We start from the raw sequence: 57,671 nt of genomic DNA on the forward strand, positions 1-57,671 counted from the left end.
ATATCCGCACCTGATTCTATCACCACAACCTGAAACAAAAACGCGCCCCGAAAGGAGCGCGTTTTTCTCGTTTTCATCATGCACGCAGACTGGATACTTCCAAATTAATCAGTGGAAGACTGACCATCGGCCCCAATGTAAGCGATGCGCAGAAGGTTGGTTGCACCCGGTGTTCCAAATGGCACGCCAGCGGTAACGATCAGACGATCACCGGCTTTGCCAAATTGTTCCTTGAAGGCAACCTGACAGGCATGATCGACCATGTCTTCCAGATCATGCGCATCTTCAGTCACAACACAATGCAGACCCCAGACAACCGACAGACGGCGTGCCGTTTCAACGACCGGCGACAGCGCAATAATTGGCGTGCGAGGACGTTCACGCGCAGCACGCAGACCAGTTGCACCCGATGCGGTATATGTGACGATTGCCGCCAGATTAAGCGTTTCTGCAATCTGACGCGCCGCCAGTGCAATCGCATCAGAACCCGTTGGCTCAGGAATTGCACGCTGTGCATCAAGAATACCCGGATAGGTCGGCTCACGCTCAACCTTTTCCGCAATACGGTTCATCGTAGAAACAGCTTCAACCGGATATTGGCCGGAAGCCGATTCTGCCGAAAGCATAACCGCATCAGCACCTTCAAACACAGCAGTCGCGACATCCGAGACTTCAGCGCGTGTAGGGACCGGAGCAGTGATCATTGATTCAAGCATCTGGGTAGCAACCACAACCGGCTTGCCAGCGCGGCGAGCCTTGCGGATCATTTGCTTCTGAATGCCCGGAACGCTTTCCAGCGGCATTTCAACGCCAAGATCACCACGGGCAACCATGATTGCATCGGAAAGTTCGATAATCTCGTCAAGACGGGTCACGGCCTGCGGCTTTTCGATCTTCGACATCAGCCCGACTTTGCCGGCTGAAATTTTGCGTGCTTCGATCAGATCTTCCGGGCGCTGAATGAAGGACAGGGCAACCCAGTCGATATCTTCCTTCAGAACCGCATCAAAATCCTTATAATCTTTTTCGGTCAAAGCACCGACACCCAAAGTGGTATCCGGCAGGCTGACACCCTTACGGTCGGAAATGCTGGTTCCGGCAACGACCTTACAGCGTATCGACTTGCCGTCACTTGCCTCGGCAATCAGTTCCAGCTTTCCGTCGTCGATAAGAAGGCGATGTCCCGGCTCCACAGCTTCCAGAATTTCCGGGTGCGGAAGGTAAACACGGGTTTCGTCGCCCGGTTCCTGATTATTATCGAGCGTAAAGGTCTGACCAACGCTCAGTGTGACTTTGGTATTTTTAAACTTGCCGACACGAAGCTTTGGCCCCTGAAGATCAGCCAGAATACCAATTGGACGACCTAGCTCTTTTTCTACATTGCGGATGCGCTTCACAAGCGTACGCATCATGTCATGATCGGCATGACTCATATTGATACGGAAGACGTCTGCGCCTGCTTCAAAAAGCTGGCGGATAACGGATTCCTCGCCAGACGCCGGGCCCAGTGTGGCGAGAATCTTGACCTTGCGGTTGCGCTTCATGGATTATTCGTTCCTGTAACTGTAGAGTTTTCTAACGGCGTTTCATCGGTGAGCTGTACCATCCAGCTCGATTGTTCCCCGGTATCGTATTCCTGAAAGCCATTGCGCTGGAAACCTCGGGCAAAACAATCCTGAACGCCGGTGATACGGAATTCCTTTTCCGCAACACACATATTCACTTTGCCTTCCCAGCGACCACCGCTCTGAGAATCCTCTGCGTAGAGATAATAATATCGGGAAGTCAGCGGCCCCTCGATCAGCGTCTTGCAGGTGGAGCCATCAATATGCCACCAGCCCTCTGTGATCCAGCCTGCCTTGGCGCGATAGCCAATGGCAACACCGACCAGATTCTGGGTTGAATTACACACTCGAAAATCAGCACGCGCTTCCAAAGATGTCATAGCCAGAGTACCAAGCAGCACACTGGAAAATAAACCCAGAACCATTGGAAGTCGCATTCGCCGAACTCCTTCAACCCGCAATCGCTTTTGTCTCACGCAAGGAAATCCTCTTTCGGTTGCTCTCTTTTCGGCAGTTTCGCCTTTGATGTCAACGCAATCCCGGAGAGAACAGATCAGTTACAGCATTTCCAATCAAACTGCATGCGATTTCAGCGCAATTTAAACGATTAGATTCGTAGCTGGGCATCTCTGGGGAAAATGCCTCCAGTTTTGTTTGACATTCTGCATTGCAATCCCGACTCTGTCATGACAGAGCTCAGACTACTTGTGATTATGACAAAATTTTACTCAAGAAGCGCCTCTTATGTCATTTGATCCATCTTTTTCCCCTGTCCATATAATCGATGGCAATTTCAGCCTGGGTCTGCTTCTGACAGCCGATCATGCCCATCGTGACTTACCAGCCAAATATGGCAGCCTTGGTCTGGCGCAAAGCGAATTTGAACGGCATATCGCCTATGATATTGGCGTGGAGGAACTGACGCAGCAACTGGCAGCCAGGCTCAATGCCCCGGCAGTCATGGGTGGTTTTTCACGCCTGCTGATTGATCCCAATCGTGGCGAGGATGACCCCACACTCATCATGCAATTGTCTGATGGAGCTGTGATACCCGGCAATTACCCGATGACCCCGATAGAGCGCGAATATCGCCTTGAGCGCTTTTACCGTCCATATCATGCCGCCATTTCATCGATGAGCGCAGAGGTTTCTGCAAAAAGCAATCAGGCTCCTTTTATCGTCTCGATCCATTCATTCACGCCAAACTGGCGCGGTAAGGATCGTCCATGGCAAATCGGACTTTTGTGGGATTCTGATCCACGGGCAGTGACACCGCTTCTTTCCATGCTGCGTAAAGATGCGGAACTGACTGTCGGCGATAATGAACCCTATGATGGTGCGCTCAAAAATGATGCCATGTATCGCCATGCAACAGCCAAAGGTTATGCGCATGTCCTGATAGAAGTCCGTCAGGACCTGATCGCCGATAAAGCCGGTGCAAGCGCATGGGCCGGGCGGCTGGCACCAATGATTGCCAGGATCAATGCAATGCCTGAAATCCATGAAGCGCGGTATTTTGGCTCCCGTGCAGAATAGGCAAATAACCATCTTTACCCGCTATCCACAGCCAGAAAGCGATAAATCGGCATTTTCCAGAACTGACAGCCCTTAATTTTGCCTGCGACTCACATGAAAACTAACTCTGACTTTCGGCAGCGGTCCTGTTCCTGTAACGGATATCTTTGCCCCTCATTCATAATCGATTTGAATTGGAGAAACCTGTGAGCGACGATATTACCAACGAAGCCCAGACTATTGCCGTTGGCCAGTTGCGTGCATTCATTGAGCGCATTGAACGTCTTGAAGAAGAAAAAAAGACCATCGGCGACGATATCAAGGAAGTTTATGCAGAATTGAAGGGCTCGGGTTTTGACAGCAAAGTCGTAAGAACCATCATTCGTCTGCGTAAAAAAGAAGATCATGAACGCCAGGAAGAAGAAGCCATGCTCCAGCTCTATATGGATGCACTTGGCATGGGCTGATTCCTAGGGTCAGGACCCTAAATCTATTGCACGGTGAAGCGACATGATATTCGCTTCACCGTGAAGCATAAACGCCCACTTAAAACCAGTGTCCAAGCCGAGAAGACTTGTTCAACAAGACAGGCACTGAAAATTTGTGCCCTGGGATGATGAACTACCCTTCAAGTTCCTCGCGCAGCATCTCCAGTTCCAGCCACTCTTCTTCCATTGAAGAGTGTTCAGACCGCTTCTTTTCAAGCAGATCAGCGGTCTTTGCAAAAAGGTCTGGATCTTTGGCGTAAAGCTGCGGATCGGCAAGCTTGCCTTCCAATAGGCTCATTTCCTTTGCCAGCGCATCCATTTTTCCGGGCAAGGTTTCAAGCGCAAATTTTTGCTTGTAAGAAAGCTTCCGCTTTTCTTCACGCTTTTGCTGTGGAGCACCCTCGCCTTTGTCATCAGAACGCCCGGTAGCTGTTTTCACATTGCGTCGGGCCAGCGCCTGTTCTTTACGCTGCGCCATCATATCGGCGTAGCCACCGGCATATTCCAGCCAGTTACCATCACCTTCCGGTGCAATCACCGACGTCACCGTGCGATCAAGAAAATCGCGGTCATGGCTGACAAGAATAACAGTTCCCGGAAAACCGGAAACCAGCTCCTGCAACAAATCAAGCGTTTCCATATCAAGATCGTTGGTTGGCTCATCAAGGATCAGCAGATTGGCAGGTCGCGCCAGCACACGGGCCAGCATCAGGCGTGCCCGTTCACCACCCGAGAGTTCACGGATTGGCGTGCGCATCTGTTCGGGTTGAAAAAGAAAATCCTTCATATAGGAAACAACGTGACGCTGTTCCCCATTGACGATGAGACTTTCACCACGCCCATCCGTCAGATAATGCGCAAGTGTGTCATCAAGGTTCAGGTTATCACGCTTTTGGTCAAGTTCGGCAATTTCCAGATTAACCCCAAGTCGCAACGTACCTGAATCAGGTGCAAGCTTACCGGTTAACATTGATAAAAGCGTGGTTTTTCCGGCACCATTGGGTCCGACAAGTCCGATACGGTCACCACGCTGCACGCGGGTCGAGAAATCCTGAACCAGTACGCGCTCGCCATAGGCCTTGTTAAGTTTTTTGGCTTCAATGACCAGCTTGCCTGATTCCTTGGAATCGCTGGCGGTCAGAAGGGCCGCGCCCTGTGCCTTGCGATGATTGCGAAAATCAGCACGCATGGAATGCAATTCACCCAAACGCCGCATATTGCGCTTGCGACGCGCCGTTACGCCATAGCGCAGCCAATGTTCTTCCCGGGCAATTTGACGCCCAAGCTTGTGATGGTCGCGCTCTTCCTCTTCCAGAACCTTGTCACGCCACTCCTCAAAATGCGCAAAACCCTGATCAATACGGCGGGTGATGCCGCGATCGAGCCAGACCGTAGACCTGCTGACATTTTCAAGGAAACGACGGTCGTGCGAAATCAAAACGATAGCTGAGCGGATCTGGCGCAGCTCACCTTCCAGCCACTCAATAGTGGTAAGATCAAGATGGTTGGTCGGCTCATCCAGCAACAAAACGTCCGGTTGCGGGGCAATAACACGGGCAAGAGCCGCACGACGCGCCTCACCACCCGATAAGTGATCAGGCTTTTCCTCGCCTGTCAGCCCCAGATGCTCCAGCAGATAAGTCACACGATGCGGATCGTCTGCCGGTCCAAGCCCGGCCTCCACATAAGCACGCACATTGGCAAAGCCATCAAGATCAGGCACCTGAGGCAAATAACGGATAGTCGCACCCGGATGTTTGAAAATCTCACCGGATGTAGCCTCAACCATTCCCGCAGCAATTTTGAGCAAAGTGGATTTACCTGAACCATTGCGTCCGACCAGCGCAATGCGGTCGCCCTCACTCACCGAAAGGGCTGCATCCTCAAGCAATGGTGTGCCGCCAAAGGTAAGCGTGATCTGGTCGAGGCGAAGAAGCGGAGGAGCCATGGTTCTCTTTAAAAAAATGCCGTTGAATTTTCTGCCCTGCTTGTCGGGGACAAAATGCATTCTGTCAAATGGGTATAGCGAAAAAAGAAACAGGCCGGGTTTCCCCGGCCTGTTTTTCAAACTCAAAACCGCTTTGCGGCCAATGTATCTTAGTTACAAGGTGCTTCGTAAACGCGACCATAATTATCGCGGTAACGGCAGTACTGAACATTATTACGGGTCGTTGCGGCACCCAGAAGTGTACCACCGACAGCACCAATTGCAGCACCCGTCAGAGCACCGCGGCCACTGCCGCCAATTGCACCACCTGCGAGTGCGCCAATTGCAGCACCACCAACACCATAACCGGCGGTACGCTGTTCAGCCGTCGTGCATGCTGCTGTTGAGAACGCAAGCGCGCCGACGATTGCAATCATGGAAAGACGTGACTTCATGAAACAATCTCCTATTAGAGTTACACTAACACCGACTTTGCATCCCCAATTTCGGCGTCCCGCTTGACTTACTTACAATACATTTCGCCTATCAGCGTCAAGCAATTTCAATTATTAAGGTTAGCAACCCATCTGGACAGGTCCATTAATCCGCCAGATTTGCTACAAGGATCGCACAACCTGAACGCGCGGAAATGCAAAGGGTTCCACGCACAATATTGGAAACCGTCCATGAAGAACCAAATGGCAGGGTCACATTATCTAACGGCCACTCTGCATTTGTGATTGAAAGACCTTCTAAAGTACAAAAATTTATAACACTGAATGATGTGCCGTCCGGCAAATCATAAACATGCTCTCCCGCAATCAGCGGCAATGCCTCCTCGGAACCACTGGTGAGAAGAATATTTCTGCCACGCGCCGCCTGTGCAGTCGCCATCGTCAGATGCAACAGGGTGTGATCCGTCCGCTGACCGCCAAATGCTCCGCATAAAATGACACGATCGGCACCACGCTCAAAAGCTTCTTCGAGGGCGAGTTCCCCGTCTGTCATATCCTTGGCTGCCGGAAAGGTTCTTTTGGGCACATGGGCATATTGCGCCAGCAAATCATCAGATGTGGAATCAAAATCCCCCAGCCACAGCTCAGGTTCAACCCCAAGTGCGTGCGCATGGCGAATACCGCCATCAGCGGCCAGCACCCGTGCGCCGGCAATCTGCTGCTCCAAACGTTCAGTGATCACCAGATCACCACCCAGCAAAATGACAAATGTACCCATAAGCCGCTCATAACACGTGAGAATTAACCCTGAAAGCCCGCATCTTCATCTCTTGCCGTCAAGCTTGCAAAGCACTATTATCAATCTTGCTCTAACGGGGTGCCATTCTATCTTTGAATGGCTGAGAGGCCGCATTCCGGCTAACCCGCTGAACCTGATCCGGTTTGTACCGGCGGAGGGATTAGATGCTGACCGGTTTTCCAAACGGCGCTCGATCCTTTTAAATAAAGAAAGGAATGCCGTTATGCGGCTTTTATCTCTGCTAACCCTGTCATTGACCGCAGCTTTTGCCTTTTCAGCGCACAGTCTGGCACAGGCCAAAGACAAGCTCACAATCTATACCTATGACAGTTTCGTTTCCGAATGGGGCCCCGGCCCCAAGGTGAAAGAAAACTTCGAAAAGGAATGCGATTGCGAGCTGGAATGGGTTGCATCTGCTGATGGTGTGGCATTGCTCAACCGCCTCCGGCTTGAAGGCGAAAACACCAAGGCCGACATTGTGCTTGGTCTCGACACAAACCTGACTGCGGAAGCCCGCGCCAGCGGCTATTTCGCACCAAGTGGCATAGATACTGCCAATATCAATGTACCGGGTGAGTTCAAAGACGATATTTTCGTGCCTTATGATTACGGCTATTTCGCTGTCGTCTACGATTCAGAAAAATTGCCAAATCCGCCCAAAAGCCTGAAAGAACTGGTCGAAGGCGATCCATCACAGAAAATCGTCATTCAGGATCCACGCACATCCACCCCGGGCCTTGGTATTCTGCTGTGGATCAAATCTGTCTATAATGATCAGGCCGATGAAGCGTGGGAAAAACTGCAAAAGCGTATTCTGACGGTCACGCCGGGCTGGTCGGAAGCCTACGGTCTTTTCACCAAGGGTGAAGCACCGATGGTGCTCTCCTACACAACGTCTCCAGCCTATCATATGATTGCAGAAAACACTGAACGTTATAAAGCGCTTGCCTATCCTGAAGGCAATTACCTTCAGATCGAACTGGCAGCCCAGACCACGACGGGCGCCAAAAACCCGCTGGCGCAAAAATTTCTAGCTTTCATGACTGGTCCCGGCTTTCAGGATGTAATCCCGGAAACCAACTGGATGTATCCGGCAGGAAAAACCTCTGTCCCGCTTGCTCCCGCCTTCGACAAACTGCCAAAGCCTGAAAAGACATTGCTGATCCCGGCTGATGACGTTGCGAAAAACCGCAAAAAATGGGTCGATGAATGGCTGGCTGCTTCCAGCAAATGAGTAAGTCGCCGACCATCAGGATTGCCCAAAACATGCCTGCGATGAAACAATTCGCAGGCATATTGGCTCTTGGTTTTTTGGCGATTCTGGTTGGTGGCGCATTGCTGGCGCTGGCAATTGAGACGAGCGGCTTTGATATGGACGTCTATTTCGACGCATATCTGATACGCATCGCAAAATTCACCGTCCTGCAAGCCGCAGCCTCTGCTTTGCTTTCGGTGCTTTTTGCTATTCCCGTGGCACGCGCACTCTACTCGGAAGCAAATTTCCCGGGACGAGGCCTGATTCTGCGCCTGTTCGCATTGCCGCTTGCCTTGCCAGCACTTGTAACAGTGCTGGGCATCACCAGTATTTATGGTCGCAATGGATTTATTGCACAAATCTCGCAAGCAACAGCCTATCCGCTCGCGCCCGATATTTATGGAATAACCGGCATTCTGATTGCGCATGTGTTTTTCAACATGCCTTTGGCTGTCCGGCTTATTCTGGCAGCTTATGAATCGATACCCGCCGATTACTGGAAAATTTCAGCACAGCTCGGCATGGGAGGGACAGCCCGCTTTCGCCTGATCGAATGGCCCGTTATTCGCCGCAATCTTCCGGGCGTGATCGGTCTCATCTTCATGCTTTGCGTGACGAGTTTCACAACTGTGCTGACGCTTGGGGGCGGTCCTCGTGCAACCACGCTCGAAGTTGCGATCTACCAAAGCCTGCATTTTGATTTCGACCCGGCGCGTGCGGTCGCGCTCACCTTCGCACAACTGGCGCTGACACTGATCATTCTCTTTGCCCTGCGCCTGACCGGGCGCCCATCAGAGGAAGGTTTTACCCTTTCAAACACGCTCAGACATTATGACAAACCATCAATGCCTGAGCGTTTTTTCAACGTTACAGCCATTGCCATAGGCTTTCTCTATGTAGCCTTGCCCGTGAGTGGCGTGATTATCTCCGGCCTCGCTGCCGATTTCATGCGCTTATTGAGCGAAAGAACCGTCTGGCGGGCGATCAGCACCAGCATCGCGCTCGGTTTTTCCGCAGCCGTTCTCTCCACCATCCTCTCGCTTACACTGGTCATTGCCCGCGAGACAACGCGAAATGCACGGCTTTCCAGCCTGTTTGATACCGGCTCCAGTCTTATTCTGGTGATGCCACCCATTGTTCTTGGTGCGGGCTGGTTCATTCTGCTCAGAAACTTCACCAACCCCTTCATGATGGCCCCCTTCATGGTGGTCATAGTCAACGCAGCCATGGCCATGCCCTTTGCTGTACGCCTGTTGCGCCCCGCATGGGATACATCAGCAGCGCGTCACAACAAGCTCTGCGCACAACTTGGCATTACCGGCTTCAGCCGCTTGCGCCTTATCGACTGGCCCGCCATCCGCAGGCCATTCGCCATGGCCTTTGCTTTTGCAATGGCGCTGTCATTGGGCGATCTGGGTACAATTGCACTCTTTGGCAGTGACGCGCTGCTGACACTGCCCTATTTGTTGTTTCAGCGTATGGGCAGCTACCGCACATTCGACGCCGCAGGCCTTGCACTTATCCTCGGAATCCTGTGTCTTTGCCTGATGATGCTCGCAGAACGCGCAGCATCGCAAAAGGAAACTCCGCTTTCATGACAGTTAAGGCCGACATAAGGCTTCGCGATGTGCATTTCAGCTATGGCGAAACAACCATGCATTTCAACGCCGATATAGCTGGCGGTGTGATTGCGACCATTATCGGCCCAAGCGGCTCGGGAAAATCCACCCTGCTCAACCTGATTGCCGGTTTTGAAATCCCGCAATCAGGGTCTATTGGCATTGGCAATATTGATATTACCAAGCTTCCACCGGCATTGCGCCCGGTCTCGATGGTGTTTCAGGAAAACAATCTTTTTGCCCATCTCGATGTTGCACAAAATGTCGGTCTGGGTCGTTCGCCAAAACTTAAACTCACGCAGCAGGATCAAAGAGCAATTGCCTCAGCGCTTGAGCGCGTGGGATTGAAGGGCAAAGAACAGCGCAAACCCGAAGCACTCTCCGGTGGTGAGCGCCAGCGCGTTGCTATAGCCCGCGCACTGGTACGTGAACGCCCTGTTTTATTGCTCGACGAAGCCTTCGCATCACTTGGCCCGGCCCTGCGACAGCAAATGCTGAACCTGATAAGAGAATTGCATCAGGAAAATGCAATGACCATCCTCATGGTCACCCACACGCCGGAAGACGCGCTTTATCTTGATGCGCAATTGCTGTTTGTGGAAAATGGTCGCATTACCACACAAGGTCCAGCCAAAGATCTGCTGTCATCATCTGGACCGGACGCTTTGAAGCACTATATCGGAAATCAGGCTTTCCAGCTCAAATAGAGTTACCGTCGTGGACATATTTTGTTCGCATTCACCCTGAACAACAGCGCCCATGACCGAACTACTTCTTGTAGGCGTTTCAGTCTGTAGCTAGATTTGTGTCATAGTGCCCGATGCTGATTCAGATACTGATTCAATTGTGAGGATAAAATACTGTTCCGTCATACGACCCATTTGCGGGCCTCCCTGTGTCTCCCACTTTCTCTGCCAGTATGGGCACAGCATAATTGGCGGAAACCAGCCATCGGTTTTGGCTTGTTTTGTGTTGCCCTGATTTCAGGCTGTCAGTCGATCAATTCCAGCAATGATCTGGGTCTTCAGCCGTCATCCAATCCAGTCACGGTTGAAAACGTTTCCCGCAATGATCGTCTTGCGCAGATTGGTGCGCAGCAGCATCCACGCATACTTGCCACTTATGGCGGCGAATATAAGGATGCAAAGCTGGAGCGCATGGTTGCCAAGATTGTGGGCAATCTCACAACGGTTTCAGACAAGCCCGACCAGACCTATCGCATTACTATTCTTGATAGCCCGAACATCAATGCTTTCGCATTGCCCGGCGGCTATCTTTATATAACCCGCGGTATGCTGGCACTTGCCAACGACTCATCTGAAGTTGCAGCCGTCATTGCCCATGAAATGGGCCATGTCGTTGCCAATCATGGTATTCTTCGTCAGGCGAAAGAAGCAGAAGCTGCAATCGCCGGACGTGTGGCAACAGAAGTTCTTCATAATGAAACTGCCAGCCGGGAAGCAGATATTCGCGGCAAGCTGCGCCTTGCACAATTCTCTCGTAATCAGGAACTTCAGGCCGATGCTATTGGCATCAAGATGATCGGTGAAGCAGGTTACGATCCATTCGCCTCCGCACGCTTTCTGCAATCCATGGAAGCCTATACGGATTTCCGTTCGGTTTCGGGCGCAACCGATGCAAGCCTCGACTTCCTGGCAAGCCACCCGGCCACACCGCAGCGCATTCAGCTGGCACTCGGACATGCACGGCGTATAGGCGCACCGGGTGTTGGCACTACGGACCGCGATTCATTCCTCAATGGCATTGATGGCCTGCTTTATGGCGACTCACCCAATGAAGGTTATGTGCGTGAGCAGACCTTCATTCATCCAAAACTGGGTGTGACTTTTACAGCACCCGCAGGCTTTACACTCGACAACTCGGCTACCGCAGTCATGGCCAGTGGCCCTGGTGAAGTGGCAATCCGTTTTGATGGTGCATCGCTTCCTGCCGGTTCAAGCCTGACTGATTACATCAAATCGGGCTGGGTAACAGGGCTGGATGAAAGCACGATCCGTCCGATCACCATCAACGGTCTGCCCGCTGCAACCGCACGCGCCAGTGCCGACCGCTGGCAGTTTGACATTGTGGTCATCAGTGCCAATAACAAGGTTTATCGCTTCCTCACTGCAGCGCCAAAAGGCAGCAACGCCTTGATGCCTGCCTCGCAAAGCGTAACGCAATCCTTCCGCCAGCTCTCACCAGCTGAGCAGCAAGCAATCAAACCATTGCGTATTCGTGTCGTGAGCGTGAAACCCGGAGATACGACAGCAAGCCTTGCAGCGCAGATGCAAGGCACAACGCGCAAACTTGAACTGTTTCGCTTGCTCAATGCAATGCCGGCAGGTGCAACCGTATCGGTTGGCGACCGCGTGAAACTGATCAGTGAGTAATATCAATGAAAACCATTGTTGAATCATTGCTGGCAGGAAAAATTGCCCCCCTTGGTGAACGACAGGCACCAAGCGGCATTGACAAAAAACCCGTGACTGGCCCGGTTCGTATCCTGCGTGAAGGTCTGGAATGCGACAAGCAGGGTGACAGAAAAGTGCATGGCGGCCCTGAAAAGGCGGTCCATCATTATCCACGCGATCATTATGCTGATTGGCTGCGTGATATCGGCAAAAACAATCAACTCAACAGCCCCGGAGCCTTTGGCGAAAATATTTCAACCACAGGACTGACCGAACATAATGTTGCAGTTGGTGATCGCTTTCGTATCGGCTCCGCGCTCATTGAAGTCTCGCAAGGCCGTCAGCCCTGCTGGAAACTAAACAGCCGTTTCAATGTAGCGGATATGGCGATCCGTGTTCAGAAAACAGGGCGCACAGGCTGGTATTATCGTGTGCTGGAAGAAGGTACGGCGGCACAAGATGACACGATGCTGCGCGTTGAACGGCTATCGCCGGAATGGACATTGCACCGTCTTTGGCATGTGCTTTATGTCGACATGCTCAATTATGACGAACTTGCTGAGATGGCAGAAATCCCGCACCTCGCAGACGGCTGGAAGCGTTATGCTATCCGCCGTCTTGAAAACCGCAAGGTCGAAGACTGGTCGGCTCGATTAAAAGGCAGTCAGGCCTGATAAGCTGCCTTTTCATGCTGATCAAGCAAGGCAATCTTGAGCTTTTCTATAGCCCGGCTTTCAATCTGCCGGACGCGCTCTTTCGAAATACCCAGCTTTTCGCCCAGCGCTTCAAGCGTCACTCCATCATCATCAAGCCGACGCTCGCGAATAATATGCAACTCACGCTCATTAAGCGCATGCAGTGCTGTATGAAGCCAGCTCACACGGCGTTCTGTGTCGATGGTGCCTTCCACCACTTCATCCTGCAATGGTCGGTCATCAACAAGAAAATCCATGCGGCTTGAAGCGCCGGATTCTTCATTGCGAATTGCAGCGGAAAGAGAACTGTCAGAACCTGATAACCTGCTGTCCATCACTTCCACATCACTTGTTGATACACCAAGCTGAGTTGAAATCCGTCGATAGATTTCAACCTTCGTCAACATTTCATCTTCCTGCGCAAGTTTTGAACGCAGACGACGAAGGTTGAAAAACAATGACTTCTGCGCGGAGCTGGTCCCTCCACGAACAATCGACCAATTGCGCAGAATATAATCCTGCATGGAGGCACGGATCCACCATGACGCATAAGTAGAAAACCTTACATCCCGTTCAGGATCGAAGCGTGCCGCAGCTTCCAGAAGCCCGACATAACCTTCCTGAATAAGATCGCTCATTGGAAGCTTGAACTTACGAAAACGCCCGGCCATCGAAATCACCAGACGCATATGCGATGCGGTAATCCGATGAAGTGCCTCCTGATCCTTGTTTTCTTTCCAGGCGATAGCCAGTGCACGCTCTTCTTCACGCTCAAGATAGGGCGCAGACATTGCATTACGGATCATGGATTGGGGAGAGGAAGAAGCGGCAGACGTCATATTATGCGCTGCAATTGGCAAGCGTGAGGCTGGAACTTGCCGTGATGCTGATACTTGGGAGGAACTGCTTATAGACAAGGTCTTCATCTGGTTCTCCTGTTCTTAGAGCGCATCCCGAAAAGTGTGAAACGGTTTTCAGACAAAGATGCGCGTTAAAACAAATATTTAGAGCGCCAATCTGATTCAATCAGATCGAAACGCGCTCTAATGCAAGCACCGCAAAATAAATTTGAAGCGCAAAACAAAAAATAACTCAGCTCTGCAAAGAAAAATTGAAAGAACAGCGCCTGTTCATTCAAAAAATCTTGGACAAACCTGCTTTGAGGCCAGATTGATACGCCGCAAAACAAACCCGTTTACGAACTGGTTTGATAACAACGCAAAAAATGCTCTCTGGTTCCATACAGAGAACAACAAATATTCAACCTATAAGAAAATAGAACCTGTCAGCGGATGGACAAGGAAAAGACAGTTTCCAGATAAATAAAAAGCCCGGCTTCAAACCGGGCTTTTAAAAGATAAATCCATGGATTTATTATTATGCGGCTTCAACTTCATCGCCGTCAACTTCACCTTCGGCATCAGCATCAGCCTTGGTGCGCTTTGGACTCTTGGCGAGATTTGCTTCAATTAAACGCACTGCTTCGGTATCAGAAAGCTTGTTAACGGCAGCAATCTCACGCGCCATACGATCAAGGGCCGCTTCATAAAGCTGGCGCTCGGAATAGGACTGCTCTGGCTGGTTTTCAGCGCGATGCAGATCACGAACCACTTCGGAAATCATAATCAGGTCGCCGGAATTGATCTTTGCATCATATTCCTGAGCACGGCGCGACCACATGGTGCGCTTCACACGTGCCCGACCCTGTACGACCTTCAATGCACGCTCGACATAATCAGTTTCGGACAATTTGCGCATGCCGATACTGACAGCTTTCGCAACCGGCACCTTAAGGCGCATCTTGTCTTTTTCAAAGTCGATAACAAAAAGCTCTAGCTTGTGCCCGGCGACTTCCTGCTCTTCAATGGCTACGATCTGGCCAACGCCATGAGCGGGATACACAATGGATTCACCGGTCTTGAAACCCTGACGAGCCGGCGCCTTCTTCTGCTGGGATGTCATACGCTCTAATACTCCCTGTTGTGCCCGGCAGAACACGCCGGTTAACACATGATATCGACCGCATTTCTTAAAAGAATTGCGGAAGTCGTTGCGGTTTTGAACTGAAAGCGAATCTCAGGCACAAAGTTATTTACTGAGCAGTTTTGGTGAGGAACGGTCGCTGAAATCGCAATAATCCATCCCGGTGCCATACAGCCCAGTAAAAAAGTGTAACCTTTCAGAGATTAACGCATTTGCGCCACGTGTTGACGTCCAGCCACCGAAATTATTTGTGCAACTTAACACAATTTTGCGCAAGAATCAACAAATTGCCAAACAGGATGATTCTGGCAATTTCCAGCTTTAAAAGAACATGCTGTAACCACAGTTTATGGCAGCAAAAATTCGCTTGCGATAACTACGGGCCGGCCTAATCGCCTGTGCCTGGCTCAGGAGAGAAAAACTTCTCAAGCTTGCCCGTTACGCCGTCCATTTCCTTGGCTTCAGGAAGCTCATCTTTCTTGGCGGTCAGGTTCGGCCACTTTGCCGCATATTCAGCGTTCAGCTCCAGCCACTTGTCAAGACCCGGTTCGGTATCCGGGCTGATGGCTTCAGCAGGGCATTCCGGCTCACAGACACCGCAATCAATGCATTCATCAGGATTGATGACGAGCATATTCTCGCCTTCATAAAAACAGTCGACCGGACAAACCTCGACGCAGTCCGTATATTTGCAACGAATGCAATTATCGGTCACGACATAAGTCATTGTCCAACTCCTGTTGCCCCCCTTCATTTCAAGAGGCGGCTTATCTCTAGTGAACTGGCAGTTAAACACTCAAATCGAACATCTGAATGTTTCTTCCGGTCACGTCATATGTGTCACGCATATGGTGCTACGGCGTGTGGCTTGCTTGCCAGCTCATGCCCTTGCAATCGCCATGGGTGAGGTAACGATTTTATTTGCCGATGACAAGAGTCCAAAAGTCACAATAACAATATGTCGCGAACATCTGAAATGACGTTTCCTTTGCAGGCAAAAAACCGAAAAATACTTTTAGTTTAATTCTTTAATACGCAATTTCTATCGCAGCAGCCAATCTGGCTGCGTCATCGCGTCCAGTCAGTTACCACGCAAACGGTCCGTTTCCCGACGTTCTTTCTTGGTTGGGCGCCCTGCTCCACTCTCCCGCCGGGGCGGCAATGCCTCGATCGTTTCCATTGGAGAAACGGGTTCTGGCGTCATATCTTCATAAAGAAGCCTGGCCTCCGGTGCCGGACCTCGCCTTTCACCGAAAGTCAGAACCTTGTAAATCACAACATGTCGCTCAAGGGTAATCGTCAGGACATCGCCAATTTTCACCTGATAAGCGGCCTGATCAATTTTCTGACTGTTAACACGCACTTTACCGCCGACGGCGAGTTTCGCCGCCAGCGATCTTGATTTGACCACGCGTGCAAAAAACAGCCACTTGTCGATACGCTGCCTTGCAACCGCTTCAGTCACCATTTTATTTCTTCATCTGCTCCTTAAGAGCCAGAAGCTTGGCAAAAGGCGAATCAGGATCGATCCGTACCGGACGCTCCTGTTCAACCCGTTTATTGCCCTGTTGATCCCCATGATCACGCTTCGGCTGACGATGATCCCGTTTGCCACCATCACGCGGCTTGCCTTTGAAACCTTCGCGTTTGTTCTGGCTTCGATCCTGACCTTCACCCTCATTGTTACGACGGTTCTTGTCAAAGCGTTTGGCCGGTCCACGGTTCTCACCAGCGCCTTCAGCCTCACCGCCCTGCTGGGAACGATTGTTTCGCTGACGATTCTGGTCCTGATTACGGTTACGACCTTCAAAACGACCCTGGCGCCACAAAAGAACCGGCTTAGGCTCTTCAACGGGGACAGCTGCGACTTGCGTTTCTTGCGTTTCGGGCTTTTCTTCCACAACGAGCGTCTGAACCGGTGCAGGAACCGGCTCTGCCGCAGGAACAGCAGGCTTTTCTTTAACAACAGCCGCTGGCACAGCAGCCTTGAAGACGGTGTCTTCTTCAACAGCCACCTCGGCCTGAGCCTGCGCCGCAAAGGCATCAAGCTCGGCAAGCTTTGCCGCAACCAGCGTTGCATCCATTGCTTCATGGCGATAGCCGAGGCTTTTGAGAATTTCTTCCATATCCTCGGCTGTGGCGCCAAGAATGGACATCATTGCTGGCGTCACAATAAAGCGACCACCGTCATAGGCGCCTTCGGCACGCGTGCCCGAACCCGGGCGCCAGGCCAATGCCGGACGAATAAGATCAGCAAGGCGTTCCAGAATGTCGATGCGCACTGCACGGCGACCCAGCACACGATAACCGGCAAGACGATAGAACTGCGGATCAAAAGCCGGATCAACAACAACCGATGTGCGCCCGGCGGCCAGAACATGAACCACATCGCCATAACCGGCACGTTCCCGACCATCATTCTTCAATGCCCAGAGCAGCGTGATAAGACCTGCGGGTGCAGGCTTGAGCAGCATCGGCATGAAAACATGATAGGCACCGAAACGTACGCCAAGCCGGCGCAGTGCTGCACGCGAATCCTGATCAAGGCCACGCACTTCCTCGCTCACATCACGGCGCTGAAGAATACCAAGATTCTCAACAAGCTGAAAAGCCAGCCCGCGCGTCATACCGGTCAGCGCATCCGCACTGCTCAGATCGGTCAGAGGCTTCAGGATTGTTTCAATGTGATGCGCCACAAACCGGTCGATACGTGCTGCAACCTTATCACGTGCCGGACCTGTCAGCTGCTCATCAGCCAGAATGACCGCACGCGGCTTCAGAACATCGTCGCCCGCAACAAGCGTTGCGACAGTTGCACCAACCCAGCGCAAAACGCCATCTGAGCCGAGCGCAAAATCGCCGTTGGGAGCAGCAGAGAAACGCTCCGCACGACGGTCAAATTCGGCGGCAAGCGCCTTTTGTGCAGCCGTTTTTACTGCCTTCGCATCCGGTCCATCGGACTGAACATCGGCGGTAAAACGGAATCCTTCCAGTTGCCCGACATTATGGCCTTCGACAATTACGTCTCCGGTCGAGCTGATTTCTGCTTCTAGCATGGCATTCTCTCTCAGGCGCCTCATAAGTACGCTTGTCCTGCGGTCTACAAAGCGTTTCGTCAACCTTTCATGAAGCGCGTCGGACAATCTGTCCTCAATTTCGCGCGTCTTTTCCTGCCAGTGTGTCGGATCGGCAAGCCATCCCGGCCTGTGCGACACAAAAGTCCAGGTACGGATTTGCGCCACGCGATGAGACAAAGTGTCAATTTCACCCTCTGTACTATCGGCGCGGCGCACCTGTTCGCTCATATAATCTTCATCAACGCTCCCTCGGCGGACCAGATCCTGATAAATGGTTGCTATGATATCGGCATGTTGTGCCGGCGCAATCTTACGATAATCCGGGAGCGCACAGGCATCCCATAAAAGTTCGATCCGCGCAGGCGAATTTGCAAGCCGCACAATGTCTTCGTCTTTCGACAAATTTTCAAGCGCCTGCTGATCAACAGCAGGCAGCGCTTTGGTCAGGCCTTCAATCGGTGTTGGCGTTTCCAGAGAATGATGCAGGGCATTCAATGATGAAAAATCAAACCGGCCAGTGCGCCATTGCAAAACTTTGACCGGATCAAAATCATGGGATTCCACACGCTCGACCAGCTCATCATCCAGTGGGCGCACCTGCCCCGTGACACCAAATGTACCATCGCGCAAATGGCGTCCGGCACGACCGGCAATCTGCCCGATTTCGGCTGGCGTCAGATCACGATACTGATAACCGTCAAATTTGCGATTTTGTGCAAAAGCAACATGATCAACATCAAGATTAAGCCCCATGCCAATCGCGTCGGTTGCGACCAGAAAATCAACCTCACCCGACTGGTAAAGCTCGACCTGTGCATTGCGGGTGCGTGGACTGAGTGCCCCCATGACCACCGCTGCACCACCGCGCTGACGACGGATAAGCTCAGCAATTGCATAAACTTCATCGCCTGAAAACGCGACAATGGCCGAACGATTCGGCAGACGAATGATCTTCTTGGCGCCCACATAGCTCAGATTTGACAGACGTGGCCGCGTTACAACATTTATCCCGCGCAGCAATTTCTCCAGAATGCCACGCATGGTACCGGCGCCAAGCAGCAATGTTTCCTGCCGCCCGCGCAAATGCAAAATGCGGTCTGTAAAAATATGACCGCGCTCCAGATCGCCTGCCAGCTGCACTTCATCAATAGCCACAAAAGGCATATCCGTGCGACGGGGCATGGCTTCAACGGTGCAAATGGAATAACGCGAATTGGGCGGAGTGATCTTCTCTTCGCCCGTGATCAGGGAAACATTGGCCGCACCGACCCTCTCGACCACACGATTATAAACCTCCCGTGCCAACAGGCGCAAAGGAAGGCCGATCATGCCACGACCATGCGAGAGCATCCGCTCAATGGCGAGATGCGTTTTGCCAGTATTGGTCGGTCCCAATACCGCAGTCACACCGCGGCCGCTCAAAGTCAGCGGCAGATCATGAGCAGTGAGTTGATTCATGCCAATAATAGAATCCCGGAACCAATGCCATACGTAAAGCCATGCGTTAGCACTATATGACTTAAGCCGAAAGCGCCCCTGTTAAGTTTCGATGATGTTTCGGAAAATTTCTGAAATGATCCCTCTTGAGAGTGCAGGATTGAAGCTTGTCCTCATCCCGGCCTGCATATTAACGAATATGCCTTTTAATAAATAGAACGACTCTGGAACGAATCAGCGACGAATCGCTCACAGAACGTTCTTCGCCTTTTGTTCACGGCAACATATAGTGGCAGGACAATTGATTCCCACCAGATAGTGAATCACCTTTGTTAATATCTGCCCCGAAACAGCAACAAATCTGTGACCGCGTTAACTTTTATCGCCAAGGCTATTTTAGAAGCTGAGGCGGCTAATAGATTCTTCATATAATATTAATATTTCCTGACAATTCGTTAAGGCCCTCACAAGTCAAACACCGCTTTTCATTAACTTTCAGCCCAAAACCGGAACGAATCGGCGACGAATCGCTGCTTTTCATATATTCCCTCTTTGTTCTCACAAGATATAGTGGCCAGACTGGACGCAGCGCCATAGAGCAGCAAGGCCTCACTGCTAAATATCAAAATTTCGGACGCTATCTGTTAAGCTTTAATCTTCTTATGAGCGTTCAACACATATGGCGACGCCCATACCACCACCGATACAAAGAGTGGCAAGACCGCGTTTCGCGCCCCGGCGCTTCATTTTGCAAGTTCTGTGCATTGCTCCCACGCGAGATATTTTTGCTCAAATCGATAATCAGTTTCACCCTTATGCGCACAATTTAACCCATACGCGTCAAGCAACACGCGCTAAGTTAGAATCATCACAACAAGGAGTCCCCTATGTCCGTACTGACACTCGACAAAGCCAATGCCATTATCACTGCAGCATTTACAAAAGCGACAGAACTGAAACTAAAACCGCTGGCTGTGTCGGTACTTGATGCGGGCGGGCATCTGAAAGCTTTTCAAAAACAGGATGGCGCATCGATTCTGCGCTTTGAAATCGCGTCAGGAAAAGCCTTTGGCGCTCTCGCTGTCGGCGCAGGATCACGCTGGCTCAACAACCAGGCAAAAGAGCGACCCCACTTCCTTGAAGGCCTGTCCAATGTTTCCGGCGGAAAGATCGTCCCCGTTCCCGGCGGCGTTCTGATTAAAAATGACATAAATGAAATTATCGGTGCCGTCGGCATTTCCGGTGATACGTCTGACAATGATGAGATAGCGGCCGTTGCCGGCATCGAAAGCGCAGGCTTTAGTGCTGATGCAGGCTGAAATGGACGGCTCCAGGTCACGTGAATACGTGGCCTCAGCTGGAAAATGAATGCCTTAAACATGAAAACGCCGCTTCCAGATACTGGAAACGGCGTTTTTTGAAATCTGTCTTCAACTGCACAGCAGCTTGGACTATTCCTTAGCTTCGAGCACCTGACGGCCACGATACATACCGCTCTTCAGATCGATATGATGTGGACGACGAAGTTCGCCCGAGTTCTTGTCCTCGACATAAGTCGGGGCTTTGAGAGCGTCTGCCGAACGGCGCATGCCGCGCTTCGACGGAGACGTTTTGCGTTTAGGTACTGCCATGGATTCAGCTCCACTGATCGATCAATAAACGTCCGGCACAGCCCCGAGGAGCCTGTCACATCGGACAAAATTCCGGAAAGTCACGTGCCTATACACGCTCTCGCAGCATTTGACCAGTCAGAGTCTTATCTTTTTTACACATCACCCACTTATTGCAGGCAAGTGACATAAGGCCCGGCTTTGGAAGCACGCCCGGCAATGATACGCGAGATACGCTGCATATTCCGGGTAGGTTTGGCCGGATTGCGCAATGTCGGATTGGGCAGCGCAACGGCAAGCAGAGCTGCTTGTCGCGCAGTCAGCCGTGATGCAGGGCGCTTGAAGTAATGCTGTGCTGCCGCTTCAATGCCGTAAATACCCGGCCCCCATTCAGCAATATTGAGATAAATCTCCATAATCCGCCGCTTTGACAAAATAGCGTCAGCAGCCAGAGCAAGCGGAAACTCCAGTGCTTTGCGAATATAGGAGCGCCCATTCCACAAAAACAGGTTTTTCACAGTCTGCATGGTGATAGTGGATGCGCCGCGACTTGGACCACCCTCACCCGCATCATCAAGCACAAGACTGAGCTGATGCCAGTCCACACCACCATGGCTGCAAAATTGTCCATCCTCAGCCATCATCACCGAATTCACCAGAACCGGTGCAACATCATCAATACTGACCCATTGCCGATCAACATCTTGCAACAGGACATAATCCTTCACCATCAAAGTGGATACCGGACGCACAAAGGGTACCGAATAGATAAGGATCAGAAAAAGCGGCAGGATAGCAAGCGCCACCATAATCTTGAGCATAAGGGCAATTCTGCCACCCCAAACGGGATCAGCCAGATATTTGCGCCCATTTTTGCTCTTGAGAATGATTTTTGCCACATCCACCGCCTGTTATTCCTTATCAAGCGACATAAACTATTCCTTAACAATAATGAACCCGATTCCATAATGCATCGGGCAAGAAACAAACTGTTTGATGACCGCTGGATGAAAAAGCCTGTGCTGATCAATGTGCCCGGTTGACCAAATCAGCTCTTTCGTCCATCCCCTTTAAACATGGAAAATATGTCTGTCGATTTTGCTCAATCCCTGAACCTGCGTGCGCTTGAAGTCGAGACAATGCTGGTCGGGCTTCTCGATCTTCGTTTACGCACTGGCGAAGTGGCGCGCCCTGAGCGATTGCTTGCTGCTATGCGTCATGGCGTACTCAATGGCGGTAAAAGACTGCGCCCGTTTCTGGTTATCGAAAGTGCGGCCCTGTTCGGCTATCATGGCAATGCGGCTCTGCGCATTGCAGCAGCCCTTGAATGTATTCATTGCTATTCCCTCGTCCATGATGATCTGCCTGCAATGGACAATGACGATATACGGCGCGGGCAACCGACGGTTCACAAAGCGTTCGATGAAGCTGCCGCAATCCTCGCAGGCGACAGCCTGCTGACCTATGCTTTTGATATTATCGCGTCAGATGAAACAGATCTGCCCGCCAGCATCCGCATCGAACTTGTATCGGCTTTGGCACGTGCATCCGGCATTGGCGGCATGGCAGGGGGTCAGGCGCTTGATCTGATGGCAGAAGACAACAAGCCCGATGAAGCAGGCATCATAACGCTGCAAGCCATGAAAACCGGTGCACTGATCCGCTTTGCCTGTGAAGCCGGTGCAATTATTGCAGGTGCCTCACGTGAGGACCGCGAACGCATGGCTGAATTTGGCTCCGCCATTGGCCTCGCCTTCCAGCTTGCAGATGATCTTCTCGATGTCACCGCCGATGCAGCCATTATGGGCAAGGCAACCGGCAAGGATGCCGGAGCTGGCAAAGCAACACTTGTATCACTTCACGGCATTGACTGGACACGCAAACAGCTTGGCGGACTTGTCGAGCAGGCTGAAAGCCTTCTTGAACCATTCGGCGAAGACGCAACAATTCTCAAACAGGCTGCCCGTTTCATCGCAGAACGTCAAAGCTGACAGTGGAGTGATCAGGAAGCTGCTTTCCTATCAAGCCCAAACCGATTCTCGATATATTCAGAGACCATCTTCTGAAAATCAGCGGCAATCTCAGGCCCACGCAGCGTTGTAACCTTCTTGCCATCGACAAAGACCGGCGCTGACGGCGTTTCGCCTGTACCGGGAAGCGAGATGCCGATATCGGCATGTTTCGATTCGCCCGGACCATTGACAATACAGCCCATGACCGCGACCGATAACGCTTCAACACCCGGATATTTTTCACGCCAGACCGGCATGCTGCGGCGAATATCATCCTGAATATTCTGTGCCAGCTCCTGAAAAACCGTTGAGGTCGTGCGTCCACAGCCCGGACATGCCGCAACAATCGGAATGAACTGGCGAAAGCCCATGGTCTGCAATAATTCCTGCGCCACCTGCACTTCGCGTGTACGGTCCCCACCCGGCTCGGGTGTCAGCGAAATACGAATCGTATCACCAATGCCCTGCTGAAGCAGAATGCCCATGGCAGCCGAAGAAGCAACAACCCCCTTGGTGCCCATCCCCGCTTCGGTCAAGCCCAGATGCAAGGCATGATTGGAGCGCTGCGCAAGCATGGTATAAACTGCAATCAGATCCTGTACCTGACTGACCTTGGCCGAAAGGATGATCTTGTCACGGCTCAACCCGATCTCTTCAGCAAGATTTGCCGAAATCAGTGCCGACTGAACAATGGCTTCACGCATGACTTCCTGTGCGCTCAAAGGCGCACCCTCCGCCTGATTGCGATCCATCAGTGTGGTCAGCAATTCCTGATCGAGTGATCCCCAGTTCACACCAATACGCACCGGCTTGTCATAACGGATCGCCATTTCAACAATATCGGCGAACTGCTTGTCTTTCTTATCCTTGAAACCGACATTCCCCGGATTGATGCGATATTTCGCAAGCGCTTCCGCGCAGGCTGGATGATCAGCCAGAAGCTTGTGGCCGATATAATGAAAATCGCCAACCAGCGGCACATTCAAGCCAAGGCGTTCAAGGCGTTCACGAATTTTAGGAACCGCAGCAGCCGATTCGTCTCGATCAACCGTGATGCGTACAATCTCGGAACCTGCGCGATGAAGTGCAGCAACCTGCGCAACCGTTCCATCAATATCCGCCGTATCCGTATTGGTCATCGACTGGACAACAACAGGCTCGCTGCCACCAACGATAACCCCGCCAACGCTCACGCCAACGGATTGACGACGGGGAAATGGATTTGAAAAATAGCTGACGGTCTCGGAAGACATTGTGCTCTGTTCTTTTGTCCTGCCGCAGTTGCCAACGCAAACCATATTCTGCGTATCGCAAACCGCGCTTGGTACGGGCCTGTTGTCAGGTGGCGTAGCAAGACGCAATTGTCAACGCCTGCCTGCTTCATTTTGTTGTTATATAATCACTTGCAAACGCCTTGTCGCCTCTTGTTAAAGCATACCTCGTAAAAGTGGAAACCGGTTTTCCGATAAGGATATGCGTAAAAACAAAGAATTAAAGCATATTATATGGAAATGCGTTCTGGCCCTAATGTGATTGATCCGCATATTTTGCCAGCCCCGAGAAAGCCAGAACGACCAGCAACAAAACAGGCAACGACAAAAATACCACGCTGAAACCGCTATGCTTGGCAACAAAGCCAATCAGCGAAGGTGCAACCAGCATACCAGAATACCCCATGGTTGTGGCAATTGACAGGCCAACACTTGGATTGACGCCCGGTATGTTTCCACCGATTGAAAACGCAATCGGCACCATATTGGAAATACCAAGACCGCAGACTGCAAAGCCAAAAATCACGGCATAAGGATGGCTCGACAAGCCAACAATCACCATGCCGATTATAGCAATCGACGTGCAAAAGCGCAGCGTATTAATCGCGCCAAAACGATCGCGGACAACGTCACCGGCAAAACGCATGATCGCCATGGTCATCGAGAAAGCAGCAAAGCCAAAGCCTGCAACTGTGACCGATGCACCCAGTTCATCACGCAGATAATAGGCGCCCCAATCAAGGATTGCCCCTTCCGGGATCATCGAGAACAGCGCGATGATACCAACCAGCCAGGGCAAGGCAGTGCGCGGTAAAGCAAGTTTCTGCTTTTCATCGCTTGGGCTATGGTGCTTGTCGGCAATAATCGACGGCCAGGCAAACACAAGCAGACCTGCGGCCACCACAGTTGCAATCATGGCGTGAACGCTCGAGCCAAGATTTGCAATAAGAAAGCCGCCACTTGCCGCACCGATCAGACCGCCCAGGCTCCAGAAAGCATGGCATGACGACATGATTGCACGGCGCATGCGCTTTTCAACACCAACGGCATTGGCGTTCATTGCGACATCCATTGCGCCGATCATGCCACCAAAATAAAACATAACAATCACGGCTGTGACTATATTCGGCACCAGTGCAATTACCAGCAAAGCAGGGATAAGGCCGATTGCAAACAATTTGACCACGGCCCCTGAGCCGCGATGCGCCGACAAGGCACCCGCAACCGGCATCATCGAAAGAGAGCCGATACCAAAGACAAGGATCATCAGGCCCATGCCACTGGTATCAAGTCCGAGACGTGCCGCAAATTCGGGAATTTTTGGCGCCCAACCACCAAAAATATACCCGTTTATCAAAAAAAGCAGCGCCACCGCAACGCGCTCTCTGGTTACGATTGGCGCACGCCCAATCAGCACATCATCTCGCCCAACAGTCTGTTCCATGGCTTCCTCAGGCACGCTCATCAGCAGCGTATATAATTGTCATGCCTGACGCCCGATAAGGCGCAAGGACATCTTCTTTCGTATCATGTTCAACAGCCATAACATTGACCGTCTCAATCGGTATGACATCGTGCGCAGCAACAGTGCCAAGCTTGCCACGGGTAATTGCCAGCACAACCTTGCGGCTGCGTCCGGCAATGACCCGCTTGAATTCTGCATCTTCCAGATGAAGTGCCGTGACGCCTGTTTCAGCGGCAAAACCACAAACACCGAGCAGACAAAGATCAGGTCGCACCAGTTCCGCATCACGCAAAGCCCGTGCACCAACCGCAGCACTGACACGGCGATCAATCGGGCCACCAATCATCACCACATCAATCTTTGCCGATTGCAGCGCAATAGCAGCAATAGACGGCGTATTGGTGACAATCGTAATCATATCCTCGCGATCAACCAGCAGCCGTGCAAGTGCAAGATTGGTTGAAGAGGAATCAAGAAACACCGTCATATTTGGCTCAACCAGACCAGCCAGCGCCATTGCCAAAGCCATCTTGGCTTCCGGCCTTTCCGTGTCGCGTTCTGCAAGGGGTGCATAAGAAGGCGCAGCCATCAGCGCACCGCCATAAACACGTTTGCATAGACCCGATGCAGCCAGCTCACGAAGATCGCGGCGGATTGTATCTTCCGAAACCCCGAAGGATTCAGCCAGCTCGCTCGCCAATACGCGCCCGGACTGCTCAAGCAGCTCCCGAATACGCGCCTGTCTTTCGTCCAATAATAGCTCAGTCATCGCTGGCCCCTTATCATGCACAAACATGTATGAATCGGCACAAACGTGCATATCAGATTTTTATAACCATGCAAACTAAAGAAAACGCCGCACCCTTTACAGGGGACGGCGTCAATCATTCTATGATGTGAAAGCTGGATCAGTCAGCGTAAACGACAAGCAAATCCTTCGCATCAATCTGCTCCCCGGGACGCACAAGCACTTCGGCAACAGAGCCATCGCGTTCGGCACGCAAAGCAGTTTCCATCTTCATCGCCTCGATGGAAAGCAGCACATCACCCGCCTTCACATTCTGCCCTTGCGAAACAGCAACGGTTGAAACCACACCAGGCATTGGCGCACCCACTTGACGGTCATTGCCAAGTTCTGCCTTCCGCTTAACGCCACCCGATGCACCCTTGGCGCGGTTAGGCACTTTTACGCGGCGCGGCTGACCGTTGAGTTCAAAGAAGACAGTGACCATGCCCTTTTCGTCAGTCTCAGACATCGCCTGATTAACGATCACCAACGTCTTGCCGCGTTCAAGATCGACAAAAACTTCCTCTTCCGGCTTCAGACCGTAGAAATAAACCGGCGTTGGCAACACACTGGTCGGGCCATAATTTTCCTGTGCTGCCACATAATCCGTGAAGACCTTTGGATACATCAGGAAGGACGCAAACTCCTGATCGGTGATTGCACGACCCAGTGTTTCCTCAATCGACTTACGTTCCGCCGCAAGATCAGCGGCAGGAAGCAGCGAACCCGGACGCACAGTGAACGGCTTTTCGTCTTTCAGCACTTTCTTCTGCAATGCAGCAGGCCAACCCGACGGCGGCTGTCCAAGATCACCGCGCATCATCGAGACAACCGAATCCGGGAAGGCAATATCCTTGTCCGGGTTTTCAACATCGGCAACGCTCAAGTCCTGAGACACCATCATCAAGGCCATATCGCCCACCACCTTGGAGGACGGCGTAACCTTGACAATATCGCCAAACATACGGTTCACATCAGCATAGGCCTGTGCCACTTCATGCCAGCGGGTTTCAAGACCCAGCGAACGCGCCTGTTCTTTCAGGTTCGTGAACTGACCACCCGGCATTTCATGCAAATAGACTTCCGATGCTGGTCCCTTGAGGTCACTTTCAAAGGCTGCATACTGATTGCGCACCGCTTCCCAATAAAAGGAAATGCGGCGGATTGTTTCAGTATCAAGGCCCGGATCACGGTCCGATCCATGCAGAGCTTCCACAATCGAGCCAAGGCATGGCTGCGATGTATTGCCTGAGAAGGCATCCATTGCCGCGTCAACGGCATCAACACCGGCATCAACTGCTGCAAGCACAGTCGCTGCCGAAATGCCCGATGTATCATGGGTGTGGAAATGGATCGGCAAATCGGTTTCTTCACGCAGTGCCTTGAACAGCACGCGCGCCGCCGCAGGCTTCAACAGACCTGCCATATCCTTGAGCGCAATAATATGGGCGCCTGCCGCCTCGATCTGTCTGGCCAGATCGACATAATATTTAAGGTCGTATTTGGCGCGATCCGGGTTAAGAATATCGCCTGTATAACAGATAGCTGCTTCACAAAGCTTGTTCTCTTCCAGCACCGCATCCATCGACACGCGCATATTCTCAACCCAGTTGAGACTGTCAAACACGCGGAAAATATCCATGCCGCCCCGGGCAGCTTCGCGCACGAAATATTTGACCACATTGTCAGGATAAGACTTGTAGCCCACACCATTGGCACCGCGCAGCAGCATTTGCAGCAAGATATTCGGTGCACCTTCGCGCACCATCGCCAGACGCTCCCACGGATCCTCCGTTAAAAAGCGCATCGACACGTCAAAAGTCGCGCCGCCCCAGCATTCAAGCGAAAACAGGTTCGGCAATGCCTGCGCATAAGCATTGGCAACCCGCGCAATATCATAGCTACGCACACGCGTTGCCAATAGTGACTGATGCCCGTCACGCATGGTCGTATCCGTCATCAGAACGCGCTTTTCATTGCGCATCCATTCGGCAAATTTTTTCGGCCCAAGCTTGTCAAGCAATTGCTTGGTTCCATCCACCACCGGGCGATCACCAAACCATGGCACAACCGGCCTGGCGGCATCTTTCGAAGGCTCGGCACGGCCCTTGGTTTCCGGATGACCATTCACGGTCACATCCGCCACATAGGTTAAAAGCTTGGTCGCACGATCCTGACGCTTCATATGTGTGAAGAGTTCCGGCGTCGTATCGATAAAGCGTGTCGTATAATCATTCGACTGGAATTTTGGATGATTGATGATTGCTTCAACGAAAGTAAGATTGGTTGCGACACCACGGATACGGAACTCTCGCAGAGCACGGTCCATACGACGAATGGCTTCAATCGGCGTCGCACCCGACGCCGTCACCTTCACCAGCAGCGGATCATAATAGCGCGTGATAACAGCGCCCGAATAGGCTGTGCCCCCATCAAGACGAATACCAAAACCGGATGCCGAGCGATAAGCCTGAATGCGTCCATAATCGGGAACAAAATTCTGTTCAGGATCTTCAGTGGTAATACGGCACTGAAGCGCATGACCATTGAGGTGAATATCCTTCTGCTCCGGCACGCCTGATTCTGGCGTTCCAATCGCATGGCCTTCGAGAATATGAATCTGCGCCTTGACGATATCAATGCCTGTCACTTCTTCCGTGACAGTATGCTCAACCTGAATGCGCGGATTCACTTCAATGAAGTAAAACGCACCTGTATCGGCATCCATCAGGAACTCGACTGTGCCCGCACCGATATAATCGGTGGCATGCGCAATCTTCAGACCATAACTGGCCAGTTCCTGCCGCTGCGCATCATTGAGATAAGGTGCAGGTGCACGTTCGACAACTTTCTGATTGCGGCGCTGGATCGAGCAATCGCGCTCATAAAGATGAACAGCATTGCCATGCGTATCGCCCAGAATCTGCACCTCGACATGGCGTGCACGCTCGACAAGCTTTTCGAGATAAACCTCATCCTTGCCAAAAGCTGCCTTGGCTTCACGCTTGGCTTCAACCACTTCACGATCAAGGTCAGCCTCGGCACGGATCGCACGCATACCGCGACCACCACCGCCCCATGAGGCTTTGAGCATCAACGGATAGCCGATCTTGGCGGCAAGCTTTTTAACTTCTTCGATGTCATCAGGCAGAGGATCAGTCGCAGGCACCACCGGCACACCGATCTCGATCGCAAGATTACGTGCCGCAACCTTGTTACCAAGCCGGCGCATGGTTTCAGACTTCGGACCAATGAAAATAATGCCGTTTTCAGCACAGGCATCAGCAAATTCAGGACTTTCCGACAAAAGACCATAGCCCGGATGAATAGCATCCGCACCCGACAGCTTGGCCACCCGGATGATTTCATCAATCGAAAGATAGCTTTCAATCGGGCCTAAATCCCGCTCCAGATGTGGACCACGACCAACCTGATAGCTTTCATCGGCTTTAAAACGATGCAGCGAGAGCTTGTCTTCCTCTGCCCATATAGCCACCGTTTTAATGCCAAGTTCGTTTGCGGCACGGAACACGCGGATAGCGATTTCAGAACGATTGGCGACCAGAATTTTACGGATAGACAAGGCAGGTCTCCCAGGCTGCAATGATAAAGATGGCTTTGCTTACCCTGCAAAATAGTTAAGCGCAAACAAACTGTGCAGCCAAAAGAGAAAAACAAAATGCCCGGCCAAAAGCCGGGCAAAATGATGAAATTTAAGTCAAATTATGCTAATATATGAGGCATATTTATTTTTGGAAGTAGTTATATTTTCCGTCATCCCCCTTACGCCATTCAAACATGACATAAGGCGACAGGCTGGGATCACCTTTCGCATCATAAGACAGATCACCAAGCACCGTCTTGAACGGACCTTTATCCTTCAAGGCAGCCGCAACTTCCTGCGGATTATTGTTTCCGGCAGCATTGGCAGCATCCACCAGCGATTGAACGCCAGCATAAGCATAGAAAGTATAAGCTTCCGGCTCAAAGCCCTTGTCACGGAAAGCCTTGATCAATTCAGCATTGGCTGCATCATCACGCGGATCCGGGCCAAAAGTGTTGAGAACACCTGCAACCGCATCACCGGCAATGGATGCCAGCTCGTTGGAAACAATACCATCGCCCGAGATAAACTGCGCCTTGAGATCCTGATCGGCCATCTGACGAATGATAAGTGCTGCCTCCGGGTGCATCCCTCCCCAATAAACGGCAGTAATACCGGCGGCTTTCATCTTGGAGATCAGCGCCGAGAAATCCTTGTCACCCTGATTGACGCCTTCATAAAGCGTTTCCTGCATGCCATTGGCATTGAGCGATTTCTTGGTTTCGTCCGCAAGCCCCTGACCATAAGGCGTCTTGTCGTGGAGGATCGCGATTTTGCCGTCCTTATAATTATCGGCAATATATTTGCCTGCAACAATGCCCTGCTGATCATCGCGACGGCATGTGCGGAATGTGTTCCACAAATCACGCTCGGTAAAGGTTGGATTTGTCGTGCCCGGCGCAATCATCAATATGCCGTTTTCAGCATAAATATCCGATGTCGGAATGCTGACGCCCGAATTGAAATGACCAAGCACGAACTGCACGCCATCACCAACAAACTTGTTTGCAACCGAAATGCCCTGACGGGGATCAGCAGCATCATCGCCATAAACAATAGTGATCTGCTCGCCATTCATCCCGCCTTTGGCATTGGCTTGTGCGACAGCAGCTTCAACACCACGCTTGATCTGTTCGCCATAAGCGGCCTGCCCACCGGTAAGCGGCGCACCGACACCCAAAAGCACATCCGCCAAAGATGTACCGCCCATCGCAACCAGTGCAGAAAAGCAAACACCACAGAACAAGGATTTTTTCATTACAGCCACTCCCATCAAGTCTCCCCTCCTCCGGGGAACAATTTCAAAACATAGATAATCTATCTAAAATCGTTATATTAGATAGATTATCTATGTTTCAGATTGTCCAGTTTATTTTAAACCAGAAGTCATTCTCTTTTCGCATGACATCATTCATTTGCGTTATTTAAAATAAAAATGCCCGGCATATAGCCGGGCATACTTATAGACAACGCAACAATTAATAGAAAAATCTATTGCTGAACGTAAGTATATTTCCCATCAGCACCCTTCTCCCACTTATACATTACGTAACCTGGAAGTTTCGGATCGCCTTTCTCATCATAGGAAAGATCGCCAAGTACGGTTGGAAAAGGACCCTTTTCCTTGAGTGCCTTGGCAATTTCCTGCGGATCATTGCTTCCGGCAGCCTTGGCAGCACCCGCCAGCGACTGAACAGCTGCATAGGAATAGAGCGTATAGGCTTCTGGTTCAAAGCCCGAATCGCGGAACTTCTTCACCAGCTCGGCATTGGCCGGATTGTTGCGTGGATCCGGGCCGAAAGTATTTAACGTACCTGCAACCGCGTCACCTGCGATTGAAGCCAGCTCGTTAGAGACAATACCATCGCCCGAGATGAACTGTACCTCCAGCCCCTGATCAGCAAGCTGACGGATGATAAGGCCGGCTTCAGCGTGCAAACCACCCCAATAAAGAACAGTCACACCCTGCTGCTTGAGCTTGGCGATCAGCGCCGAGAAGTCCTTCTCACCAACATTCACGCCTTCATAGACGGTTTCAGTGACACCAAGTTCGTTAAGCTTCTTCTTGGTTTCATCTGCAAGACCTTGTCCATAAGGAGTCTTGTCATGAATAACTGCGATCTTGCCATCCTTGAAATTATCAAAGATATACTGACCGGCAACAATACCCTGCTGGTCATCACGGCCACATGTACGGAATGTATTCCAGAGATCGCGCTCTGTATAAACCGGATTTGTTGCGGCTGGCGAAATTTCAAGAATACCATTTTCCGCATAGACATCCGAAGCCGGAATCGAAACGCCGGAGTTGAAATGGCCGATCACATATTTCACGCCATCAGCGGCAAACTTGTTTGCAACGGAAATACCCTGCTTCGGGTCCGATACGTCGTCGCCAAGCGTGATTGTAATCTTTTCACCATTGATACCACCGGCATCATTGATTTCCTTGATAGCTGCTTCCGCACCCTTCTGAATCTGAGCGCCATAGACAGCATTTGGTCCGGTCAATGGTGCACCAATGCCCAAAAGCACATCTGCCCAAGCCGAGCCACTCAAAGCCATTAGTGCTGCAAGAGCAACGCCTGAAAAAAGCGATTTCTTCATTTCCTTGAACTCCCGATTATAGTTACCCCGAACGATGTTTCGCATCGCTTATTTTCTTGCTGATTACCCAGCAATATCTACGCTGAATTCTTGTTGTTCAACGTGATCTTTTAGAAAAACTTCGCCGCCCGAATGTTTGTTTTTCCAGAATGTTTTTTATTGTTCTGAACACTCATTCTGAATGTATTAATGCGTATCTTGCGCGGCGAAGCCTTAAATTATTTTGCCTTCCAGCTCAGAGGCGAAGCCTTCTCATAAAGCCAGCTATACTGTCGCACCATCTGCTTGGTACGGGTGAAACGATATCCTATTGTCCCAATGATCATCAGTACGATTACATCAACCAGATAATAGTGCAGCGAAAGCAACGTGCCGCCGAACAAGGCGTAGTGAATGAAACGCACCACCGCACCCAATGGAATAAGATACAACAAAAGCTGCGGATAACTACGCCATGTCTGGGCACAAGCGCGTCCCGTCATCCATGCGGCCCACCCACCCAGCAGGCAGGTAATGAGAAAAAACAACCAGAATGACGGTTCTTCGTAGAGAATTCCCTGCATGTTTTTCTTCCTTAATGCCTTCCGCCTTCGAGATAGGCAGCCCGCACTTCCGGGTCAGCCAGCAATTCACGGCCAGCACCGCTCATGGTGATTGATCCATTGACCATAACATAACCGCGATCAGCAAGCTTGAGCGCACCAAATGCGTTCTGTTCAACGAGAAACACCGTCAGCCCCTGGGTACGGTTGAGTTCCTTGATCGCCTCAAAAATCTGTTTGACGATCAGTGGTGCAAGACCGAGCGACGGCTCATCAAGCAATAGCAGCTTCGGACGCGCCATCAATGCACGCGCAATGGCCAGCATCTGCTGTTCGCCGCCCGAAAGCGTACCGCCACGTTGCGCAATACGTTCTTTCAAACGTGGAAACAGATCGAACATCAGCGCTACATCTTCTTCAAAATATTGCTGATTATCGAGGCTTGCTCCCATCTGAAGATTTTCAAGCACCGTCATACGCGGGAAAATACGGCGACCTTCCGGCGACTGGGCAATGCGCAGTTTTGCAATCTCATGCGGTGGCATCGACGTGATATCCTTGCCACCAAAAAGAATGCGTCCGCTACGTGCACGCGGTGATCCGAATATCGTCATCATCAGCGTGGACTTGCCGGCACCATTCGCGCCAATAAGCGCTACGATCTCGCCTTCATTGACGGTGAGATCAATGCCCTTGAGTGCACGAATATTGCCGTAATAGGTTTCGACCTTTTCGACGGCCAGAAGCGGTTGTTTTATCTGCATGGTTTCAGCCGTCATTATTCACTTCCCTTCTTGGGCTTTGCCGGAGCTTTGGTGCTCTTTGTAGCCTTGCGGGGCCTGGCTGCCTTTACGGAAGTGCTCTTATGGCTTGTAGGCACGCTGCCTGCTTCAACACGGGTCGAAAATTCTGTTGCCTTACCCGCTGCAAGCTTTGCGGCCTGTCCAACCCAGTCTTCACGCGCTATACGCCCATCAAATTCGAGATAGGTTTCAGCCTGCTCAATATCGGCTTTCGTCCAAGCTGCAATCTGATCGAAGTGATAGATCCCGTGCGCGTTCAACTTCTTCTCATTGACCGCACCAATGCCCTTGATCAGGGTCAGATTGTCTGGCGTAGCATCACGGGCCGAAGCCAGTCCGCCTGCAAAATGGACAACATCCTCCGCCTGCTCTTCTTCAATGGCATCGTCAGTAAGATGCGCCACAATAAAGTCAGCAGGATCGCCGGCACCCGGCTTGTCTGCCTCTTCAACCAATTCGGCGATTTCGTCGTCATCAACACCAAGATAGGCCGCAATAACACGCGGATCATTCTTGACCTGTTCCGGCGAGCCGTCGGAAATCTTGGTGCCATATTCAAGCACGATAACGTGGTCGGAAATTTCCATAACCACCGACATGTCATGCTCAATAAGCAAAATAGACGTTCCGGTTTCATTGCGAATGTCGAGCAGCAGCTTGTTCAACTCAGCCGATTCACGCGGATTAAGACCTGCCGCAGGCTCATCAAGACAGAGAATTTCCGGCTTGGTGCACATGGCCCGGGCAATTTCCAGACGGCGCTGATCACCATAGGGAAGATCACCCGCAGGATCATCCGCGCGATCAATCAGATTGATCTTTTCCAGCCAGTAACGTGCCTTCTCAATCGCATCCTTTGCAGCCTTCCGATAAGTCGGAAAGCCAAGAAGACCAAGGATCGTATAGCCTGAAGAACGCATCAATGTATTGTGCTGCGCAACAAGCAGATTCTCCAGGACAGTCAGACCTGAGAAAAGCCGGATATTCTGGAAAGTACGCGCAACACGCGCATCCTGCGTGATCTTGAAATCAGGCAAACGCTCCAGCAGGAACTTTTCGCCCGTTTTGCGGTGCATCGTCAGCATACCGCCAGTTGGCTTGTAAAACCCGGTGATGCAATTGAAAACAGTCGTTTTGCCTGCACCATTCGGGCCGATGATTGCCGTAATATCTCCGCGCTTCACATCGAAGCTCAGATCGTTGATAGCGACAAGACCACCAAAGCGCATCGACAGATGCTCAACTGTCAGAATGGTGTCTTTCGAACCATTACCAGCCATAATTTTTGTCTCCGCCATCAGCCGTGCCCTTCCTTGGTAAAGGCACCTGACACCATCTTCTTCTGATTAAGGAATGCGCTTGGTTCCCGGCTTCCGACAAATCCGCGCGGTTTCCAGACCATGACAACAACCATGGCAAGACCAAAGATCAGCATACGATAGAGTTCAGGCGTGAAGCTTGGACCAAAAATGGCTTTCAGGAAGCCCATTTCGCGCAGGATTTCCGTACCGCCAATCATCACGATCGCAGCAATGGCAATACCTACAAGCGACCCCATGCCACCCAGAACAACAATGGCCAGAATGACTGCCGATTCAAGGAACACAAAGGATTCAGGGCTGACAAAACCTTGACGCGCTGCAAAGAAAGAGCCGGCAAAACCGCCAAACATGGCGCCCGTCGCAAAAGCAGTCAGCTTTGTCGTCGTGGTATTGATACCAAGCGAACGGCAGGCGATTTCATCTTCACGCAGTGCTTCCCACGCACGACCAACCGGCATACGCCGCAGACGGATCGTCACAAGTGCCGTGATCAGTGCCAGAATGAGAATGATATAGTAAAGGAAGAACTTGTAATGCGCAGCCGAGAAAGTCAGGCCGTAATAAGCAGCAAAGCCATCCTTGCTGGCATTGAACTGAAGACCAAAGAATGTTGCTTTGGCGATGCTCGAAATACCAAAAGTACCCTTGGTCAATTCGGTCCAGTTTATCAGCACAAGTCGAATGATTTCGCCAAAGGCCAGCGTTACGATAGCCAGATAGTCACCACGCAAGCGCAGAACCGGAAAGCCGAGAATGACGCCCCATGTTGCGGCCAGAAGACCGGCAATTGGTAACAGAACCCAGAAAGACCATCCAAAATAGGCAGACAGAATAGCGTAGGAATAGGCGCCAACCGCATAGAAAGCGACATAGCCCAGATCGAGCAGCCCAGCGAGGCCGACCACGATATTAAGCCCCCATGCCAGCATCACATAGATCAAGATCTGGACGCCAAAATTATCGACCCATTTCAGCGAACCCTGCCAGCCGACAAGGGCAACAATCAGGATCGGATAGGCAAAAAGAAATGCAACACCAAAATGCGAGAAATGCTTGCGGAAAAAAGACGGGCTTTCCGCAACAGCAGTTGATTTGCTGGCCTTCTCAAATTTTCGCGCCTGAAGCCAGGGCTGCAAAAATGCAATGAAAGCAAATCGCCCGACCGCTGCCAGTGCAACGAGGATAGCCAGCGCTCCCCATCTTTGGGTCAACACCAGCTCATTGCTGATATTCTGATCGGTTTTGAAACCGACAATGAGAATGAAAAGTCCCAAAGCCACAAGACCGGCAATGACCCCTTCACGAATTGCCCGGACAAAAAGGGAATCCGGACGTGAACCTGTTTGTACGGCCATGATTACACCTTTTCGACTTCAGGGCGGCCAAGAATGCCGGACGGCATGAAGATCAACACGATTGCCAGGATCGAGAACGCAGCAACGTCCTTATAATCGATCGAGAAATAAGCAGACCACAAGGCTTCGATAAGACCGATGAGCAAGCCACCGACAACCGCACCCGGCAACGAGCCAATCCCGCCCAGAACAGCCGCCGTAAATGCCTTGACGCCGGGAATGAACCCGTCCGCAAAGGAAATGACACCATAAAAGGAGAGATAAAGTGTACCGGCAACAGCGGCCAGCATCGCACCCATCACAAAGGTCAGCGAAATGACACGGTCAACATTGATGCCAAGCAGTGCAGCCATCTTGCGATCCTGCTCACAGGCGCGCTGGGCACGACCAAGAGATGTACGATTGACGATATACCAGAAGATCGTCAACAGCACTGCCGTCACAACGATGACCACGATCTGCTTGAGCGAAATGGTTACATCGGTTCCAAAGACGCTGTAAGAGCCGTTAAGAAGCTGTGGCACCGGCTTGTTGCGCGGTCCCTGCGTCACCTGAACAAAGTTGGACAAGGCAATCGACATGCCTATTGCCGTAATCAACGGTGCCAGACGAAACGATCCGCGCAATGGCCGGTAAGCGGCCCGCTCGATCGTCCAGCTCCACAGCCCCGTGAGAAGCATTGCAACAACCATCATCAGCAAAAGCATAAGCGCTATTGGCAGCGCACCAATGAATGTTGTTATAATCAGAAAAACAATCAGCGCCATAAAGGCACCAAGCATAAAGACATCGCCATGTGCAAAATTGATCATGCCGATAATGCCGTAAACCATCGTGTAACCAATGGCAATCAGGCCATAAATCGATCCGAGCGCGAGCCCGTTGATCACCTGCTGGAAGAAATATTCCATCTAGAAGCCACCCATTTTACTCTGTCGGGATTTTATTGACGCATCATTATTTCGTGCGCCTTCATTTTTTTCCCGAATAATTACACCTAACGGCTGTATTAAGGATTGCAAGCCCCTTTTGTCTCAGACAAAAGGCTAATAGCTTACTTCCTCCACAAACTAGTTATGTTCCCTAAAAAGCGCCTTCTGTATATATTTTTCTCCTATTTGAGGCGCCTTATTCCATATTTTTCTCGAGGCGTCACAGACAAAAAATAGGGATCAGATCCCTATTTTTGCCAGCCGTACCAATTTTACGCAACAGTAAATCCGTGCGCAAACGGATCGCGGTCATCAATAAAGATCGTATTGTAACCAGTCATACGTGCCCAACCGGCGATTGAGGGTATGATTCCCTTGCCTCCCGCTACATCCACAGTCCGTTCAACGCGGCCATGAAACAGCGATCCAATGATCGATTCATGCACGAAATCATCTCCGGGTTTCAGCTTTCCCTTGGCCGTAAGCTGCGCCATACGGGCAGAAGTGCCGGTTCCGCAAGGCGAACGGTCAATTGCCTTGTCGCCATAGAAAACTGCATTACGCGCATGAGCTTCAGGATGTTTCGGCTTACCGGTCCAAAGAATATGCGTAAGACGATTAATGTCCGGGAGGTCCGGGTGCTGAAATTTATATGCCTCGTTCAGACGTTCACGCAGCACCGGACTCCACGCAATGAGCTGCAACGCAGAATAATCTTGCATGTCCGTGTAATTTTCTTGCGGCTCAACAATCGCATAGAAATTTCCGCCATAGGCAACATCGACCTTGAGCGTTCCCAGATCAGGGCATTCCACTTGCATATCTTCCGCATATAGGAAGGCGGGAACATTGGTCAGCCGCACACGATCCACATACTGACCATTTTGCTCATACTCGATCGAGACCAGTCCGGCAGGGGTTTCAAGATTGAGTTTTCCCGGTATTTTAGGTGTAACAAGCCCCTGCTCGATAGCCATTGTCACAGTGCCGATTGTGCCATGTCCGCACATCGGCAGACAGCCGGATGTTTCAATAAACAAGACAGCCACATCGCAATCCGGGCGTGTTGGCGGGTAAAGGATCGAGCCGGACATCATATCATGACCGCGCGGCTCAAACATCAGTCCGGTGCGGATCCAGTCATATTCACGCAAGAAATGTGCGCGTTTTTCCATCATATTGGAGCCAACAAGGTTAGGCCCACCTCCTGCAACAAGACGCACAGGATTGCCGCATGTATGTCCGTCTACACAAAAAAACGAATGTTTTGCCATAATGGTCAGTTCCGAAAACGTTGAGGCTTGAAAGGTTCTATATCAATCGCCGGTGCAGTCCCTGTGATCAGATCACGAATAATGCGTGCCGTCGCTGCCGATTGTGTGAGGCCAAGATGCCCATGGCCAAAGCCATAATAAATATTACCGCCAGCTGATGCGCGACCAATCACCGGCATGGAATCGGGCATTGACGGTCGATAGCCCATCCATTGCCGCCCACCTTCGGTTTTTAGTCCGGGCAAAAACTGTGAAGCTTTTTTAAGCATGGCTGCTGAACGCGCATAATTAGGAGCCAGTTCAAGCCCACCGAATTCAACTGCACCACCCACCCGCAGACCTGTTGCCATAGGTGTAATGACAAACCCGTGCCCCGGGAAAGTCAACTGCCGCTTCACATCAAAGCTGCCAACAGGCAATGTCGTATTATAGCCGCGCTCCGTATCAAGCGGCACAACATCACCGCACTCTTTTGCGAGCTGCTTTGACCATGCACCTGCCATCACAACAAGATGTGCAGCAGCAATTTCTGTACCCTTATCAAGCCGAACGACCGCACCACCATTTACAGGCTGAACAGTCGTTACCGAAGCTTTGACAAAACATGCACCCTTCTTTTCAGCATAAGCCCAGATTGCCTGACCAAACAGCTTCGGATCACTCACATTTTTCCAGCCCGGAACAAATGTAGCTGCAACAAAACGAGCATCCAGTCCGCCCTGCAATTCGTTCAGCCGACTTCCACGCACATGCTCATATGCAATACCGGCTTTGGCTTTTGCAACCCAGCCGGATTGCGATGCAGCAAGTTCTGCTTCGCTCTCATAAAGCTCGAGATTACCGTCCTCGCGCAGACGGTCACGCAAACCGGCACGATCAATCAGTCCCAGCATCTCGCTTTGCGCAAGCTGCATCATATTGCCCTGAGCAACCGTTGTCTTTTCAAGCGCTGCCGCATTGCTTGCACGCCAGAAACGATATAGCCACGGGATCATTTTAGGAAAATAAGACGGGCGGATCGTGAATGGTCCGAGTGGATCCATAAGCCAGCCCGGCACTTTACCCATAACACCTTTGGAAGCCATCGGCAGAATATCAGAAAATGCGAGGGCAGCCGCATTGCCTGAGCTGGTTTCTTCGCAAATGCCACTGCGGTCAATCACAACAACATCACGGCCAGCCTCGGCCAACAGTGCAGCGGTTGCCACACCGACAATCCCGCCGCCAATGATAACGATGTCATGCTGCCCATTGGGACTTGATTTCATTATGTGCGGCTCCCGCCCGGACTTACAGTTTCGCCTTCATTGTTAAGGCTCGGCTAAATTCACATCCGCCACACCGCTTTTGTCCATCCATTTTTTGGAATGACATCATGAAAAAAGCCCGTTATCGATGAGAATGCTCCGTATAGCTATTGATATTATTATTACGGCGGCACACCACTCTATTTGATATATCAAAGATATATCTATAGGCTGAATACCTGTCAATCGCATTCAGAACAAGGCTCATCTGCATGAAATATGCAACTGTATCCGAAAAAACAGATAACAACAGTTTCGTTCTTATTGATAGCTGGGCAAGCGAAAGCCTTGCAGAGCAGGCATATCGAGTGTTGGAACGTCTCATTGTTACACTGGAACTGGAGCCAGGTTCAGTTGTTAATGAACGCACGCTGATAGAATTGACCGGCATGGGCCGCACACCGATACGCGAGGCAATCCAGCGGCTGGCATGGGAAGGACTTGTTGAAGTCCGGCCCCGCTCCGGCATAGCTATTGCACAGATTAACCCAAATGATTTCAATAAAATATTGGATGCACGCGAAGGAGTAGAGCGCGTTCTGGCCCGTGATGCTGCACGCTTTGGCACCACGCGCGATTATGAACGCCTGAAAGCGGCTGCTGATGCCATGCTCGAAGCAATATCTTCTGACAATATTTCATTGTTTCTGAATGCGGATAAGGCCTTTGATATCGTGCTTGGGGCGGCTTCTGGCAATCCATATGCTGCACGGCTGGCAGCTCCGCTGCAAACCCATAGCCGACGCTTCTGGTTCAGGATGCGTCCTGCAACAGGCATCACCGGTTCTGCAAATGCTCATGCAGCCTTAATCGAGGCAATCATTTCACGCGAGCCAGAACGTGCCAGCGATACCGCCAGCGCATTGATGAAATATCTGCGCACGCTTGCACCATAGAGCCCAATCAGAACCGCATGAAACAAGGATCAAGGGGCATATTTACTGTCCGGCCCCGGCAATAAAAAAGCGGACCGAAGTCCGCCTTTTCAAATTCTGATTTTTTAAAGAGCTCAAACCAGCTTTTATCAAGCAGGCAAGATAGCACCTTGCAAAGTCATGAGCTGATGCAGAAAGCCTTCTGCCTTTGTGCGATGTTCAACAGAAGAAGCATCATCAAGCGCCTTACGGGCATGTTCGATGCGCTGCTGAATATCAGCACGGTCAAAATCATCAATATGGGTTGCCGATTCTGCCAGAATTGTACAGCTCTGCGGGGTAATATCCGCAAAACCACCAAATACAACGTAGGAATCAGACTTGCCGTCGCTCAGCTTAACCGAAACAACACCCGGCATGATCGTCGTCATCAGCGGTGAATGACCGGCAAGAGCCGTCAAATAACCTTCACTGCCCGGAATAACGACTTCCGTCACCTCAGCAGAAAGCAGAAGGCGTTCTGGCGACACGAGTTCGAATTGGAAAGCTTGAGCCATGTTTCTCACTTAAATTTCTGGAGCCAGATCCCGAAAACAAATATTGCTTCGATAAAAGATCATACTCAAACAAATGAACAGGCATTTCCGGCGGGCTTAAACACCCGCCGGAAACTCAATTCATTAAGCGGCTTCAGCGGCCAGCTTCTTCGCCTTTTCGACCGCTTCTTCAATCGAGCCAACCATATAGAAGGCTGGTTCTGGAAGATGATCATATTCACCTGCGCAAAGGCCTTTGAAGCCCTTGATAGTGTCTTCGAGCGCAACAAGCTTGCCGGGCGAACCGGTGAACACTTCAGCAACGAAGAACGGCTGCGATAGGAAGCGTTCGATCTTACGGGCACGGGCAACAGTCAGCTTGTCTTCTTCCGACAATTCATCCATGCCGAGAATGGCGATGATGTCCTGAAGAGCCTTATAGCGCTGCAAGATTGCCTGAACCTGACGGGCAACCGCATAATGTTCTTCACCAACGATCATTGGGTCGAGCATACGCGATGTGGATTCAAGCGGATCCACAGCCGGGTAGATACCCTTTTCAGCAATCGAGCGGTTCAGCGTGGTTGTCGCGTCCAAGTGAGCGAACGACGTTGCTGGTGCAGGGTCGGTCAAATCGTCGGCAGGAACGTAAATTGCCTGAACCGATGTAATCGAACCCTTGGTCGTCGTGGTGATGCGTTCCTGCATCGCGCCCATGTCGGTTGCCAGTGTTGGCTGATAACCCACAGCGGATGGAATACGGCCAAGAAGAGCCGAAAGTTCCGAACCAGCCTGCGTAAAGCGGAAGATGTTATCCACGAAGAACAGAACGTCCTGACCCTTGTCGCGGAAGTTTTCAGCAACCGTCAGACCCGACAGTGCAACACGCGCACGCGCACCCGGAGGCTCATTCATCTGACCGTAAACAAGTGCGGCCTTCGAGCCTTCACCACCACCGAGCTTGTTAACGCCCGATTCGATCATTTCGTGGTAAAGGTCGTTACCTTCACGGGTACGTTCACCAACGCCTGCGAATACCGAGTAACCGCCATGCGCCTTGGCAACATTGTTGATCAGTTCCATGATGAGAACGGTCTTGCCAACGCCGGCACCGCCGAACAGACCAATCTTGCCGCCCTTGGCGTAAGGAGCGAGAAGGTCAACAACCTTGATGCCCGTTACGAGGATTTCAGCTTCGGTCGACTGTTCGATATATTCAGGAGCTTCCTGGTGGATCGCACGACGGGCAGTAGTCTTGATCGGACCAGCTTCATCAACCGGCTCACCGATAACGTTCATGATACGGCCAAGCGTTTCTTCGCCAACCGGAACCATGATCGGGTTGCCTGTGTCGCGTACTTCATGACCACGCACCAGACCTTCGGTCGAGTCCATAGCAATCGTGCGAACAGTGTTTTCGCCAAGATGCTGAGCAACTTCAAGAACCAGACGGTTGCCGAGATTGTCAGTTTCAAGAGCGTTGAGGATCAGTGGAAGCTGACCATCTTCGAACTGTACGTCAACAACAGCGCCAATCACCTGGGTGATCTTGCCTACTGCGCCAGTCGTTGCAGCCTTTGGAGCCGCGCCGGATTTAGCAGCAGCCGCCTTGGCTGGAGTAGCCTTTGCCGGCGCCCTTTTGGCTGGAGCTTTCGCCGCTGCTGGCTTTGCTTCGGCCGCGGCGGTAGTTTTCGGGGTCGCTGCTTTTGCCATCGATCCTTTACCTTCCGTTAGCATGATCCCGAAAACTACGCGTTTTCGGGGAAAATCATGCGATGAACCTTAACTCTTCTGCCGAATTCCTTAAAATGATTTCATTTTAAGGAGAAATTCCGCAGCAAATTTAAACCGCTAGAGCGTCCTTTGTGCGCCCTCTCGGGCGCACGGCGCTCTAGAGCGCTTCCGCGCCCGAAATGATTTCAATGAGTTCTTTGGTGATCTGAGCCTGACGCTGACGGTTATATGTGATCGACAATTTGTTGATCATATCACCGGCATTGCGCGTTGCATTGTCCATCGCGCTCATCTTCGCGCCCATTTCGCCCGCCACATTTTCCAAAAGAGCGCGGAAAATCTGGACCGAAATATTGCGCGGGATCAGTGTGCTCAGGATCTCCGCAGGATCAGGTTCATACTCATAAATCGCATCGCCTGCAGAATTCGCCTGCTCAGTAGCACCTGCCGAAGCCGGAATAAGCTGCTGCGCGGTTGGAATCTGTGCAATCACCGACTTGAACTCGGAATAGAACAAGGTGCAGACATCAAATGCGCCCTGTTCAAACATCTCGATAATCTTGCTACCGATCTGATCGGCATGCACAAAAGCGAGTTGTTTGACTTCACGCAGATTGACATGGTCAACAATCAACGAAGCAAATTCACGACGCAGAATATCTGCGCCCTTTTTACCAATCGTCAAAATCTTGACCGTCTTGCCTTCGCTCAGGAGCTTGCGAGCATGATCACGCGCAAAACGTGCAATCTGGCTATTGAAACCACCACAAAGTCCACGTTCTGCAGTAGCGACGACGAGCAGATGCACGTCGTCCTTACCCGTACCGACCATCAATGTCGGCGCATCCTCTCCGCTCACATTCTGCGCAATATTTGCGAGAACGGCACCCATGCGCTGCGAGTAAGGCCGGGCGGCCTCCGCAGCTTCCTGGGCACGGCGCAGCTTCGCCGCAGCGACCATCTGCATCGCTTTGGTGATTTTCTGCGTCGCCTTGACCGAGGCGATACGGTTTCTCAGATCCTTTAGTGAAGGCATCCGTTCATCCCGTCACAAAATTCAAGCAAAAGACTTGGCAAACGCGTCGACCGCTGCCTTGAGCTTTGCTTTGATGTTGTCGGTGAGTGCCTTTTCATCGCGAATCGCATCGAGAACATCCTTGTGCTCGTTGCGAAGCGAAGAAAGAAGACCCGCTTCGAACTTGCCAACCTGATCAACGGCAATCTTGTCGAGATAGCCATTCACGCCGGCATAAATCACGGCAACCTGTTCTTCCGTCTTGAGTGGAGAGAACTGTGGCTGCTTGAGAAGCTCGGTCAGACGTGCACCGCGGTTAAGCAGACGCTGCGTCGAAGCATCAAGATCCGAACCGAACTGGGCAAATGCTGCCATTTCACGATACTGGGCAAGTTCACCCTTGATCGAACCGGCAACCTGCTTCATCGCCTTGATCTGGGCGGACGAACCAACGCGCGAAACCGACAGACCGACATTAACAGCCGGACGGATACCCTGATAGAACAGGTTGGTTTCAAGGAAGATCTGGCCGTCAGTAATCGAGATCACATTGGTCGGAATAAACGCGGAAACGTCGTTACCCTGCGTTTCGATGACTGGCAGAGCCGTCAGCGAACCAGCGCCATTTTCGTCGTTGAGCTTCGCAGCGCGTTCAAGAAGACGCGAATGCAGATAGAAAACGTCACCTGGATAAGCTTCACGGCCCGGAGGACGACGAAGCAGAAGCGACATCTGACGATAAGCAACAGCCTGCTTGGACAGATCGTCATAACCGATCAATGCGTGCTGGCCGTTATCGCGGAAATATTCACCGATAGCGCAGCCTGCGAATGGCGCAAGATACTGCATCGGAGCCGGATCGGAAGCGGTAGCTGCGATCACAACGGAATATTCGAGAGCGCCGCGTTCTTCAAGAACTTTAACGAACTGAGCAACAGTCGAACGCTTCTGGCCGATAGCAACGTAAACGCAATAAAGCTTTTCGCTGTCCGGGCCATTGTCGTGGATTGGCTTCTGGTTCAGGAATGTATCAAGAATAATAGCAGTCTTGCCGGTCTGTCGGTCACCAATGACCAGCTCGCGCTGACCACGACCAACAGGGATCAGAGCGTCAACAGCCTTGAGGCCGGTCGACATTGGCTCATGAACCGACTTGCGCGGAATGATACCCGGTGCCTTGACGTCGACGCGGCGACGCTCTGTAGCAACGATCGGGCCTTTGCCGTCGATTGGATTGCCGAGAGCATCGACAACGCGACCAAGCAGACCCGGACCAACCGGAACGTCAACAATCGCGCCGGTACGCTTGACGACATCGCCTTCCTTGATGTCACGGTCGGCACCGAAAATAACCACACCGACATTGTCGGTTTCAAGGTTAAGCGCCATACCGCGAATACCACCAGGGAATTCGACCATTTCACCAGCCTGAACATTGTCCAGACCGTAAACGCGGGCGATACCGTCGCCAACGGACAGAACCTGACCGACTTCGGAGACCTCAGCCTCCTTGCCGAAGTTCTTGATTTGCTCTTTCAGGATAGCGGAAATTTCCGCGGCGCGGATGTCCATCAGCCGACCTCTTTCAGTGCAAGCTTGAGAGAAGAAAGTTTAGTGCGAAGGGACGTGTCGATCTGACGCGAACCCATTTTGACAACAAGTCCACCGAGGATCGAAGGATCGACGGTGACATTGATCGTCACGTCCTTGCCGGCAACGCTTTTCAACGTTGCCTTCAATTCGTTTTGCTGAGCGCTTGTCAGCGCATGTGCCGAAATAACATCAGCGGAAATTTCCCCACGATGCTCAGCTGCAATTTCACGGAAAGCGGCGATAATGCCCGGCAGCGCAAAAAGACGGCGATTAGACGCCACCACGCGCAGGAAATTGCCGACCAGACCCTTGATGCCAGCCTTGTCAGCAATCGCGCCAATAGCGTGAAGCTGGTCTTCAGCATTGAAGACCGGGCTGGAAATCAGACGCTTCAGGTCTTCGCTTCCGCTCAGAAGCGCCTCGAAACGGCCAAGATCTTTTTCCACAGCAGCAACGGAATTCGCATCGAGAGCAAGCTCGAATAACGATCCGGCGTAGCGCTGTGCGACACCTGAAATGAGCGAAGACGTTTCTGCCACGAACAACCTGCTCTCTACGTTGAAACCATCTTTTTGGGAGTTCAGCACAGCCAAATGGCCCAAGCAGATGATTTTATTGAATGTTTCCGGGGAACCCCTGACGCGCAAGCGCGACAACACCGAAATGTGATTGCCGTCTAGCATAGACGAACCGGACTCGCAACACGCGAATCCCGCACTTTTGTGTAAGTTTTCCTGCAATTTTGGATTAGAAAACGACTTAACAGCCTATCGAATGAACCTGAAGGCTTTTTCCCACAGCGATCAGGCTTCAGCCGATAAAGCCAAAAGCGTATAGCAGAGGCCCGACTGCAAGCAGAAATTCGATGACCGCAGCAATGATATTGTAAAAACTTGCCCCCTTATCAGACATCATTGAAATAAAGCGGCCAAATAATGCAAATCCCCACATTGCCCCCAAAACCACCCATAAAAATGGCTGTGCAAAAATCAGGCAGCCAAGGCCAACCCCCAGATAAGGCCCGGCCAGCACAGCCCGAATGGAGCTATAGGCTTCCGGGCGCGCATTGATTGGCTGCAAGCGCAACAATTTCATTGTGATACCGGGCGCAAACAACATAATGACACCCGCTAAAGCTGTCACAACAGCCGCACTCCATGCAAGCCACTCGCCGGTTGAGCCTGGAAGATAGAATTCCATCATTTGTTATCCTCTTGGTTTTAGCTGTAATAGCGAAAAACCCAATGCGTTGCCATAGGCGCGAAGATCACAAGAAACTCTGCGGATCAATGTCCACCTGCACCCGTATAGAGCCACGCTCTTTAGGAGAAGCGGCAAGAAGAACCCGGATAAACCCTTGAATATCCGCGCGTTTTGTCCCATGCACAAGAATACGGAAACGATGGCGCCCCCGCACGATTGCAAGCGGCGCTTCTGCCGGTCCCAGCACTGAAATCTCTGCTGAGGACGGTGCTGCACGGCGCAGCGCCCGCGCATGGTTCTCGGCATCAGGCCGGTTATCCGCTGATATAATCAATGCAGCAAGACGACCGAAAGGCGGCAGGGCACTGCGTTCCCGCTCCTCAATTTCACGCGCATAAAAAGCATCCGAATCACCGCTGATGATGGCACGCATTACCGGATGATCGGGCTGGTAGGTTTGAAGAAGTCCCAGACTCTTGCGGCCAGTTCGCCCTGCGCGGCCCGTCACCTGATTAAGCAATTGAAATGTGCGTTCAGCCGCACGCGGATCGCCATTGGCAAGGCCAAGATCGGCATCCACCACACCCACCAGCGTCATATTCGGAAAGTTGTGCCCCTTGGCCACAAGCTGCGTACCGATGACAATATCGGCCTCGCCTTTGGCGATGGCGTCGAGTTCAAGCCGCAAGCGCTTCACGCCACCCGCCATATCAGACGAAAGCACTATGATTCGCGCATCCGGGAATGTTGCAGCCACTTCTTCCGCGATCCGCTCCACACCCGGGCCGCAAGCCACCAGATGATCAAGCGTACCGCATTCCGGGCAGGCTTCCGGCACTGGCTCATGATAGCCGCATTGATGACACATCAATTGTTTGCGAAAGCGGTGCTCGACCAGCCAGCTTGAACATTGCGGGCATTGAAAACGATGGCCACAGACACGGCAAAGCGTCAGCGGCGCATAACCGCGCCGGTTGAGAAACAGCAGCGCCTGTTCACCACGTTCAACTGTTTTACCCACAGCTTCTGTAAGTGTTGGCGACAAAAAACGGCCCGGCGGCGGCGGTGAACGCCGCATATCAATGGTTTTGAGCGTCGGCAATGCCGCTTCCGCATATCGGCCATAAAGCTTGATTCGTTTGTAACGCCCTTGGTCGGCATTAACCTGGCTCTCGATAGACGGCGTCGCTGACGCCAATATCACCGGAAAGCTGCCAATATGGCCGCGCACCACGGCCATATCCCGCGCATTATAAAATACACGGTCTTCCTGTTTGTAAGCCGGATCATGTTCTTCATCGACCACGATCAGCCCAAGCTCCTTGAAGGGCAAAAACAGTGCCGATCGAGCGCCGGCAACAACCCGCACTGTCCCTTCTGTCACTTGCCGCCACACGCGCTCGCGCGTGCGTGGTGCAAGATCAGAATGCCATTCGGCAGGCTTTGACCCAAACCGATCATGAAAACGGTCAAGAAATTGCTGTGTCAGCGCAATTTCAGGCAGAAGAATCAGCACCTGCTGACCCTGATCAAGCGCCTTGGCCACCGCCTCAAAATAAACTTCAGTCTTGCCTGATCCCGTCACTCCATCAAGAAGCGATACGCAGAACATATCGGCCTCAACCGATTCGGCCAGCATTTCAGCCGCCGCCTGCTGATCGTCGGAGAGTGTTGCACGTGCAAAATTTGTGTCAGGTGTTGCAACGACAGCGGGCGGAGGCAGCATCACCTCTTCAAATACGCCCTGAATTTTCAACCCATCCACAACGCTCTGCGAAACACCGGCAGCATGGGCCAGCCCGGAGCGCGTCCATGCAAGACCATCGCGTGCCAGTTCCATCACACGGGCGCGGGCATCTGTCATACGTTCCGGTTCGCCACCACGATAACGAAGCCCCGGAATTTTTGGCTCAGGATCAAACGCCGCAGGCGCACGCAACACCATACGCGCCACCATTCCGGGCGGCGAAAGCGTGTAATCTGCGGCCCATCGCATGAAGCGCAACATCTGCGCATCCACAGGCGGGCAATCAAAAACATGCGCAATCGCCCGAAGTTTTCTGGCATCTACCGAATCGGTTGCGCCATCGCAAACGATTCCCGCAACCTCACGCGGTCCCAATGGCACGCGCACAATCGAACCGGGTTGAACATGCATTCCATCCGGCACCACATAGGAGTAAGGGCGCTCTGCGGGCATGGGTACCAGCACCGGAACCACGCTTTGGGCCGGTTCCGCAAACAGCTTTAAAATATCGTGCGAATCTTTCGACATGATTGCGTGACCTTGGCGCGGCTTTGCGCTAAAGAAAAGCCACCTTACTGGATTTAAATCAATTTAAATCCCCTAACTCGCACTCATTATGGAGGAATGCTGTTATGAAGTTTTTCGTCGACACTGCGGACGTCAAGGAAATCCGCGAACTCAACGATCTTGGTCTGGTTGATGGTGTGACCACCAATCCGTCGCTGATCCTCAAATCTGGCCGCGATATTCTTGAAGTAACCAAGGAAATCTGTTCCTTTGTCAAGGGTCCGGTTTCAGCTGAAGTTGCTGGAACAGAATATGAGCAGATCATGAAGGAAGCGGCAGTCATTGCCAAGATCGCAGACAATATCTGCATCAAGCTGCCACTGACACTCGACGGTCTCAAGGCTTGTAAAGCACTGACATCCGATGGTCACAAGACCAATGTAACGCTTTGCTTCTCTGCCAATCAGGCTCTGCTTGCGGCCAAAGCCGGTGCAACTTTCGTTTCGCCATTCATCGGTCGTCTTGACGATACGGGCATCAATGGCATGGAGCTGATTGCTGAAATCCGCACTATCTTTGACAATTATGATTTCCGCACCGAAATTCTTGCCGCTTCGGTTCGCACCGTCAATCACGTCAAGGAAGCAGCCCTGATCGGTGCCGATGTCGTCACCGCACCTCCGGCAACGCTCAAGGCACTCGTCAAGCACCCGCTGACCGACAAGGGTCTTGAAACCTTCCTCGCTGACTGGGCGAAGACTGGCCAAAAAATCGCCTAAAGCAGATTGCTGATTAAAATGCAAAAACGGCGGATCACTGATCCGCCGTTTTTTAATATCCTTTGAAGCAAGATCAGAGCTTCGACATCTGCATCGCGATAGCGAGATAAATCTGCTCTGCCAATTCTTCGGCTGCACGCTTGGTTGCATCACGTTCTGCACGAAGATTTGCAAATTCCTGACGCGGACGGTCAAAGGATGCCCCCACCGTGCGTGTACCGGATTTCAGAGCCTTCCCATCCTTATCAAACAACACAAAATTCGATGTCGCATTGACCGTACCAGCCGATGGACGCCCCGTGCGGTCGGTTTGATCGCCAATATCAACACTGACAAAGGATGTAACCGACTTGCTTAACCCAAGACGCAACTTGTAATTCGGGTTGGACGGCTCACCAGCCCCTCCCGAAAGCAGGAAAATAAGCCGGTTGCGGACCTGAACACCATATATGCTACCTTCAGGATCAACAGCAATCGAAGCAAGTTTTGATCGCATATCCGGCGTAACGCTGCCACCAATGGTGCTGCCAGCACTGCCGCCGCCCGAATAGAGCGGCTGCACGGTACAGCCAGCCAGAAGAAGGATAGCTCCCAGTGCTGCAAAGGCAACGCGGAAGTTCCTGAATGCGGTTTTGAAGCAATCACACAACGACATTGACGATCCTTTGTGGCACCACGATGATCTTCTTCGGCGTGCCACCTTCGAGCGCAGCCTTGACAAAGTCAAGTTCGAGCACCGCCTTCTGGATTGTAGCTTGATCAGCGTCGCGAGCGATTGTCAAATCCCCACGCTTCTTGCCATTGAGCTGAACGGGCAGAACGATCTCGTTTTCCACGATCAGTGCAGCATCAAACTGCGGCCATGGCGCGGTTGCGGCAATCGTTTTTTTGCCGGCGATTGTGCCACCAAGCGCACTCACACATTGTTCAGCCAGATGCGGCATCATTGGTGCAAGCATCAAAACCAGCATTTCGGTGGCTTCACGCACCGCACTTTTCAGCTGATCATCAGCCTTGCCGGTGCCAACCTGCTGCAAGGGTGCAGCAAGCGTGTTGACCAGCTCATAAAGACGGGCAACAGCTCTGTTGAAAGCCAGCTTTTCAATATCGTCACCAACCGCCTGAACAGCTTTATGTGCAGCCTTCGAGAGGCTAAGAGCATCCCCTTGCGTTCCAGACTTCGCCACAACATCCTTGAGAGCAGGAGCCGCTTCGGAAACAAGCCGCCACACACGCTGCACAAAACGATGGGCACCTTCTGCACCGGCTTCTGTCCAGATCACATCACGTTCTGGCGGAGAATCGGAGAGCATGAACCAGCGTGCAGTATCCGCACCGTAAGAAGAGATAATATCGTCGGGATCGACCACATTTTTCTTCGACTTCGACATTTTTTCAATCGAGCCGATTTCCACCTGAGCGCCGCTATCGAGCATGGTCGCGATACGCTTGCCATCCGATTCTTCAATGCGAATATCGGCAGGTGCAACCCACTGGCCATCAGCCTTATAGGTTTCGTGCACCACCATTCCTTGTGTGAACAAGCCCTTGAACGGCTCATCAATACCGACATGACCCGCCACTTTCATGGCGCGGGTGAAGAAACGCGAATAGAGCAAATGCAGGATCGCATGCTCAACGCCGCCAATATACTGATCCACCGGCAACCAGTGATCAGCAATCGCACGATCTGTCGGCTCATTTTCCCAAGGGGCCGTAAAGCGCGTATAATACCACGACGAATCGACGAATGTATCCATCGTATCGGTTTCACGACGCGCTTCACCACCACATTTCGGGCATTTTACATGACGCCATGTGGCATGACGGTCAAGCGGATTGCCCGGGCGGTCGAACTCGACATCATCAGGCAGCTTCACCGGTAGGTCAGCACGCGGCACTGGATTGACGCCACAGCTTTCGCAATGGATCATCGGGATCGGACAACCCCAGTAACGCTGACGCGAAATGCCCCAGTCACGCAGACGGAACTGAACTTTACGCTGCGCCTGCGGGCGACCATCCAGCTCGGTCTTTTCAAGGCGCTCAGCCACTTCCGTGAAAGCGGCTTCCGGCGTCATACCATCAAGGAAGCGCGAATTGATCATCACGCCATCATCAGTGAAAGCGGTTTCACCGACACTGAAACTTGCAGCATCCTCGCCCTTTGGCAGAACAACCGGCGTAACTTTCAACCCATATTTATTGGCAAAATCCAAGTCACGCTGATCATGCGCCGGACAACCAAACACTGCGCCCGTGCCATATTCCATCAACACGAAATTGGCGACATAAAGCGGCAGCTCCCAGTTTTCATCAAACGGGTGCCTGACCTTGACTCCTGTATCAAAGCCGTTCTTTTCAGCCGTTTCAAGCGCTGCAAGCGATGTGCCATGCTGATGACATTCATCAATGAAGCCTGTGAGCTTTGCATTATTTTCAGCCAGCTTTTTCGCGATTGGATGATCAGGAGAGATTGCCACGAAAGACGCGCCGAACAAAGTATCGGGGCGCGTCGTATAAACCTCAACCTCTGAGAAACCGGCAGGGGCAGTCTTGGTGTCGAGCGCGAAACGAACCTGCAAACCTTCCGACTTGCCGATCCAGTTCTTCTGCATGACACGAACTTTTTCAGGCCACTGATCAAGTGTATCGAGACCGGCAAGCAGGTCTTCGCTGAAATCGGTGATCTTGAAGAACCACTGTGTCAGTTCGCGCTGTTCAACCAGCGCACCAGAACGCCAGCCGCGACCATCCACCACCTGCTCATTGGCGAGCACGGTATTGTCGACCGGATCCCAGTTGACCTTGGACGTCTTGCGCGTCACCAGACCTTTTTCAAACAGATCAATGAACAGCATCTGCTGGCGGTGGTAATATGCAACATCGCATGTCGCAAATTCGCGTGACCAGTCCAGCGACAGACCCATAGATTTGAGCTGACGCTTCATCGTATCAATATTCTGATAGGTCCATTCTTTCGGATGTACCTTGTTTTGCATGGCCGCGTTTTCCGCAGGCATGCCAAATGCATCCCAACCCATCGGGTGAAGAACATTGAAACCCTTGGCACGCTTGTACCGCGCAACCACATCACCCATCGCATAGTTGCGCACATGGCCCATATGAATGCGCCCCGATGGATAAGGGAACATTTCGAGCACGTAGTACTTCTCGCGGGGATCACTGTTATCGGTTTCAAAAGTCCGGTTTTCTTCCCAGACTTTCTGCCAATGAGCTTCCGCCACGCGCGGATTATAACGTTCGGCTGCCATGAGCGTATTTACTCGTACGAAGATGATGCAATAAGAAGAGTCGTCATTAATGCCGACCTTCACCACGTATTGGCGAAAGCGTCAAGTTTTTGCGGACGAAAAGCCTGAAAGCGAGAGTTTCATGTCAGATATTGTAGCGAACCTGAACACCATCAAGGCAAAGATTGCCGATGCGGAACAAGAAGCACGTCGCGACAATGGCTCTGTAACGCTGGTAGCCGTCTCCAAAACCTTCAATGCCGACGAAATCCGTCCGGTCCTTGATGCGGGTCAGCGAATATTTGGTGAAAACCGTGTTCAGGAAGCTCAAGGCAAATGGCCCGCATTGCGCGAAGCCTATTCCGGCACTGAACTGCATCTGATCGGGCCGCTCCAATCCAATAAAGCTGCCGATGCAATTGCACTCTTTGATGTGATCGAAACGGTGGACCGTGAAAAAATCGCAAGCACCCTTGCCAGCGAAATCAGAAAACAGGGCAAAAATCCAAAACTCTATGTGCAGGTCAATACCGGTCTTGAAGAACAAAAGGCTGGCATAGACCCGAAAGAGGCTGTGGCTTTTGTCGAGCGCTGCCGCACAGAACACGGCCTCTCAATCGAAGGCCTGATGTGTATCCCGCCAGCAGATGAAAATCCGGGGCCGCATTTTGCACTGCTTGAAAAGCTCGCCCGCGAAGCAGGCGTCGAAAAACTCTCCATGGGAATGTCGGGTGACTATGAAACGGCTATCGGTTTCGGCGCAACATCGGTGCGTGTGGGTTCCGCAATTTTTGGCGGGCGTAGCTACTCGCCATCCGCTTGAAGACAAAAAAGCTCTTCATTGTGCGTTTCAACATCATATACCGCAACCTCGACCCTGTTGAAGGGGCATCCCAAGCACTTGATGTACTTTTTAGAATAAAAATTTCTAAACCAGCAATCCATTTTTTTCCTATGTATTCGTTTGCATGCCCCATAATTTCTTACAGTAGAGATAATTTTTAATATTATTTACAAAAACTTTGAGCATCAATGGGTTGATGCATTCAATACTTTATAAGTAATGGAGAGATCATGGCAATTTCAGTCGTAACTATCAAAAGCGTTTCCACTGGTTTATATCTCGGTTTGGGCTCCGAAATATCGCCTAATCAAACATGGTCAGTTCAGGGATTCGAAAATAAATCAAAGAATACTGATAATAACTTGAAGTGGACGATAAAAGCAGATCTTAATGATCCGTGGTCAACAACAGATATTGTCCATACTTTTGGCAGTCCGAAAACTTCCCTCATTCCAGGAGATACCATTGCAATAGATGGCCACTCCGCAAACCTTGCAATTGCCGGATCTGACAATTATTTACCGCCACTACAAAACTTCGGATTTTTAAAAATCAAAACAATTAATGATAAAATTGCATATAAAATACTTATTTACGGAACAGAGACATTTAGCCTATACACAGACAAATCAAAATCTAATAATTTTTATTATGTCAATGAAGATGAAATCAACTTCGCAGTAGAAGGTAACAATTTATTTTTCGTAGATTTTACATCTATAATTTAATATTGATAATAATTTTTACTATAATAAATTAATAAATATAGCGCCGCACGATAACAGGACATTGCGGCGCTATAAAAAGCATCTGCGCAGCAATGCTTTCAATCCTGTGCACTCTTTCATACTGCGTCATTGTGGACCACAATCGATCCCAATGTCTAATTTACCTTGCGCCTGACGGGATGTAAATGAGTCTGGCGACAGCTTCGCCCCGATGCGAGCTATCGATCCCGGCGGGAGGATCGCCGGACAGCAAGGAGGAAGACATGTCGGAAAAGCTTTACCCTGTTTTGCCGGGGGCAAAGAAGAACACGCTCATTGATAACGAGAAATATCTCGAATGGTACAATGAGAGCGTGACCGACCCGGATGGATTCTGGGCCAAGCACGGCCGACGGATTGACTGGTTCAAACCCTTCACCAAAGTCAAGAACACCGATTTCAATGGCGATGTTTCGATCAAATGGTATGAGGACGGTGTTACCAACATCTCCTATAATTGTATTGACCGCCATCTGAAAAGCCGTGGCGATCAGGTTGCGATCATCTGGGAAGGCGACAATCCCTATATCGACAAGAAAATCACCTATCGTGAACTGCATGAAAATGTCTGCCGTCTGGCCAATGTGCTTAAAAAACACGGTGTGCAGAAAGGCGACCGCGTCACGATCTACCTGCCAATGATCCCGGAAGCAGCCTATGCAATGCTCGCCTGCGCCCGCATCGGCGCGGTACATTCCGTCGTTTTCGCCGGCTTCTCGCCAGAAGCGCTGGCTGGCCGCATTGTTGACTGCGAATCAACTTTTGTCATCACAGCCGATGAAGGCGTACGCGGCGGCAAGCCGGTGCCACTCAAAGAAAACACCGATACCGCAATCGACATAGCAGCCAAGCAATATGTGATGGTCAACAAGGTTCTGACCGTGCGCCGTACCGGCGGCAAGGTCAGCTGGGGACCAGGCCGCGATCTTTGGTATCATCAGGAAGTTGCAAGCGTCGAACCAACCTGTGAACCGGAACCGATGAACGCGGAAGACCCGTTGTTCATTCTTTATACCTCCGGCTCCACAGGCAAGCCAAAAGGTGTCCTGCACACAACAGGCGGTTATCTCGTATATGCCTCGATGACCCATCAATATGTCTTCGATTATCATGATGGCGAGATCTACTGGTGCACGGCGGATGTGGGTTGGGTCACAGGCCATTCCTACATCGTCTATGGGCCTTTGGCCAATGGTGCGACCACATTGATGTTTGAAGGCGTTCCGAATTTCCCGGATCAGGGACGCTTCTGGGAAGTCGTCGACAAACATCACGTCAATATTTTCTACACAGCCCCCACCGCTATCCGTGCGCTGATGGGCGCTGGCGATGAATTCGTCACCCGCTCATCCCGCTCAACGCTGCGCCTTCTCGGTTCAGTCGGCGAACCAATCAACCCGGAAGCCTGGGAATGGTACTACAATGTAGTTGGCGACCAAAAATCGCCAATCGTTGACACGTGGTGGCAAACGGAAACCGGCGGCATTCTGATTACCCCCCTGCCGGGCGCGACAGACCTCAAACCAGGTTCTGCAACCCGTCCCTTCTTTGGTATCAAGCCGCAACTGGTTGACAATGAAGGCACAGTCATTGAGGGCGCAGTAGACGGAAACCTCTGCATCATTGATAGCTGGCCGGGCCAGATGCGTACGCTTTACGGCGATCACAAGCGCTTCATCGAGGCTTATTTCTCCACCTATAAGGGCAAATACTTTACCGGTGACGGCTGCCGTCGCGATGAGGATGGTTACTATTGGATCACTGGCCGTGTCGATGACGTGCTCAACATTTCCGGCCATCGCCTCGGCACGGCAGAAATAGAATCGGCACTCGTCTCGCATCACTCGGTTTCCGAAGCAGCCGTTGTCGGCTATCCGCATCCGATCAAGGGACAGGGCATTTATTGCTATGTTACGCTGATGACCGGCGCGGATGCTCAGGATGCAGATGCTTTACGCAAGGAGCTGACACTGCATGTGCGCAAGGAAATCGGTCCAATTGCAACGCCGGACAAGATTCAATTTTCGCCGGGCCTGCCAAAGACTCGCTCTGGCAAGATCATGCGCCGCATCTTACGCAAGATCGCAGAAGATGAATTCGGTGCATTGGGCGATACTTCGACCCTCGCTGATCCGGCAGTGGTGGATGATCTGATCGAAAATCGCCAGAATAAAAAGTAACTAAAAGCCCCGGGAAACCGGGGCTTTTAATTTCTAAGCAGCTCGAAAGCGCATCAAAGTTTGGTGAGATTTTCGTTCCTGTATACCGAAAATTGTGGTCTTCGAGAACCGGAGCGGAGTGTACTTTTGGGTACATGAGCACCGGAAGCGAAGAAGAGCGCAATTTGCAGGCCGCAGGAGCGGAAATATCCCAAACTTAGAAGTCGATAGTGCGCCCCTTAATCTCCCAGTCACCAAAACGTGCGGGGTCCTTGCCTCCACGACCGCCAATTTCACGCGGCAGATTGTCAGCTTTTTCGCTTGCTCGACGCTCTTCAGCCTCATTCAATGCCCGCTGTGCTGCAGGAGGCAAACGATCAGTTTTGCGTGGCTCTATATTGTCATTCATTTCGGTATCATTGAATTTATCGGTCATAATCGGCAAATCCATTATTGAAGCTTAGAAGTTTCATACCCATCATATAGTTAAACCTGGTTGATAAGCAAAACCCCGATTAAAATGAACTCCCGATTAAAA

General features: G+C 51.5%; 50 protein-coding genes, 2 pseudogenes and 1 riboswitch (1 of these 53 running past the window's edge). Of the genes and pseudogenes, 15 read left to right on the plus strand and 37 right to left on the minus strand.

Annotated elements, in window-relative coordinates; genetic code table 11:
- A protein-coding gene (locus FHY56_RS11490; protein ID WP_140905311.1) for a tetratricopeptide repeat protein crosses the window boundary here: on the plus strand, nt 1-14 show its final stretch. 676 nt of this gene lie to the left of the window's left edge; only the last 14 of its 690 coding nucleotides appear in the window; its start codon lies beyond the left edge, outside the window; the stop codon is at nt 12-14.
- A gap of 90 nt (nt 15-104) precedes the next feature.
- Here FHY56_RS11490 and pyk read toward each other — a convergent pair whose 3' ends face one another.
- Together pyk and FHY56_RS11500 are read right to left on the minus strand one after the other, a co-directional pair.
- The gene (gene pyk / locus FHY56_RS11495) at nt 105-1,544 is read right to left on the minus strand and encodes a pyruvate kinase (RefSeq protein ID WP_140905312.1); all 1,440 of its coding nucleotides are present in this window, start codon (nt 1,542-1,544) and stop codon (nt 105-107) included.
- Nucleotides 1,541-2,002, minus strand: a complete 462-nt coding sequence (locus tag FHY56_RS11500) for a DUF1036 domain-containing protein (protein WP_140905313.1) — start codon at nt 2,000-2,002, stop codon at nt 1,541-1,543. The genes pyk and FHY56_RS11500 overlap by 4 nt, the downstream gene beginning before the upstream one ends.
- A 307-nt stretch (nt 2,003-2,309) precedes the next feature.
- Here FHY56_RS11500 and FHY56_RS11505 point away from each other — a divergent pair, with 307 nt between their 5' ends.
- Nucleotides 2,310-3,101, plus strand: a complete 792-nt coding sequence (locus FHY56_RS11505) for an N-formylglutamate amidohydrolase (RefSeq protein ID WP_140905314.1) — start codon at nt 2,310-2,312, stop codon at nt 3,099-3,101.
- A 185-nt stretch (nt 3,102-3,286) separates the two neighbouring features.
- Nucleotides 3,287-3,547 (plus strand): DUF2312 domain-containing protein, encoded by a 261-nt coding sequence (locus FHY56_RS11510; protein ID WP_140905315.1) that lies wholly within the window; start codon nt 3,287-3,289, stop codon nt 3,545-3,547.
- Between the two features lie 154 nt (nt 3,548-3,701).
- Here the strand turns inward: FHY56_RS11510 and FHY56_RS11515 are convergent, their stop codons facing one another.
- The 3 genes from FHY56_RS11515 to FHY56_RS11525 all read right to left on the minus strand — a co-directional run bounded on the left by FHY56_RS11515 (nt 3,702) and on the right by FHY56_RS11525 (nt 6,728).
- Nucleotides 3,702-5,516 carry an ABC-F family ATP-binding cassette domain-containing protein gene (locus tag FHY56_RS11515; protein ID WP_140905316.1) on the minus strand — a complete coding sequence of 605 codons (1,815 nt, stop codon included), beginning with the start codon at nt 5,514-5,516 and terminating at the stop codon, nt 3,702-3,704.
- A 149-nt stretch (nt 5,517-5,665) separates the two neighbouring features.
- Nucleotides 5,666-5,950, minus strand: coding sequence for a glycine zipper domain-containing protein (locus FHY56_RS11520; RefSeq protein ID WP_140905317.1), 285 nt, complete (start codon nt 5,948-5,950; stop codon nt 5,666-5,668).
- Between the two features lie 145 nt (nt 5,951-6,095).
- Complete coding sequence (locus FHY56_RS11525) at nt 6,096-6,728, minus strand: thiamine diphosphokinase (protein ID WP_140905318.1); 633 nt, start codon at nt 6,726-6,728, stop codon at nt 6,096-6,098.
- Nucleotides 6,729-6,813: 85 nt separating this feature from the next.
- A riboswitch (TPP riboswitch) is annotated at nt 6,814-6,926 on the plus strand.
- A gap of 46 nt (nt 6,927-6,972) precedes the next feature.
- Here FHY56_RS11525 and thiB point away from each other — a divergent pair.
- The 5 genes from thiB (at nt 6,973) to FHY56_RS11550 (ending at nt 12,711) form a co-directional block, all read left to right on the plus strand.
- A complete protein-coding gene (thiB, locus tag FHY56_RS11530) occupies nt 6,973-7,983 on the plus strand; it encodes a thiamine ABC transporter substrate binding subunit (RefSeq protein WP_140905319.1) in 1,011 nt (336 codons plus the stop codon).
- The gene (thiP, locus tag FHY56_RS11535) at nt 7,959-9,602 is read left to right on the plus strand and encodes a thiamine/thiamine pyrophosphate ABC transporter permease (protein ID WP_376890292.1); all 1,644 of its coding nucleotides are present in this window, start codon (nt 7,959-7,961) and stop codon (nt 9,600-9,602) included. Before thiB ends, thiP begins: the two co-directional genes overlap by 25 nt.
- The gene (thiQ, locus tag FHY56_RS11540; protein ID WP_140905321.1) at nt 9,599-10,330 is read left to right on the plus strand and encodes a thiamine ABC transporter ATP-binding protein; all 732 of its coding nucleotides are present in this window, start codon (nt 9,599-9,601) and stop codon (nt 10,328-10,330) included. Before thiP ends, thiQ begins: the two co-directional genes overlap by 4 nt.
- 204 nt (nt 10,331-10,534) lie before the next feature.
- Nucleotides 10,535-12,016, plus strand: a complete 1,482-nt coding sequence (gene cdlP, locus FHY56_RS11545; protein ID WP_140905429.1) for a cell division protease CdlP — start codon at nt 10,535-10,537, stop codon at nt 12,014-12,016.
- Nucleotides 12,017-12,021: 5 nt separating this feature from the next.
- On the plus strand, nt 12,022-12,711 hold the full coding sequence (locus FHY56_RS11550) for an MOSC domain-containing protein (RefSeq protein WP_140905322.1): 690 nt from the start codon (nt 12,022-12,024) through the stop codon (nt 12,709-12,711).
- Here the strand turns inward: FHY56_RS11550 and FHY56_RS11555 are convergent.
- The 7 genes and pseudogenes from FHY56_RS11555 to FHY56_RS18280 form a co-directional block, all read right to left on the minus strand.
- Nucleotides 12,702-13,571, minus strand: a complete 870-nt coding sequence (locus tag FHY56_RS11555; protein WP_376890323.1) for an RNA polymerase factor sigma-32 — start codon at nt 13,569-13,571, stop codon at nt 12,702-12,704. The two genes, FHY56_RS11550 and FHY56_RS11555, sit on opposite strands and share 10 nt — an antisense overlap.
- A gap of 538 nt (nt 13,572-14,109) precedes the next feature.
- A complete protein-coding gene (locus FHY56_RS11565) occupies nt 14,110-14,694 on the minus strand; it encodes a CarD family transcriptional regulator (protein WP_140905325.1) in 585 nt (194 codons plus the stop codon).
- A 409-nt stretch (nt 14,695-15,103) separates the two neighbouring features.
- Entirely contained in the window at nt 15,104-15,442 is a 339-nt protein-coding gene (gene fdxA, locus FHY56_RS11570) for a ferredoxin FdxA (RefSeq protein WP_140905326.1), read from the minus strand.
- A gap of 354 nt (nt 15,443-15,796) precedes the next feature.
- Nucleotides 15,797-16,183, minus strand: coding sequence for an RNA-binding S4 domain-containing protein (locus FHY56_RS11575; protein WP_140905327.1), 387 nt, complete (start codon nt 16,181-16,183; stop codon nt 15,797-15,799).
- Between the two features lies 1 nt (nt 16,184).
- A pseudogene (locus FHY56_RS18365) lies at nt 16,185-16,565 on the minus strand (helicase); the annotation flags it as partial.
- A 63-nt stretch (nt 16,566-16,628) separates the two neighbouring features.
- Nucleotides 16,629-19,250 (minus strand): annotated as a pseudogene (locus FHY56_RS11580) (helicase-related protein); the annotation flags it as partial.
- Between the two features lie 639 nt (nt 19,251-19,889).
- Nucleotides 19,890-20,003 (minus strand): hypothetical protein, encoded by a 114-nt coding sequence (locus tag FHY56_RS18280; protein WP_268898918.1) that lies wholly within the window; start codon nt 20,001-20,003, stop codon nt 19,890-19,892.
- 113 nt (nt 20,004-20,116) lie between these two features.
- Between FHY56_RS18280 and FHY56_RS11590 the strand changes: the two genes are divergently transcribed.
- A complete protein-coding gene (locus FHY56_RS11590) occupies nt 20,117-20,548 on the plus strand; it encodes a GlcG/HbpS family heme-binding protein (RefSeq protein ID WP_140905329.1) in 432 nt (143 codons plus the stop codon).
- Between the two features lie 132 nt (nt 20,549-20,680).
- Here the strand turns inward: FHY56_RS11590 and rpmF are convergent, their stop codons facing one another.
- Both rpmF and mtgA read right to left on the minus strand, forming a co-directional pair.
- Nucleotides 20,681-20,860 carry a 50S ribosomal protein L32 gene (rpmF, locus tag FHY56_RS11595; protein WP_006467787.1) on the minus strand — a complete coding sequence of 60 codons (180 nt, stop codon included), beginning with the start codon at nt 20,858-20,860 and terminating at the stop codon, nt 20,681-20,683.
- A gap of 149 nt (nt 20,861-21,009) precedes the next feature.
- Nucleotides 21,010-21,738, minus strand: coding sequence for a monofunctional biosynthetic peptidoglycan transglycosylase (gene mtgA, locus FHY56_RS11600; protein ID WP_193556783.1), 729 nt, complete (start codon nt 21,736-21,738; stop codon nt 21,010-21,012).
- 177 nt (nt 21,739-21,915) lie between these two features.
- Between mtgA and FHY56_RS11605 the strand changes: the two genes are divergently transcribed.
- Complete coding sequence (locus FHY56_RS11605; RefSeq protein ID WP_140905331.1) at nt 21,916-22,830, plus strand: polyprenyl synthetase family protein; 915 nt, start codon at nt 21,916-21,918, stop codon at nt 22,828-22,830.
- Nucleotides 22,831-22,841: 11 nt separating this feature from the next.
- Here the strand turns inward: FHY56_RS11605 and ispG are convergent, their stop codons facing one another.
- From ispG to FHY56_RS11670, 13 genes are all read right to left on the minus strand, one after another.
- Nucleotides 22,842-24,104: a flavodoxin-dependent (E)-4-hydroxy-3-methylbut-2-enyl-diphosphate synthase gene (gene ispG / locus FHY56_RS11610; protein WP_140905332.1), complete on the minus strand. Its 1,263-nt coding sequence runs from the start codon at nt 24,102-24,104 to the stop codon at nt 22,842-22,844.
- A 271-nt stretch (nt 24,105-24,375) separates the two neighbouring features.
- On the minus strand, nt 24,376-25,566 hold the full coding sequence (locus FHY56_RS11615) for an MFS transporter (RefSeq protein WP_140905333.1): 1,191 nt from the start codon (nt 25,564-25,566) through the stop codon (nt 24,376-24,378).
- Between the two features lie 7 nt (nt 25,567-25,573).
- Nucleotides 25,574-26,356: a DeoR/GlpR family DNA-binding transcription regulator gene (locus FHY56_RS11620; RefSeq protein ID WP_140905334.1), complete on the minus strand. Its 783-nt coding sequence runs from the start codon at nt 26,354-26,356 to the stop codon at nt 25,574-25,576.
- Between the two features lie 139 nt (nt 26,357-26,495).
- Nucleotides 26,496-29,957, minus strand: coding sequence for a pyruvate carboxylase (gene pyc / locus FHY56_RS11625; protein ID WP_140905335.1), 3,462 nt, complete (start codon nt 29,955-29,957; stop codon nt 26,496-26,498).
- A 163-nt stretch (nt 29,958-30,120) separates the two neighbouring features.
- The gene (locus FHY56_RS11630; protein WP_140905336.1) at nt 30,121-31,236 is read right to left on the minus strand and encodes a branched-chain amino acid ABC transporter substrate-binding protein; all 1,116 of its coding nucleotides are present in this window, start codon (nt 31,234-31,236) and stop codon (nt 30,121-30,123) included.
- 233 nt (nt 31,237-31,469) lie between these two features.
- A complete protein-coding gene (locus FHY56_RS11635) occupies nt 31,470-32,585 on the minus strand; it encodes a branched-chain amino acid ABC transporter substrate-binding protein (RefSeq protein ID WP_140905337.1) in 1,116 nt (371 codons plus the stop codon).
- Between the two features lie 218 nt (nt 32,586-32,803).
- Nucleotides 32,804-33,148, minus strand: a complete 345-nt coding sequence (locus tag FHY56_RS11640) for a DUF6867 family protein (protein WP_140905338.1) — start codon at nt 33,146-33,148, stop codon at nt 32,804-32,806.
- A gap of 11 nt (nt 33,149-33,159) precedes the next feature.
- Nucleotides 33,160-33,906, minus strand: coding sequence for an ABC transporter ATP-binding protein (locus FHY56_RS11645; RefSeq protein WP_140905339.1), 747 nt, complete (start codon nt 33,904-33,906; stop codon nt 33,160-33,162).
- Nucleotides 33,906-35,210, minus strand: coding sequence for an ATP-binding cassette domain-containing protein (locus tag FHY56_RS11650; RefSeq protein WP_140905430.1), 1,305 nt, complete (start codon nt 35,208-35,210; stop codon nt 33,906-33,908). Before FHY56_RS11650 ends, FHY56_RS11645 begins: the two co-directional genes overlap by 1 nt.
- Before the next feature lie 17 nt (nt 35,211-35,227).
- Nucleotides 35,228-36,607: a high-affinity branched-chain amino acid ABC transporter permease LivM gene (gene livM, locus FHY56_RS11655; protein WP_140905340.1), complete on the minus strand. Its 1,380-nt coding sequence runs from the start codon at nt 36,605-36,607 to the stop codon at nt 35,228-35,230.
- Nucleotides 36,608-36,609: 2 nt separating this feature from the next.
- Nucleotides 36,610-37,518: a branched-chain amino acid ABC transporter permease gene (locus FHY56_RS11660; protein ID WP_140905341.1), complete on the minus strand. Its 909-nt coding sequence runs from the start codon at nt 37,516-37,518 to the stop codon at nt 36,610-36,612.
- Between the two features lie 293 nt (nt 37,519-37,811).
- Entirely contained in the window at nt 37,812-38,813 is a 1,002-nt protein-coding gene (locus tag FHY56_RS11665; protein ID WP_140905342.1) for a 4-hydroxyproline epimerase, read from the minus strand.
- A gap of 5 nt (nt 38,814-38,818) precedes the next feature.
- Nucleotides 38,819-40,081, minus strand: a complete 1,263-nt coding sequence (locus FHY56_RS11670; RefSeq protein WP_140905343.1) for an NAD(P)/FAD-dependent oxidoreductase — start codon at nt 40,079-40,081, stop codon at nt 38,819-38,821.
- Nucleotides 40,082-40,332: 251 nt separating this feature from the next.
- Here FHY56_RS11670 and FHY56_RS11675 point away from each other — a divergent pair, with 251 nt between their 5' ends.
- Nucleotides 40,333-41,016: a GntR family transcriptional regulator gene (locus tag FHY56_RS11675; RefSeq protein ID WP_140905344.1), complete on the plus strand. Its 684-nt coding sequence runs from the start codon at nt 40,333-40,335 to the stop codon at nt 41,014-41,016.
- 128 nt (nt 41,017-41,144) lie between these two features.
- Here FHY56_RS11675 and FHY56_RS11680 read toward each other — a convergent pair whose 3' ends face one another.
- From FHY56_RS11680 to FHY56_RS11710, 7 genes are all read right to left on the minus strand, one after another.
- On the minus strand, nt 41,145-41,552 hold the full coding sequence (locus tag FHY56_RS11680; protein ID WP_140905345.1) for a F0F1 ATP synthase subunit epsilon: 408 nt from the start codon (nt 41,550-41,552) through the stop codon (nt 41,145-41,147).
- Nucleotides 41,553-41,675: 123 nt separating this feature from the next.
- On the minus strand, nt 41,676-43,244 hold the full coding sequence (atpD, locus tag FHY56_RS11685; RefSeq protein WP_140905346.1) for a F0F1 ATP synthase subunit beta: 1,569 nt from the start codon (nt 43,242-43,244) through the stop codon (nt 41,676-41,678).
- A gap of 178 nt (nt 43,245-43,422) precedes the next feature.
- Complete coding sequence (locus FHY56_RS11690) at nt 43,423-44,301, minus strand: F0F1 ATP synthase subunit gamma (protein ID WP_140905347.1); 879 nt, start codon at nt 44,299-44,301, stop codon at nt 43,423-43,425.
- A gap of 21 nt (nt 44,302-44,322) precedes the next feature.
- Entirely contained in the window at nt 44,323-45,852 is a 1,530-nt protein-coding gene (gene atpA, locus FHY56_RS11695) for a F0F1 ATP synthase subunit alpha (protein WP_140905348.1), read from the minus strand.
- Complete coding sequence (locus FHY56_RS11700) at nt 45,852-46,412, minus strand: F0F1 ATP synthase subunit delta (RefSeq protein WP_140905349.1); 561 nt, start codon at nt 46,410-46,412, stop codon at nt 45,852-45,854. The genes atpA and FHY56_RS11700 overlap by 1 nt, the downstream gene beginning before the upstream one ends.
- A gap of 271 nt (nt 46,413-46,683) precedes the next feature.
- The gene (locus tag FHY56_RS11705) at nt 46,684-47,073 is read right to left on the minus strand and encodes an AGROH133_08824 family phage infection protein (protein WP_140905432.1); all 390 of its coding nucleotides are present in this window, start codon (nt 47,071-47,073) and stop codon (nt 46,684-46,686) included.
- 67 nt (nt 47,074-47,140) lie between these two features.
- Nucleotides 47,141-49,351 carry a primosomal protein N' gene (locus FHY56_RS11710; RefSeq protein WP_140905350.1) on the minus strand — a complete coding sequence of 737 codons (2,211 nt, stop codon included), beginning with the start codon at nt 49,349-49,351 and terminating at the stop codon, nt 47,141-47,143.
- Between the two features lie 104 nt (nt 49,352-49,455).
- On the opposite strand from FHY56_RS11710, the gene fsa reads away from it, so the two are divergent.
- Entirely contained in the window at nt 49,456-50,109 is a 654-nt protein-coding gene (gene fsa / locus FHY56_RS11715) for a fructose-6-phosphate aldolase (protein ID WP_140905351.1), read from the plus strand.
- 73 nt (nt 50,110-50,182) lie between these two features.
- Here the strand turns inward: fsa and lptE are convergent, their stop codons facing one another.
- Together lptE and leuS are read right to left on the minus strand one after the other, a co-directional pair.
- On the minus strand, nt 50,183-50,764 hold the full coding sequence (lptE, locus tag FHY56_RS11720) for an LPS assembly lipoprotein LptE (protein WP_140905352.1): 582 nt from the start codon (nt 50,762-50,764) through the stop codon (nt 50,183-50,185).
- The gene (gene leuS / locus FHY56_RS11725) at nt 50,751-53,384 is read right to left on the minus strand and encodes a leucine--tRNA ligase (protein WP_140905353.1); all 2,634 of its coding nucleotides are present in this window, start codon (nt 53,382-53,384) and stop codon (nt 50,751-50,753) included. Before leuS ends, lptE begins: the two co-directional genes overlap by 14 nt.
- 121 nt (nt 53,385-53,505) lie before the next feature.
- Between leuS and FHY56_RS11730 the strand changes: the two genes are divergently transcribed.
- From FHY56_RS11730 to acs, 3 genes are all read left to right on the plus strand, one after another.
- Nucleotides 53,506-54,186: a YggS family pyridoxal phosphate-dependent enzyme gene (locus FHY56_RS11730; RefSeq protein ID WP_140905354.1), complete on the plus strand. Its 681-nt coding sequence runs from the start codon at nt 53,506-53,508 to the stop codon at nt 54,184-54,186.
- Nucleotides 54,187-54,437: 251 nt separating this feature from the next.
- Nucleotides 54,438-54,935 carry a hypothetical protein gene (locus FHY56_RS11735; protein ID WP_140905355.1) on the plus strand — a complete coding sequence of 166 codons (498 nt, stop codon included), beginning with the start codon at nt 54,438-54,440 and terminating at the stop codon, nt 54,933-54,935.
- Between the two features lie 263 nt (nt 54,936-55,198).
- Complete coding sequence (acs, locus tag FHY56_RS11740) at nt 55,199-57,154, plus strand: acetate--CoA ligase (RefSeq protein WP_140905356.1); 1,956 nt, start codon at nt 55,199-55,201, stop codon at nt 57,152-57,154.
- Nucleotides 57,155-57,350: 196 nt separating this feature from the next.
- On the opposite strand, the gene FHY56_RS11750 is transcribed toward acs, so the two are convergent.
- Nucleotides 57,351-57,569, minus strand: a complete 219-nt coding sequence (locus tag FHY56_RS11750) for a DUF1674 domain-containing protein (RefSeq protein ID WP_140905357.1) — start codon at nt 57,567-57,569, stop codon at nt 57,351-57,353.
- Nucleotides 57,570-57,671 lie beyond the last annotated feature (102 nt).

The organism is Brucella gallinifaecis, assembly GCF_006476605.1.
GTDB lineage: Bacteria > Pseudomonadota > Alphaproteobacteria > Rhizobiales > Rhizobiaceae > Brucella > Brucella gallinifaecis.

Coding starts and splice junctions, on each gene's coding strand:
- FHY56_RS11710 (WP_140905350.1), bottom strand. CDS start 49,351: ATGTCGAAAGATTCGCACGATATTTTAAAGCTGTTTGCGGAACCGGCC.
- atpD (WP_140905346.1), bottom strand. CDS start 43,244: ATGGCAAAAGCAGCGACCCCGAAAACTACCGCCGCGGCCGAAGCAAAG.
- FHY56_RS11680 (WP_140905345.1), bottom strand. CDS start 41,552: ATGGCTCAAGCTTTCCAATTCGAACTCGTGTCGCCAGAACGCCTTCTG.
- FHY56_RS11520 (WP_140905317.1), bottom strand. CDS start 5,950: ATGAAGTCACGTCTTTCCATGATTGCAATCGTCGGCGCGCTTGCGTTC.
- FHY56_RS11500 (WP_140905313.1), bottom strand. CDS start 2,002: ATGCGACTTCCAATGGTTCTGGGTTTATTTTCCAGTGTGCTGCTTGGT.
- thiQ (WP_140905321.1), top strand. CDS start 9,599: ATGACAGTTAAGGCCGACATAAGGCTTCGCGATGTGCATTTCAGCTAT.
- FHY56_RS11660 (WP_140905341.1), bottom strand. CDS start 37,518: ATGGAATATTTCTTCCAGCAGGTGATCAACGGGCTCGCGCTCGGATCG.
- FHY56_RS11555 (WP_376890323.1), bottom strand. CDS start 13,571: ATGACGTCTGCCGCTTCTTCCTCTCCCCAATCCATGATCCGTAATGCA.
- FHY56_RS11605 (WP_140905331.1), top strand. CDS start 21,916: ATGGAAAATATGTCTGTCGATTTTGCTCAATCCCTGAACCTGCGTGCG.
- FHY56_RS11620 (WP_140905334.1), bottom strand. CDS start 26,356: ATGACTGAGCTATTATTGGACGAAAGACAGGCGCGTATTCGGGAGCTG.
- fsa (WP_140905351.1), top strand. CDS start 49,456: ATGAAGTTTTTCGTCGACACTGCGGACGTCAAGGAAATCCGCGAACTC.
- FHY56_RS11665 (WP_140905342.1), bottom strand. CDS start 38,813: ATGGCAAAACATTCGTTTTTTTGTGTAGACGGACATACATGCGGCAAT.
- pyk (WP_140905312.1), bottom strand. CDS start 1,544: ATGAAGCGCAACCGCAAGGTCAAGATTCTCGCCACACTGGGCCCGGCG.
- FHY56_RS11550 (WP_140905322.1), top strand. CDS start 12,022: ATGAAAACCATTGTTGAATCATTGCTGGCAGGAAAAATTGCCCCCCTT.
- FHY56_RS11750 (WP_140905357.1), bottom strand. CDS start 57,569: ATGACCGATAAATTCAATGATACCGAAATGAATGACAATATAGAGCCA.
- livM (WP_140905340.1), bottom strand. CDS start 36,607: ATGGCCGTACAAACAGGTTCACGTCCGGATTCCCTTTTTGTCCGGGCA.
- FHY56_RS11630 (WP_140905336.1), bottom strand. CDS start 31,236: ATGAAAAAATCCTTGTTCTGTGGTGTTTGCTTTTCTGCACTGGTTGCG.
- FHY56_RS11705 (WP_140905432.1), bottom strand. CDS start 47,073: ATGGAATTCTATCTTCCAGGCTCAACCGGCGAGTGGCTTGCATGGAGT.
- FHY56_RS11575 (WP_140905327.1), bottom strand. CDS start 16,183: ATGGTGACTGAAGCGGTTGCAAGGCAGCGTATCGACAAGTGGCTGTTT.
- FHY56_RS11690 (WP_140905347.1), bottom strand. CDS start 44,301: ATGCCTTCACTAAAGGATCTGAGAAACCGTATCGCCTCGGTCAAGGCG.
- FHY56_RS11640 (WP_140905338.1), bottom strand. CDS start 33,148: ATGCAGGGAATTCTCTACGAAGAACCGTCATTCTGGTTGTTTTTTCTC.
- FHY56_RS11730 (WP_140905354.1), top strand. CDS start 53,506: ATGTCAGATATTGTAGCGAACCTGAACACCATCAAGGCAAAGATTGCC.
- thiB (WP_140905319.1), top strand. CDS start 6,973: ATGCGGCTTTTATCTCTGCTAACCCTGTCATTGACCGCAGCTTTTGCC.
- fdxA (WP_140905326.1), bottom strand. CDS start 15,442: ATGACTTATGTCGTGACCGATAATTGCATTCGTTGCAAATATACGGAC.
- thiP (WP_376890292.1), top strand. CDS start 7,959: ATGGCTGGCTGCTTCCAGCAAATGAGTAAGTCGCCGACCATCAGGATT.
- acs (WP_140905356.1), top strand. CDS start 55,199: ATGTCGGAAAAGCTTTACCCTGTTTTGCCGGGGGCAAAGAAGAACACG.
- FHY56_RS11515 (WP_140905316.1), bottom strand. CDS start 5,516: ATGGCTCCTCCGCTTCTTCGCCTCGACCAGATCACGCTTACCTTTGGC.
- lptE (WP_140905352.1), bottom strand. CDS start 50,764: ATGTCGTTGTGTGATTGCTTCAAAACCGCATTCAGGAACTTCCGCGTT.
- rpmF (WP_006467787.1), bottom strand. CDS start 20,860: ATGGCAGTACCTAAACGCAAAACGTCTCCGTCGAAGCGCGGCATGCGC.
- FHY56_RS11650 (WP_140905430.1), bottom strand. CDS start 35,210: ATGGCTGGTAATGGTTCGAAAGACACCATTCTGACAGTTGAGCATCTG.
- atpA (WP_140905348.1), bottom strand. CDS start 45,852: ATGGACATCCGCGCCGCGGAAATTTCCGCTATCCTGAAAGAGCAAATC.
- FHY56_RS11590 (WP_140905329.1), top strand. CDS start 20,117: ATGTCCGTACTGACACTCGACAAAGCCAATGCCATTATCACTGCAGCA.
- ispG (WP_140905332.1), bottom strand. CDS start 24,104: ATGTCTTCCGAGACCGTCAGCTATTTTTCAAATCCATTTCCCCGTCGT.
- FHY56_RS11505 (WP_140905314.1), top strand. CDS start 2,310: ATGTCATTTGATCCATCTTTTTCCCCTGTCCATATAATCGATGGCAAT.
- FHY56_RS11635 (WP_140905337.1), bottom strand. CDS start 32,585: ATGAAGAAATCGCTTTTTTCAGGCGTTGCTCTTGCAGCACTAATGGCT.
- leuS (WP_140905353.1), bottom strand. CDS start 53,384: ATGGCAGCCGAACGTTATAATCCGCGCGTGGCGGAAGCTCATTGGCAG.
- FHY56_RS11645 (WP_140905339.1), bottom strand. CDS start 33,906: ATGACGGCTGAAACCATGCAGATAAAACAACCGCTTCTGGCCGTCGAA.
- FHY56_RS11525 (WP_140905318.1), bottom strand. CDS start 6,728: ATGGGTACATTTGTCATTTTGCTGGGTGGTGATCTGGTGATCACTGAA.
- FHY56_RS11615 (WP_140905333.1), bottom strand. CDS start 25,566: ATGGAACAGACTGTTGGGCGAGATGATGTGCTGATTGGGCGTGCGCCA.
- FHY56_RS11735 (WP_140905355.1), top strand. CDS start 54,438: ATGGCAATTTCAGTCGTAACTATCAAAAGCGTTTCCACTGGTTTATAT.
- FHY56_RS11565 (WP_140905325.1), bottom strand. CDS start 14,694: ATGACATCCCAGCAGAAGAAGGCGCCGGCTCGTCAGGGTTTCAAGACC.
- FHY56_RS11675 (WP_140905344.1), top strand. CDS start 40,333: ATGAAATATGCAACTGTATCCGAAAAAACAGATAACAACAGTTTCGTT.
- FHY56_RS11670 (WP_140905343.1), bottom strand. CDS start 40,081: ATGAAATCAAGTCCCAATGGGCAGCATGACATCGTTATCATTGGCGGC.